The organism is Rhizobium sp. 01T417 (assembly GCF_056398905.1).
The window spans coordinates 112,514-168,815 of record NZ_JBFTQH010000004.1 but is presented as its reverse complement, the minus strand read 5'-3'; the positions used below and the strand labels follow the sequence as shown (position 1 = coordinate 168,815).

Sequence of the window (56,302 nt, the reverse complement as noted above, 5' to 3'; positions counted from 1 at the left end):
CCACCCGAGGATTCCGTCATGATGGCGCATTCGCCGGAGGTGAAGAGTTGCTTTGCCTCCGAGGTCCTGCCGCCGTATCGGAAGGTGCCGTCCTTGGCGAGATCGGCGATCGCCTGAAAATGCTGGACGAAGAGTGGCGAGTTGAATTCGAGCTTCACATCCGTGCCGCCAAGCCCGTTCTCATTGGTGCCGTAAGCGACGTTGTTCCAGGCGGCAAGGTTTTCCGTCTGGATCCAGGTCAACCACGTCGATGTTAGGCCGCAGGGGGCTGCGCCGCTCGCCTTGATCTTCTTGGCTGCCTCGAAGACATCAGGCCAGGTTTTCGGCGGCGTCTCCGGATCGAGGCCGGCTTTCTTGAAGACATCCTTGTTGTAGTAAAGGATCGGCGAAGAGGAGTTGTAGGGGAAGGACAGCATCGTGCCGTCCGGCTTCGAGTAATAGGCGACGATGCCGGGCAGATATTCAGACTTGTCGAACTTGTAACCGCCCTTCTCCAGCACCTGGGCAGCCGGCATGACGGCGCCCTCTGCCCCCATCATGACGCCGCTGCCGGCGTCAAAGACCTGCAGGATTGCCGGTGGCTGCTTGGCGCGGAAGGCGGCGATGCCGGCGTTCAGGGCTTCCGGATAGGTGCCCTTGAACACCGGGACGATCTTGTACTCGCTCTGGCTCTCGTTGAACTCCTTGGACAGCTTTTCGACGACCTCGTTATTGGCGCCTGCCATGGCATGCCACCATTGCAGTTCGGTCACCGCAAAGGCGTTCTGGGCACCGGCCGAAAGGGCCGCGGCTGCGACGGAAACGAAAAGTAGACGTTTGGACATAATTCCTCCCTGTGGTTTTGGCGATCGTCTTCGACCTTTTCCGGACGATCCTCCTCGATCGTTCCGGAAATCCTCTTCTGTCTTTTCCCGAAAGCGGCGAACTCCCGATGCAAAGCTGTGCAATCGAAGAGAACTAGGACGCTTTCGCAATCTGTCGAGCATCGGAGCGAAGATCGCCTCAAAGGCCGGCGATACTCCTCAAATCCTCGATCGCGCCTGGCGCGGCGGCAAGCACCGGCGCGCCTTTCGTGAGCATCTCGCCCTGTGTCGGGAAAGGGTGGTACCAGCCGCCTGCTTCTTTCACGAGGCAATAGCCGGCCATGCAGTCCCAGGCATGCATGTAGGGCTCGTAATAGCCAACCAGCCGGCCCGCCGCGACATAGGCGAGCATCAGCGCGCCGGAGCCGTTCCGGACGAAATTGCCGCCGGCGTCCAGCAGGGTTTCGACCATCTTCCCGACAAAGGCCGGCGAGACGTAGTTGTTGGCACCGATTCCCGTCACCGCGTTGCGAATGTTGCGCGAGGGGTCGAGCGTCAGCGTCTTGCCATTAAGCGTCGCACCCATGCCTGATGCTGCGGCATAGAGTTCGCCGTGGCAGGGCGCGGAAATGACGCCAAGCACGGGAACGTCGTCGTGCAGAAGGCCGATCGAAACACACCAGTTCGGCATGCCGTTGACGAATGGGCTTGTGCCGTCAATCGGATCGACAACCCAGGTGAAGCCCGAGGAGCCATGTTCGAGCCCATACTCCTCGCCGAGGACACCGTCGCCCGGATAGGCTTCATGAAAGCGGGCGCGGATCAGGTTCTCGACTTCGCGATCGGCGATCGAAACGACGTCCTGGGGGTCGCGCTTGGTCTCGATGACGAGGGTTTCGCGCTTCCTGAAATAATCGAGCGCCACTTCGCCTGCCTCACGGGCAACCGCCTCAGCAAGCGCGAGACGGGCTTCGAGACCGGAGATGACATGCGACGTCATGAACTAATATCCTTCTTGTCAAAACGGGTTTGGGGTCAGCCGATAATGGCGATGCCACGGCTCTTGAAGCCGATCGTCACTTCCGTTCGCGGCGCGAGCGCCTGTTCGACAGCCGGGTCGACGACGAAAAGCGTACCGTTGCTCGTCTTGACCTCGTATTCGACACGGTCGCCAAGATAGGCGGCATGGGTGATCTCGCCATTGAACGATCCATCGGAGGTACGCGGCGCAAGGGTGATGGCGTTCGGACGAATGGCGAGCTGCGCTGGTCCGGTGCGGATGTTGCGGCCAGCAACCCGATGCTGCAGCCCCTCGACGCTGATCGTCGCGCTGTCGCCGTCGATGCCGACGATGTCGCAGGGCAGCACGTTGGCCTCTCCCATGAAGTCGGCGATGAAGGCGGAGGCCGGCGCGTCGTAGAGGTCGCGCGGCGCACCTGCCTGTGCGATCTGGCCATCCTTCATGACAATGATGCGGTCGGAAACGGCAAGGGCTTCGTCCTGGTCATGCGTGACATAGACCGCGGTGAAGCCGAGACGCCGCTGAAGATCGCGGATCTCAGTGCGCACCCGCCGGCGAAGGCGGGCGTCGAGATTGGAAAGCGGCTCGTCGAGCAGCAGGACCTGCGGCTCCAGCACCAGGGCGCGGGCGACGGCGACGCGCTGTTGCTGGCCACCGGAAAGCTCGGCCGGCAGGCGCTGGCCCATGCCGGCGAGACCGACCAGCTTCAGCCCCTCCTCCGCCCGCTCGCGGGCCTCCTTGCGGCGAATGCGGGAGGATTCGAGGCCATAGGCTACATTATCGAGCGCCGTCATGTGCGGAAACAGCGCGTAGGACTGGAATACCATCGAGACATCGCGCTCGTTAGCCGGAAGGGCCGTGACATCCTTGCCACCGATCAGGATCCGGCCGGCCGAGGGATGTTCCAGTCCGGCCAGCATGCGCAGCGTCGTCGTCTTGCCGCAGCCCGATGGACCGAGCAGCGTGACGAGCGTACCCGGCTCGATGGTCAGCGAAAGATCGGGGATCGCTGTGAAGGCACCGAAGGTCTTGCGGACATTTTCGAAGACGACGGAACCGGCGGCGGTGTTGCTCATGCGGTTTTCTCCTGACCGAGAGGCGCGGAAGCGGCTTTGCCGGCAAGCGCGACGCGGTTTTCGCGCCGCAGCCGGCGCTCGCCGACGAGAAGCTGGAAGCCGGTGATGATGACGATCATCACCAGGATAAGCGCCGAGGAATAGGCGATCGCCACGCCGTATTCGCCGTTCTCGACAAGGCCGACAATATAGGCGGTGGACATGTTGTACTTCGCGCTGACCAGAAAGATGACCGCGCTGATCGAGGTGATTGCGCGGACGAAGGAATAGACGAGTGCTGCGGTGATTGCTGGCCGAAGCAGTGGCAGGATAACCCTGCGGATGGTGCGGAAGCTGTCGGCGCGCAGTGTCAGCGACGCCTCGTCGAGGCTCTTGTCGAGCTGGCTCATGGCCGCCACGCCGCCGCGCACGCCGACCGGCATGTTGCGGAAGACGAAGCAGGCGACGAGGATCAGCGCCGTGCCGGTCATTTCGAGCGGCGGCAAGTTGAAGGCCATGATGTAGCTGATGCCGATAACGGTGCCGGGAATGGCAAAGCTCATCATCAGCGCAAATTCGAAGAGGTTGCGGCCGACGAACCGCTGACGAACGATCAGATAGGCCGTCAAGAGGCCGACGGCTGCTGTCAGCGGCGCGGAGATCAGGGCGATCTCCATGGTCGTCCAGAAGGAGTTCCAGGCGACGCCCGTCCAGGCAATGCCGCCATCGTCGCGCCAGCCGATCGAGAAGGCCTTCACGTAGTGCTCGACGGTAAGCGTGTTGTCGAGGCCCCAGGTGCGGACAAAGCCGCCGAAGAGGATCATAGCGTAGACGACGATGGTGAAGATCATCCAGGGAATGACGATCGCATGCACGCCGATCGAAAGTCCGCGCGGCAGGGCGATATGGGCGCCCGAATCCCCCTTGCCCGTCACGGTCGCGAAACTCTTGCCGGCGAGCCAGAAGCGTTGCGCGATGAAGGCCGACATGGTGAAGAGAAGCAGGATCATCGCAAGGACGGCGGCCCGTGATGGATCGTTCTGCGAGCCGACGACGGCGAAGAAGATCTCCGTCGACAGCACGCCATGGCTGCCACCAAGCACCATCGGATTGCCGAAATCCGCCATGCTCTCGATGAAGGCGATCAGAAACGCATTGGCGAGACCGGGCTTCATCAGCGGCAGCGACACCCGCCAGAAGGTGCGCCAGCGGTCGGCACGCAAGGTTTGAGACGCCTCCTCCATCGAGGGGCTGACGCCTTCCACCACGCCGATGAGCACGAGGAAAGAGATCGGCGTGAAGGAAAGAACCTGGGCGATCCAGATGCCCGTCAACCCATAGAGCCAGCGGCCCGGTTCCGCGCCAAGAAGAGTTGCCACCGTTTGGGTGACGACGCCGGCACGCCCGAAGAGCAGCGTCAGCGCCAGACCGACGACGAAGGGTGGCGTGATGATCGGCAAGATCGTCAGCAGCCTTAACCCCTTCTTGAAGGGAAATCGCGTGCGCGTCGCAACCAGCGCAAAGCAGAGGCCGAGGAGCGTTGCGCCGCTGGCCGTCAGGATCGCGAGCCAGAGCGTGCGCCAGGCGACGCCGCAGCGGTCGCCACCAACCAGGCAGTCGAGACTCCAGACGGACGCGTCCTGAATATTGGTCAAGAACCCGCTCGGATCAAAGGACCCGTCGAAGGCCTGAAAGGCGCCGACGAACATGCTGCCTACCGGGTAGAAGACAAAGATTGCAACCAGCACGATCAACATGACGATGGCGCCGACAAGGAAGGCATCACCTTTCATGACGCCGCGTTCGGCAAGCCCGAAGGAGAAGAGAAGCACGAAAACGATGCCGGCAAGGATGGCGCCGGCACCCATCGAGGGCTGCCCATCTTTGAGCGTACCGAAAAGCATTTCGCTGATCGTCCAGCTCCAGCCGGAGAAGGTAATTGCCAATCCCTGCAGCGCCAGGAAGGCAAAGCCGAGGCCACCTGCCAAGGCAAGCAGCCGGCCGCGGCGGATCGGATCGGTCATCAGGCGCGCCGAGCCGCCCGCCAACAGGAACGCAAGGGCGCCGGCAAGCCACCAGCGTCCGTGCATCAATATCTGCAAAACGCCAGGCGCGGCGGCAGGGTCAGCTGGAAAGCCGGAAAGCCAGCCGAAGCTGTAAAAGCCACCTTCGATCCGATACCACGGAAGGAGAACGAAGGCAGCAAGGCCGAGAAGAAGAGCGACATCGAGCCGTCGATTGCTATGTGTCATGGTCGGGTCCGCGTCTTCTTCCGGTTTCAGTTGTGCCTTCGGGCCGAACATGGTCCGGCCCGGGCACGGGAGAAGTCAGGTTCAGTTCGCCTTGGCGCCGATCTCCTTGTCCCAGCGAGCAAGAAGCGCCTTGCGAACATCGGGATCGCCGTATTTCGCGAAATCGTAATCGATGAGCTTGATGTCCTCGAACTTCGGCGCCTCCTTCGGCACCTCGGCGGATTTGTTGGACGGAAGCTGATAGGACTTCGCTTCCTTCATGTGCGACTGCGCTTCGGCGGAAAGCGCCCAATCGTACCATTTCTTGGCGTTTTCCAGGTTCTTGGCGCCCTTGACGATCGACATCGAACCGATTTCGTAGCCCGTGCCTTCGCATGGCGCGACGGCCTTGACCGGGAAACCCTCGACGGTCTGGGCGACCGCGTCGTGCATGAAGACGATACCGATGGTGGATTCACCGCGCGCGGCCGCCTTTACCGGCGCCGAACCGGACTTGGTGTATTGAGAAACATTGGCGTTCAGCTTCGAGAGATAATCGAAAGCCTTGTCCTCGCCCATGATCTGCACCAGCGTGGCAAGCGTGTTATAGGAGGTGCCGGACGAATTCGGATTGGCGATCTGGATCTCACCCTTGTAGCTCGCATCGAGCAAGTCAGCCCAGCATTTCGGCTCCTTCAGCCCCTTCTTGGCAAGGATTTCAGAGTTGTAGCCCCAGCCGAGCGCGCCGGCATAAACGCCGACCGTGCGGAACTTGGCGCTCTCGGCCTGCTTCTTGGCCCAGTCCTGGAGCTGATCGAAAAGCGGCGACTTGTATTCCTGGGTCAGGCCTTCGGCGGCTGCCTGAAGATGGGGGTCGCCGGTGCCGGCCCACCAGATATCCGTCTTCGGGTTGCGTGCCTCGGCACGGATCTTGGCATAGGTCTCGCCAGCCGACAGGCGAACCATGTTCACCTTTATGTCGGTCTGCTTCTCGAACAGACCCTTCATCAGGTCGCAGACCTGCGAATCCGCCGAGCAGATGACATTGAGATCGCCGGCGGCATGAGCCGAAAAGGCAGCAAAGGATACACCCGCGGCAAGCAATGCCGCGGCCAACTTGACCGGTCGCATGATTTCCTCCTGGTTGTGACGGCGCCTCCACGCCGCTCGCTTTTGCAAGCGTGTGCAGAGCTTGCATACGGGCAAAATAACTGTCAACTCGTTTTTCGCAAAACTGTCATAAAAGTCTCTTGCAAGACCGCTTGCACGCACGTGCAACAAACGGCTAAGAAAGACCGTGCGGGAGGGAAAGGTGCGGTCGAAAATTTTCGTTAGTGCACAGGAAGTCGCCGAAAGGGCCGGCGTATCGCGTTCCGCCGTCTCGCGAACCTTCACCCCGGGAGCGAGCGTTTCGGCAGAGACGCGCGAACGGGTGCTGCGGGCGGCAGAGGAGCTCGGCTACCACGTCAACCATCTTGCCCGAGGCCTGATGCGCAACGAAAGCGGCATCGTCTGCCTTATCGTTTCCGAGGTCGCGACGCCGTACCGGTCGGCGCTGCTCAGGGAGCTGACGCTGCAGCTGCAGAATGCCGGCAAGGTGGCGATGTTCATCAACACGGATCGCTCCGACGGCAGCGTCGACCGGGCGCTGCAACAGGCCATCCGTTATCGCGCCGATGCATCGGTCATTCTTTCAGGACTTCCCGACAAGTCGATAACGCAGCTTTGTCTGCGCAATGGCCAGCGCCTGGTGCTGATCAACCGCGACGACGATCAGCCTGGCCCGCTCCGGATCAATCTCGACGACGACGAGGCCGGCGGACGCATCCTGACCGCCTTTGTGCGGGCCGGCTGCCGCCGGCTTGCCTTTGCCAATTCCGAAGCGGGGACGCCTAGTCTCATGGGGCGCGAGCGCGGATTTGTTGCCGGCGCGCGGGCGCTTGGAATGGATGTCATCGTCGAACGTCACGGCTGGACGGGCTATGAGGCCGGGCGCGTTCTCGCCCATCGCCTGCTGACGGCCAAGGAGCGGCCCGACGCCGTCTTCTGCGCCACCGACCTTCTGGCCTGCGGTTTCATGGATGCGGCACGCCACCAGTTCGGCATATCCATTCCGAACGAACTCTGCGTCGCCGGCTTCGACGATATCGAGCAGGCGTCCTGGTCATCCTACGAACTGACGACATTCGCACAGCCGGTCGCCGAAATCGCTTCAAAGGCCGTCGAATGGTTGACCAAGTTCGAGCGGGAGGACGGCCAAGGCGACGTTCAGTCCATCAGGTTGAGGGCCGAACTGCTTTGGCGAAAGTCTATTCGCGCCAGGAAATCATAACACCGCTACCGGCACGGCGAGTAAATGCTGCGCAGACGCGCAACGTCGCCCATACCGGGTCGGGGCTGGTGCCGCGACATGACGTCCTGACCACGCCGGATGGCGAAGGTCGACAGCGACGAGGACGAGATGGTGCCCGGCATCCCTGTCCGGCCAGGCGAGAGGCAAGGGGTCGTCCATGCCCATTGGCGGGAGAACCGTCAGCTTATCACGAGATGTCCTGGCGAAACGGTTCGATATTCGCGCCGTCCAGCCTCGTATTCGACAGACCGGATCGGGCTCTTCAGCTCCTCGACGACAGCCATTCGTTTCTGGCGGCGACGGTCCGGATCCGGCACCGGAACCGCGGCCATGAGTTTCTTGGTGTAGTCATGTTGCGGGTTGCCGAAGACTGCCGCGCGCGGTCCGATTTCGACGATCTCCCCAAGATACATGACCGCCACACGGTGGCTGACGCGTTCGACGACCGCCATATCATGCGAAATGAACAGGAAGGCGAGATCGAGGTTGTGCTGCAGATCGAGCATCAGGTTGATGACCTGCGCCTTGATGGACACGTCGAGTGCCGAGACACTTTCATCAGCGACGATCACCCTGGGTTTAAGTGCCAGGGCGCGGGCGATACAGACGCGCTGTCGCTGGCCGCCCGAGAATTCATGCGGGTAGCGTCTTGCCATATCGGGTGTCAGCCCGACCTTCAGGAGCATGTCAGCGACGACGTCCTTTGCCTCTCTTGCTGTGCCCATCTTGTGCTCGAGGTAGGGTTCGGCAATCGCCTGGCCGACGGTCATGCGTGGGTTGAGCGATGCAAACGGGTCCTGAAAGATCATCTGCACAGACTTGCGCATATCGCGCATCCCGCGCTTGTCGAGAGCGAGCACGTCGCGTCCCGCGACCAGCACGGATCCAGAATCCGGTTCGATCAGCCGCATGATGGCGCGCCCTGTGGTCGATTTGCCACAACCGGATTCGCCGACCAGTGACAGCGTCTCGCCGGCGAAAAGGTCGAAGGAAACGTTCTCGACAGCATGCACGCGACCGCTCAGTCGTCCAAACAGCCCCGAGTGGATGTCGAACCGCTTGGTGAGCCCCTTCACCTCAAGGATCGGCTTGTCCTTGGATACGGTGTCAGGCACTTCGACCTGCTTGTCCGTTTCACCGGTTGCGGTGTTAACAACAGGAAAGCGCAATGGCCGGGCATAGGCCTGCATTGATCCAAGCACCGGGACGGCAGACAGCAGGGCGCGGGTGTAGGGATGCTTTCCACGGTGGAAGATGTCGGCTGTGGCACCGGTCTCCACCTGCTCACCGCGATACATGACGACTGTACGGTCGGCAATTTCGGCAACGACGCCCATGTCGTGAGTGATGAACAGGACCGAGGTCCCCTGCTCGTCCTGCAGCATCTTGATGAGATCGAGGATCTGCCCCTGGATCGTTACGTCGAGTGCGGTCGTCGGTTCGTCGGCGATCAAGAGCTTTGGCTTGGAAGCCAGAGCCATGGCGATCATCACGCGCTGGCGCATGCCGCCAGAGAAGCGATGCGGGTATTCATCGAAACGAGACGCGGCGGACGGGATGCGGACCTTTTCCAGCAACCGGATCGTCTCCGCCTTTGCCTCGGCCTTCGACATCGCCTGGTGGCACAGCAATGCCTCCGAGATCTGGTCGCCAATGGTAAAGAGCGGATTGAGGCTCGTCATCGGTTCCTGAAAGATCATCGAGACGTCGTTGCCGCGGACCTTTCGCATCTCATTTTCTGAAAGTGACAGCAGGTCGCGGTCGCCCAGCATGATTTTGCCCTCGATGCGGCTCGAATCCGGCTGCAGGAGCCGCATGATCGAAAGCGACGTGACACTCTTGCCCGAGCCGCTTTCGCCGACGATCGCGACCGTTTCTTGCGGTGCCACAGAGAAGGAAACATCGCGCACGACGGGTTTTAATCCGCCATCCACCAGAAACGAGGTGGTCAGGTTCTGGACAGACAGAACCGGATCGACGGACCGTGCAGTGCTTGTCTCTGTGGCGCTCATGATCGTTCCCTTCCTTCTATCGTTTGTCGCCTGTCGGTCCTCAGTCCGGCCAGCGCAGCATGCCGTCAAAACGATGCTTGCTGCGGTTTTCGAACGGGGTGGCGATGATCTCGTTCGAGGCACGAGCCTTGTTGAGCTCTTCCGCAAGGCGGACGGCGACGATCTCTTCCTGGCCAGGGTGCAGGTTGCAGGGATCGAGATAGAAATGCTGATGCTCGACCTCGTGGTCGCGCACGATGACCGGCGGGTTGCCTTGCGACAGAGCGGCAGCGAGATCCCAGGCGGTGATGTGGGCCTCCGTCGGCGATATCACCACCCGCAAGCGGTCAAGCGGATTGTTGGTAGGATCGGGCTCGATCAGTGCCGTCACGCCCGGGCGATCGTCCAGTTCGTTCTTCCAGAGGTTAAGGCAGGCGGTCTCACGTTCCCGGATAGCCGCATGATCGCGATTTTCCCATGCTTCTAACGCAGCCATGACGCCATAGACGCTTTCCTTGCCGACCTTCATGCCGCGGCCGATCCCCATGTTCTGCAGGAAGGCGCTGCGCACCAATTCCTTCTTGCCAGCGACGATGCCGGAGGTCGGGCCGCCGAGGAACTTGTGGCCGGAGTAAAGCGCGATATCGGCTCCTTGCGCCAGGAAGAGCTTGAGATCGTATTCGGAGGCCGCATCAACGATCACCGGAACGCCCTTCGCGTGGGCGATCTCGACAAATTCGCTAAGATGAAGCAAGCCGTAGTCGACAACATGATGCGACACGACATAGACGGCCGCTGCCGTTTTCTCGGTAATGGCATGTTCCATATGGAAGCGATGCGTCGAGGTTGCCTGCCCAATCAAGACGACCTTGCCCCCGGCGAGGCGAATGGCCTGATCAACCGGCGCGCCGTAACTGACAACATGGCCCATCTGCACGAGGACTTCGTTCTTCTCGGGAGAGACATCGGGCAATTTCTCGATGGCCAGGAGATTGTCGCCGGTGATGGCGCCGGCGACGGCGAGGCTTATGCCGGCCGAGCACGATGCGGTGACAAAGCCAGCTTCACCACCAGTCAGCCGTGCGATGACGCCGCTTGCCTTGCGTTGCAGGTCGTTGATCTCGACGAACTGCGGCAGGATCGCTGCCATCGCCTCTATCGCTTCCGGCACGACGATCGATGCGCCGAGGCTTGTCATGGTGCCGGACACGTTGATGACCGGGCGCAGGCCGATCTTGGTGCGGATATCATCGGACATTCTATTTCTCCAGAGTGGCGGCAGGTTGCAAATTGCCATCGACAGTTATGCCATAGTAATGTAATAGCTTCTCGTTATCAGACGAGGAACGTTGAATTGGACACCAAGAGCTCATCCGCAGCCCCCCTCTACGAGGCCGCATCGATCGAGGCGGCCGACGCAAAAGGCGCGCGGCGCTCTCGCGTCAGCGGAATTGACCGTGCCTTGCAGGTAATTGATTATCTTTACGAAACCGGTTCTCCAGCGGGTGCTTACGCAATTGCCAAGGCAGTCCGGGCTCCGCTTTCCACCGTCTATGTTATCATCGACGACCTGGTCGAAAAGAACATGCTGGCTCGCAACTCGGATGGGTCGATCTGGCTTGGTTCGCGCCTCTATCATTATGGCCTCGCCTATGCCCGGTCGCTGGACTTCATGAGCGTTGCCACGCACGAGATGCACGATCTCTGCCGGCAGGCCGGCGAAACCGTGCAGGTCTGCGGTCGCGACGGCGATTACATGCTTGTGCTTGCGATGGCGGACGGCCCAAGCCATTTTCAGGTTGCCTCGCGTGTCGGCACGCGCGTGCCATTGAACTGGACGGCGTCCGGAAGGCTTCTTGTCGGCCACCTGCCCGAGAACGAGCGGGTAGAATTGTTCAAGCGCTGCGCCCGCACCTCGCCGACCGGGCGCGCTGAGATCGATGCGCGCACGCTTTCTGATGCCGCAGGCAAGGCTTTCGGGGAACGACTGTCTATCCAGGTCGCCGAGTCGGACTACGCGGTTGCCTGCATCGCTTCGCCGGTCTGCGACCGGGAAGGCCAATGCGTTGCCACCATTTCGATCGTCCTGCCCGAACAGAAGGTTCTGTCCGACGAAAGCCACTACACCGAACAGGTGCGAGCTTCGGCGGAGCGGATCGAGAAGTTGATGGGATGGCGCAACCACTGACCTGACCTCCTCAGTCGTTGAGCGAGACGATCGCCTCGATCTCGACAGTGATGTTGCCTGGCAGGGAGCCGAAGCCAACGGCGGAGCGAGCATGCTGGCCGGCCTCGCCGAAAACCTCGATAAGGAGGTCCGAGCATCCATTGATGACGCTTGGATGGTTTTCGAAGTGCGGCACGGCGTTGACCATGCCGAGCAGCTTGACCACCCGCTTCACCCGGGAGAGGTCGCCGAGCGCGTCATGCATGACGGCCAGCAGGTTGATGCCGGTAAGCCGTGCATGCTGATAGGCTTCTTGCGTGCTCACTTCGCTGCCAACCTTGCCGGCGTGCAGATGACCGTCCGCTTCCCGCGGGCCCTGACCCGACAGATAGAGGATGTTGCCTTCGCGAACATGGGTAATGAAGTTGGCGATGGGCGGTGGAGCTGATGGCAGCGTAATGCCGAGCGCTGCGAGCCGCTCGTAGGGTGTCGGTACCGCTGCTGCGGCCTTTTCTGGGGACGTGTCCACGTCTGCTCCTATCATGCGGTTTGGACCTTCCGCTCAGCGCCACGAATAGCCGTGGCTGTGACGGACGAGCTTGCGGGCACGCGGGATATAGCGGCTGGCCGCGATCGCCTCCGATCCGATCACCGCGTATCGCGGTTCAAACAGCTTCTGCAGGCGGGAAACGTCGCCGTTGGAGTCGGTCGCTTCGAGATCGCCATCGATGAGGTCGAAGATGGTGAAATCCGCCCTCTCGCCAACGCAAAGACGGTTTTCCATCGACAGCTTGATGACCGAGGCCGGTGCGTGCGTCACAGCCTCCACGACCTTGTCGAAGGGCATGCCGACGGACAGGAGCTTCGACATGGTGGTCGCGAGATCCCAGACCGGGAAATTCATCGAATGACCATGCAGGTCGGTCGAGATGGAGAACGGCAGAAGGCCGCGTGCGATGGCTGCTTCCGCCACCTTGAAGGAGAAGGATGCGCCGCCATGGCCAATGTCGAGGCGAATACCTTCGCCAGCGCAACGTTCGGCGAGATTGAAGAGGTCCTCGTCTTCCATGATGCTCGACCCGGCCTTGCCGTTGAAGCAATGGGTAACGACGTCTCCGGGACCGAGGATCTCAAGCACTTCATCATAGAGCGCTGGCGGCTCGCCGACATGGACCATCATCGGGATCTTGAGGATCTTGGCGATCTTCTTGCCGAGCTTGACAGGCGTGACACCCCAGGAACCGGTGATGACATGGCTCGCCCGTACCTTCAGGCCGACAATGTGTTCGCTGTTCTCAGCATAGCATTCGAGAATGCGGTCGAGGTCGATGTCTCTGATATCGCGCAGCTCGGCAACGCGGTTGCAGGCGACAAGGCCGATCGAACCAAGATTGAGGAAAGCCTTGATGCGCTCTCTCGACGGCTCGATGATATATTCGCGGAAGCCGTGGAAGTTGGCTTCCCCCGCTGATCCGGCATCAACCAGCGTCGTGACGCCTCGCTCGGCGCCGCATTCCGACGGACGGATCGAAATGTCGGTGCCGCCGTGCCAGATATGGACGTGAAGATCGACCCAGCCGGGCGAGATCCAGGCTCCCTTGGCGTCGACGCGCGCGGCATCTGCTGGCGCGGCGAGCGTCGGGCCGATTGCGGAGATCCTGCCGTCGGCGCCGACAAGGATGTCGGTCGTGCTGCTGGAGGGGAAAGCCGCGCCGAAAGCCATAGGCTTTACATTGGTGATGAGGAGCGGCTTGCCCGCTTTTTCACCGGTCATTCTAAAGGTCCTTTCGAAGTCTTGGATCGAGCATGTCCCGGAGACCGTCGCCAACCATTTGCAGCGACAGTACGGAGAGGATGATGGCGAAGCCCGGGAAATAGGTCATCCAGTCGGCCTGGCCGATATATTGACGGCCGGCTGCGATCATGGTTCCCCAGGTCGGGATTTCGGGGCTGACGCCGAGGCCGAGGAAGGAAAGTCCGGCTTCGGCCAGCATGGCGCTGGCAAACAGGAAGGTGCCCTGCACCAGGATCGGCGACAGAAGATTGCGAAGCACATGCCGCGTCATGATATGGAAGGTGGAAATGCCGAGCGCCTGCGCGGCCTCCACATAGGGTAGCTCGCGGATGACCAGGGTCGAGGCGCGAACGATACGCGCCAGGCGCGGCGAGTAGACGATCGACAGGGCAACGATGACCGTCGTCAGCGATGGCCCGAGAGCTGCGACAAGAGCGATAGCCAGGAGAATATCGGGAAAAGACATCATCGCGTCGATCAGGCGGGCGATCGGCGTATCGAGTTTCTGGAAGAAGCCGGCGAGCAGACCGAGCGTGACACCGATCAATGCAGAGAGCACGACAACGGCGGCGCCAACCAGCAGCGACAGCCGCCCGGCATAGATGGTGCGTGAAAACACATCGCGGCCGAACTCGTCGGTGCCAAACCAGAACATTTCACTCGGCGGCTTGAGCCGGTTGACGATCGACAGCTTCGAGGGCGAGTACGGCGCAATCCAGGGCGCCAATGCCGCCAACAGCACGAAGATGGTGAGCACGATGATGCCGGCGGCGACCGTCTTGCGTCTCAACAGGCGGCGAAGAAATTTGCTGCGCTCGGCTGCGGCGGGTCTCTCGGTGGTGGTTACGATATCAGCCATCAGTAGCGCACCCTTGGATCGACCAGCAGATAGAGCATGTCGATTGCGAAATTGATGAGGACGTAGAGGCCGGCAATGACCAGCAGTGCGCCCTGGATGACGGGGTAGTCGCGTCTGAGAACGGCAGAGACGACGAGATTGCCGACCCCCGGAAGGCCAAACACGGTCTCCGTTACAACAGCACCTGAAATCAGCACGGCGGCAGTGAGGCCAAGCACTGTCAGGATCGGGATCAAGGCATTCTTCAGCGCATGCTTGAGGACAACCTTGCGTTCGACCAGCCCCTTGGCGCGCGCGGTGCGAATGTAATCGTCGCCGAGCACATCAAGCATCGAGGCGCGCGTGAAGCGCAGGATCAGCGCCGAGGAGACAAGGCCGAGGGCCAAGGAAGGCAGCGTCAGGTGGTACATGCGCTCAAGAAAGGACGCGCCGGGGCCGCCGTATCCGGAGACAGGAAACAGGTTCAGGCGCACGGCGAAGAACTGCATGAGAATGAGGCCGAGCCAGAAGCTCGGGATGCTTGCGGCCAGCATGGCGATGGTGGTCGACAACTGATCGATGAACGAGCCGCGTCGGTAGGCGGCATAGATGCCGATCGGCAGTGCCACGACACTTGCAATCAGGAGCGAGAAGATCGTCAGGAAGAAGGTCGGTTCTGCGCGTTCGAGAAGCGCCGACGTCACCGGCATGTTGAGGAAGATCGACTGGCCAAGATCCCCCTTCAGAAGCTGTCCTATATAGAAGAAGTATTGAACAACGATCGACTGGTCGAGACCGAGGCGCGCGCGCAATTCGGCAACGTCCTGTGTTGTTGCATCAGGGCCGAGCATGACTGCGGCGGGGTCGCCGGGCGTCACACGCACGATCACGAAGACAATCGTGACGACGAGAAACATCACAACGATCATGCCAAGAAGGCGCTGTAGGATGTAGCGTATCATGGAAAGCGGCTCCTGTGTCCAAACACAGCACGATCCTGGACGGATGCCGGCCTCAGGACCAGCACCCGGCACGCGGGGTTACTTCTTGATCGATGCGTTCCAGAAGTACGGCCAGGGGGCGGGATCGACACCCTGAAGCTTCGTTGACATGGCCGAGACGGCGTTGAAATCGCCAATCTTCATGAACGGCACCTCGTCGTACATCGTCTTCTGGACGTTGGCCCAGAGTTCAACGCGCTTCATTGGGTCGATCTCGGTGGTGAACGCATCGACGGCACTCTTGCGCGCCGGCGTGTCCCACCATCCAGGCGAGCTCGGAGACAGGGAGCCGATCAGGGCCGGTTCCGGAAGGAACGGGCTGTGGCTGATATAGATGTCCCACAGCGCCTTGTCGGTGCGGCGCTGTGTCAGCGTCGCCCAGTCGACAACCTGGAGGTCCACCGTAAAGCCCGCCAGCTTCAGATACTCGGCCGCGACCTGGGCCATCTTGTAGTGGAACTCGTACTGGCGGCTGGTCAGGATGCGGATGGGCTCAGCGTTGTAGCCTGCCTCCTTGGCAGCTGTGGCTGCGCCTTCCGGATCCGCGACATTGTAGTTGCCTTTGACACCTGCGTCCGTGCTCCAGGCGAAGTTGCCAGGATAGATGTTGCCATCCGCCGCGTAGAAGTCCGTACCGCCGAAGGCGGCTCCCATCATGTCTTCCATACTGAGCGCCTGGCGGATTGCCTTGCGGATCGCAACGTTCTTTGTAACGCCGGCAGCGGTGTTAAAGACGAATACCGGATAGCCAAACGGCTTCAGGAGCAGCGGCTGGGTTGCCGTTGACGACTTGAGTTTGTCGTAGGATTCGACCGGCAGGGAGTCGATATAGTCGTATTGGCCAGAGACGGCGGCCTCGACGCGGGTGTTGGCATCCGGCACCGGTACAAAGCGGATTTCGTCGAGATACTGATGGCGGGCGCCACCATAACCATCACTGTCGCCGGAGCGCGGCTTGTAGTCATTGAAGCGGACGAGCTGGATATATTGGTCAGCCTTGCGCTCCTTCAGCATGTATGGGCCGGTGCCGATGAAGTCCGTCATCGTGTCGGCCTGCTTTTCCGCGGGAATGATGATCGCAGCGGAGTTGTTGAAGGCAAGCAGCGAGACCAGTGGAGCGTAGGGCTGTTTCAGCTTGATCGTGACGGTCGATGCGTCGGTTGCAGTGATCGATTCGATAAAGCCAGCGGCCTGTTTTCCACGTGAAGCAAGCTTGGTCCAACGGTTGAGCGAGGCAACGACGTCGTCAGATGCCATGTCGCTGCCGTCATGAAACTTGATGCCCGTGCGCAGCTTGATCGTGTAGGTCTTCCCGTCGGCGCTAACCTCAGGAAGGCTTTCGGCCAATAGCGGCGTTACGGCCCACTTCTTGTCGAACGTATAAAGCGTCTCGAAGATATGCTGCGTGACGATACCGACAAGGTCGGCTGTCGACGTCATCGGATCGAGTGTGGGCGGTTCGCCAATCGTAGCGACGTTAATCACGCCGCCTTTTTCCTGCGCCAGCAGAAAAGACGGTGTTGCGATCAACGCCGTGGCGACAAGGAATGCCAGCTTCATTCTCATATCCATCTCCCGTTTTGTTCCACAGTTATGTTATATGCACTTTTATAAAAGAATACATGGAGTGATGGTGGTGTCAATGGCGGGACGCGACACGAGTAGCGTGAATGCGTTCGTGAAGATGAGCGGAACAAGGTCGAAGGACGCCGGCAGTTGGAACCAGAGACCCGGCAGCGCCGACAAACAACCGGTACACCGACGCCGAAAAAGGCTCCCTGCGTGATGTTGGCGAAAGTGGCCACTTTCTTTCCACAGGAGCGGCAAGGGCGATGCTTTGGCTCGAGCCAACAACGATTGGTTCGAGCCGGACGCCCCGGCTTTACCGGAGCAGGAAAGTCGATTGGCCTATCGCCGTGAACGCGAACGCGATCGCCACAGCAGAGCGATCGGGTAAGGCCGTCCTCGAGAGTGGCGACCGTTCGGCTGCCGGCGAAGCTGAGCGCATCGTTGCCAAACGGCCGGACGTGATCTTCCACCTCGCCGCCATCGTGTCAGGTGAAGCCGAACTCGACTTCGACAAGGGCTACCGCATCAACCTAGACGGCACCCGTCACCTGTTCGACGCAATCCGTGTCGGCCACGGCCAGGATGGCTACAAGCCTCGTGTCGACTTCACCTCTTCGATCGCCGTCTCCGGTGCTCCCCTTCCCTATCCGATCCCGGACGAGTTCCACACGACGCCGCTGACGAGCTACGGCACCCAGAAGGCGATAGGCGAACTCTTGCTGTCGGACTAATCGGGTCGCGGCTTCTTCGATGGCATCGGCATCCGCCTTCCGACCATCTGCATCCGCTCGGGTATGCCGAGCAAGGCTGCCTCCGGTTTCTTCTCGAATATTCTGGGCGTGCAGCCGTCCGCTTCCTGATCGACGGCGCGACGATCAGCGTCGAAAAGTTGGCCCGCGGCGCAACCTTCCATGCCAGGTCTCAGCGCGACTGTTTGCGAACAGATCGAGGCTCTGCGCCGTGCCGCGGGCGAGAAGGCCGTATCGCTCATCCGTCGCGAGCCGGACGAGATGATCATGCGCATGGCGCTGGCAAGGCAACCGGTTTCGAGGCGAAGCGCGCCATCGAACTCGGCTTCACCGCTGAGAAGTCCTTTGACCGCACCATCCCCTCTTTTTGGTATTGTTTTTATTGATGTTTTTGCAGAGCACGTGGATCCTTTGTGGCACAGTTTGTGCGGGGTTTGTGTCGCGCCGCAGATGGCCTTGTCGACCGGTCGAACCTTCAACAAAATTTATGCTGGTTGATAGGGGAGGCCGCTTTTTCAGATCTGGCCGGCGGCGCCGACCCTTGCTGGTGCCCAAAGACGAATCCTTGCCCGTGCCGGGTCCGCCCTTTTCGTGGCGCCGCAGGGTAGCTCCTGATTACGCATAGTTGCGGGTCAGTCTACTTTAACGGACTTCATTTTATTTGCTCGGACTACATCCGCGAGCTTCTTGCGCATCTCAAGAAAGAAGTCCTTTGGAACCATCCCGTAGTCGCAACGGGTGCTGTCGTGAGGAAGGGGAGCCAGCCGGTCCGAGGGCCATTCGAAGCGATTGACCTCAGATACGCGGACGTAGTTGGCTTCTTGATCCAATCCCATGGCCTTACAGATGTCCTCTGGGATTAGAATAGACACGTCTTCTTCCCCGATTTCAGGAAACGAGTGGGTGATAGGAACCACTGTGACCATACCTGACTCGTTTGAAGCGAGCACAATCGCGCAGGGCCGATCTTTCCTGAAGTGATCTTTGTACCAAGTGTAGCCAAAACGGATCACAAGACCCGGAACAGGGTCTGGGAGCTTCACTTCGAGATCACGCCATACTGTGCGTTTTCGATCTCAGCCAAAAGATCATCGTCAATCTCGCTGGCATGAAGAACTTGGACTTCCCGACTTTTCAATTTATTGAAGTGTTCGAGTTCCTTTGGGCTAATGTAGGCGCCTACCACGCGGTCGTGCGAAGTGACCTCGATCACACCAGCTTCGTAAACCTGGTCGCGAATTTTTCCAAACTGGCGGGAAAAAGCGCTGGCAGGAACTTGAATTGCCATATGCTTGTCTCCTTATATTGAGTACGCAAAATACGTAATTTGCGCAAAATATCAAGGCCAATTCAATATTGGTTGCCGCCTGTCCTGATGGGGTTCCGGAGCCGTTGGCGCTAAGGCTTCAGGAACTTCACATTTCTGAAGGCGTGGATTCGCCAGTCGGCTCCAAGATCGAAACGATAGCAACGAGCGGCTGAGGCGTGCATATCGTCCTCGCCGGCCGGCGCGACATTAATTTTCCATCTGGCTGCAGACGGGAGTCTTGTGGCGGCGGCGGGCCTCGGCAAGGGAACGCAGTCGCACGCGATCCGGCTCGCCGAAATGCTGAAGAATGCGGGACGCGTACGGATCCGGAGGTGCTGAGGGACCCGACCTCGAAGCTAAAATTCCTGCTTCGAGCGGCGTGAAGGTGGTGCGGCGGAGGTCAAGCGAAGGACGGCGTCGGTGCCAATGTCAGACCCTGGAGAACAGCTATCCTTCGAACATGCGGAGGGCCCCCTGGAGAGGCCTCCGGTCCTGTCGTTCGAGGCTCCTTGCATGCGGGTAGGACGGCATGCTCCTGCAGCCGAAGCGAGGGCCCAGACCTGTCCCGGCATTTCCTCCTAAGGTCGCCTTCAAACTTTCACATCGGCGGCACGATGCCGTGGGTGCCGACAACGACGCGAAGGGCGGATATCGAGCCATCGGCAGCCCGTTCTGACGGAATGAATACTGTCGCACCGCTCTTGATGTCGCTCTCGGCGGCCGGAGCGAAGGTGACGACGGGCGTGCCGTCCGGAATGGAGATTTTCTTCTCACCGCCCTTGTACTTTACCGTCACGGTTCGGCCGTCGACCGATTTGACCGCATCGGCCACGGTCGCGTTGGTCATCGAACTGTTTGGCTTCAGGTCCCAGGCATAACTGCCCTCGCCGGTGCCTTTCATTGCGGCAGGGAAAATCAGCACTTCGAGTGCCCCATCACCACCGCCCGCGGTAGGCAGGGACGCGATGCCAACGAAATCGCCTGGCTTGATGTCGTCAATCGACGCCTTGGCGACGCTCGAAACCTTCCAGCCGTCCTTGAGCATGATCTTGGCATCGGTGCCTTCGCGTGTCTTCACCGACAGCGTGCTGCCCTCGAGGCTTTCGACCGTGCCGCGGACGCGGATCGGGTCCGCAGCGTTTGCCGAAAAGCCCACGGTGACGGCCATCAACGCGCCTGCAAGCAACGCAAAACCGGTTTTGAAAATAGGGGACATCTGCTCTTCCTTCTTGAAACCCTGACATCGAAACGGCCGGCGGATGCGGGTTGAAACCGTCGGCTTCCTCGAGGCGCTGCCAACAGGCCGGCCCCGCGAACATCAAATTCCGGCGTACCATTCGTAGCCGCGGTCTTCCCAGAACCCACCATTGCCGCCATAAAGACCAGACAGATCGGCGAGCGCCTCGATGCGCATCAGGTATTTTGCCTGCTTGTAGCCGAGCTGCCGCTCGACCCGGAGCCTGAGCGGCGCGCCATGCGGCACTTCGAGGTCCCGGCCATTCATCGCATAGGCGAGGATGGTTTGCGGATGGAAGGCGTCGACGAGATCGATGCTCTCGTAATACCAGCCGCTGTTGTCGAGTGTTTTCTCGTATTCGTCGGCGCAATGGAAAACGATATAGCGCGCCTCTGGCTTCAGGCCGACCTGATGCAACAGGGCGCCGAGCGGAATGCCGGTCCACTGGCCGATGGCGCTCCAGCCCTCGACGCAGTCGTGCCGGGTGATCTGGGTTCGCGACGGCATCGCTTTCAACGCGGCGAGCGAGAAAGCCGCCGGACGCTCGACCAGACCGCCGACCTGCAGCTGCCACGTCTGGAACTTCCGGCCGAGCAGCTCCTGATATTGCGCCCCGTCCGGCATGCTCGTGCCATTGGCTCGAAAGGTCGGCGAGATGTCCGCCATGGTGAATTCCCGCGCGAGTGTGTCATCTCCGATCAGCAGGCGTTGCGTGCGCATCGTCAGGCCCTCGGCGATCTTCAGGACCGACTGCACTTTCGGGTTTTCGACCAACATGTCGCAGCCGCTGAGACCAAGCGCCGATGCGCCAAGCGTCGAGCCAATCAGAAATCGGCGGCGGGTTATGAGGCGGCTCATGGCTTTGGCTCCGTCTGGATGGCGTAGCGACCGGTGATCATCGAACGCATGTTGTTAAAGACGCCGGACACCAGAACCATCGCAACGTGGACGACAACGAAGGCAACGAGTGAGCTGGCGGTAATGAAATGCAGCGTCCGGGCCGACTGACGACCGCCAAAAAGATCGATGAGCCATGGTGCGAAAGCATCGAACCCCGGTGACATGGTGAGGCCCGTGGCAATCATCAGCGGCAGAGCCACGAAGATCACCAGCAGATAGGTCAGCTTCTGCAGGGCATTGTAGCGGCGCGCTTTTTCGCCCCTGGGGAAACGCAGTCGGGCATGGTCGACAATCTCCTGAGCCAGATGCGCGGGCGCCAGTTCGTCAGTCGTCGGCAACAGGTCGCGGCGGAAATGGCGGGTAAGAAGACCGTAGCCCAGGTAAACCAGGCCGTTGACGACGAACAGCCATGCAAAGAAAAAGTGCCACCGGCGCCCGGTTGCGAGATCCTGGTAGCTCGGGAGCGTGATCCAGGCGGGGAACCCGCGCGCCGTGGGTTCGCCATCGACATTCGATACCCCGAGCGTTCCGGTCGTGTCGAAGGAAAGCCCGCCGACGCGAGTGACACCCCGGATGGCATCCCCCTCTTCCACCGCCTCCAGGGAGAGAAAGGATGGATCGCTGTCAGCACCATATTGGCCCCAGTAAAGGGCCGGATGGGCATTGAAGATCTGCAGCCCGCTGAACAGCAGGACCGTCATGCACAACACGTTGAGCCAGTGCGACAGGCGCACAGTCAGGCTGTGGCGACGGATCAGCCTTCGTCCGCTCGTCATGCCAAGATCAGCAGTTTCCATTGATCGCGTCCTCACAGCAGTCGTCATCTTGCTATACGGCGCCACCCCCGCCGGAGTTTCACCGGCAAAGGCGCCACCTGATCACTTCATCGCATCGCAGCTCTTCATCATTTCGGTCTTCTTCATGCTGTCCTTCTCCATGCCGGCCTTGTGCATGCAGTCGGCCCTGTTCATGCCCATCTTCATGCTGTCTGTTTTCATGGAGCCGGTCTTCATGCTGTCCATTTTCATCGTGTCGGGCTTCTTCATCGTGTCCGTGCTCGTCTGTGCGCTGGTCCCGCCAGCGGCAAGGAAAAGACCGAGAAAGACCGTGCCTGCAGTGACGGCGAAAGGATGAATGCTCATGCTGGTTCTCCCAGGTTGCGTGGTCGCCGCAGGATGCGACGACGGTCACATTGGCTCCTTCGGCCGCAGCGCTGACCGGTTACAAGCATCACGGTCATGTGATCGTGAAAATTCTGTCGCTTCAGTTTTCTCGCTTTTCCTTTCGCCCGCGTGTAACGGTTTCCTCATCTGGCCGTATGAGTGCTCATAGACATGAAGCAATTGACCGAGCCCGAGCTGAAAGCCCTGATGCTCTTGTCCCTCGATGGCGACGAGGCGGCATATCGCTGTCTGCTCGAGATGCTGCGGCATCTGCTTGCAAGCTACTACTCGCGACGGCTTTACCGCTCAGCCTCGGCCGACGTTGAGGACCTTGTCCAGGAAACACTGCTCGCCCTGCATCAACGCAGGATCACCTATGATCGGGGCAGGCCGTTCACGGCATGGTTCTTCACCATCGCGCGCCACAAGCTGGTGGATCACCACCGCAGGACGGGTGGACGTTCCTATCTCGGACTGGAGATGGTCGAAGACATGGTGGACGCCTATAGCGAGGATTCGATCGCCGCGGGCATGGATATCGACCGGTTACTGAAAAGCCTGCCGGCATGGCAGGGTGAGATGATCCGGGATGTCAGGCTCAAAGGACATTCCGTCGCCGAAACTGCGGTAAGCAGCGGGCGCAGCGAAGCCATGGTCAAGATCAGTGTGTTCCGCGGCATACAGGCAATGGCGGCGAAATTGAAAGGCGAAGGTAAGTGACGACCGATGACCTCATCAACGCTCTGGCAAGAGACCTGCGGCCGGTTTCGCCGGGTGCGCTCGGGCGGCTGCTGGCATTGGCTCTGGCGCCTGGTCTTGTGCTGTCGGCAGCCCTGATATTCTTTGCGCATGGCTTGAGGCCCGACCTGTCGACAGTGCTTCATCTGCCGGCCTTCTGGGTCAAGTCCTTCTATCCGCTGTTGCTCGCGCTGACCGGCATCGGCGCGCTGATGATCGTCGCTCGACCGGGTGGCGTTCCACGCAGCTGCGGTATTGCCGCTCTTGTCATCTACCTGATCCTGGTCGCACTTGGCCTGTGGCAGTTGCACGCATCTCCGGCAAGCGACTATCCGGCATTGATATTCGGCATTTCCTCCTGGTTTTGCCCGCTCATCATCCTTGGTGCGGCCCTTCCGGTCTTCGCCGCCAATATCTGGTTCCTGCGCCGCGCGGCCCCCACCCATCTTCGTCTGGCGGGATTTGTCGCCGGCATCACGGCTGGGGCCGTTGGTGCCTGGACCTATTCCTGGGGCTGCATCGAAAACGGACTGCCTTTCGTAGCGCTCTGGTACACGCTCGGCATCGTCCTGTGCGGCATCCTCGGCGCGTTGACATCGCGGTCGCTACTGCGCTGGTAAGCCAAGCCGGACTGGAGGTTCAGGAAACTTCTAAATTAAGTGCAATGGAACCGGCGAGAGGCAATCGCGCGGGGGCTTAACAGGAATTCGAAGGCTCCAGATTGGCCCCGGGCAAGCGATGCACCGTGATACCTGCATCTGTGTGTGCGCCGAAGGAAAACTGCCGCAACTCGATCCCGGCATTTGAGCGAGACATGGCCCAAAAGCAAAAAGCCTGCCGCGGGAGGAGGTGCGGCAGGCTTTTCGAAAAGAACCGAACAGCAACTGGGAGGAGGAGTGTCGCTGTTCCTTCAGACGCCCTGGGAGGAGATTGGCCGTCTGAAACTCGAAGCTTTGCGGGAGGAGTTGCATTGCTTCGACAGCTCCAACACTACATCGTTCGGCGGCAGTTTCCATGCCTTATGTTGCACTGCAGCTATGCAAATAATTCAAGCTGGTATGACTGGCGATGAGTATGGGGCCCGAACCGACCTCAGCTACCGAGATCGACGCAAAAACGCCCGCGTTACCAGCGGGCGTCGAGCAGTCTTGGAGACGGAAGGTATGCGCGGTCAGCGGGCGACAGCTGCGCGGGCAACGCTGCGGATGTCGGCGCGGTCGATGCCAAGGTCCTGCAATTCGCGGCTGGACATACGGCCGAGTTCGTTAACAGTCTGACGGAACTTGCGCCAGTTGTTGAAAGAGCGTGCTACGTTCATGATAATCCCCTTTCCTGAGGGCTAATGACGTCAGCAACCTTGCTTGGCTCCGGCGTCGTTTCGATGGTTGAGATATAGGCGGTTCAATCGGTTTAAAACAGTGACAATACCTCACCTCACCTATGCGTGCTGCGCATAGGGCGATCGTCCAATTTCGGAAGATGCTTGTTTTTTAACCCCGCGAGCGAGCCCGTTTCGCTGGATGACGCCAGGGACGAAGGGTCGCTTTCTCAGGCCGCCGAGCCAGCTGGCAAGATACCTGTTTGCCTTTGAAAGAGGTTGGCGCCCTGATCGACTGTCCTCGGCTCCTCATGCCAATCTCGGTTCGCAAAATCGGTGGAAGTGATCCTATGGGAGTGCTCGAAGGGCGCTCCTGGGACCACGCGGGGGGCTCCCACTGTCCGCCGACGAGGTCAGCGATCTCCGTAAAAATGAAGCCTGGTTAAATTGCCCTGGCGGTGACCGGCTACGGCGCGGTTTTCTCCTCCAGAACATACCGGAAGTCACAATGTGTCGCGCCTTGCATGATGGTCTGCGTGCGAGACATTTTGATGCGGGCATCGTAGCCTTTGCAGAAGACGGCATCCCGGTTACAGGACAGGAGATGGCCTATGTGGCCGAGCCCCATCTCGCGGTAGGTTTCGGCATAACGACAGCGCAGGACGTTGTAGTCAAATACCTTGTCATCCGCCCGCACGACCTCGATTTCAAGCGCGTCATCTTGCGTCCAAAGGCTTTGCAGCGCCTGAAACGTCAACAGACTGGTGCCTTCCTCCGTCGCGTCTGCGAATTCACGGGCGGCCCGCATCGCCGCCTTGCTTACAGCCGCATCGATAATCGCCTGTGCCTCTGCTTCGCCCAGCCGCTGCCTCAACTCATCATAGATCGGCGCGATAATGGCCGCTTCGATCTTGCGCCGCTGGAGGATGCCCATCGGTTTTGGCGCTTCCACAGTCGCTAGGTCCGGGCAACCTGTCTCTTCAGTTGGCAAATCCGACATGCCGAGTTCCCTTTGCTTCGTCTGTCTAGGGCGGTGGCCGCAACCTTGCCACACGCTGCCGATCACGTTCAAGGCTCGACGTGGCGGTCAGGGCAGCGTTGAATATCACTCGCTTTCATCCGGTGAAAGGAGAATGCGAGCCTGTCGGTTTGTGAGATCCCCCGTTTTAGATCGGAGATCCGCGAAAAGAGCCGTTTCGTGTGCTGTCGTTGACACGCGTCCCAATGCCCGGTCAGCGGCACTAAGACGTCTAAAGACGGAAGAACCGGCCTAACACGGTTCAGAATGGATAGTGTTGCTTCGCATCCTCGATCGTGATCCAGCGAAGATCGGTGAATTCGGCAATCGCCGCCTTGCCGCCGAAGCGGCCGAAGCCCGAAGCCTTTACACCGCCGAAGGGCATTTGCGGTTCGTCGCTCAGTGTCGGGCCGTTTATGTGGCAAATGCCCGTCTCCAGTCGTTCGGCAACGCGCATCGCCCTCTGGATGTCGCGACTGAAGACGGCCGAGGACAATCCGTACTCGGTGTCGTTGGCGATCTGGAGTGCTTCTTCGTCGCCACTGACGCGAATGACGGGTTTCACAGGTCCGAAGGTTTCCCTTTCATAGATCGCCATGCCGGGCTTTACGTGGTCGACCAGCGTTGCCTCGACGATGGAACCGGTGCGTCCACCGCCTGCAGCGACCTTGGCGCCCTTTGCGATCGCGTCGGCCACAATGCCGTCCATTTTCTCCGCTGCCCCGGGCGTGACGAGGGAGCCCAGCACGACCTGTTCTCGCGGATTGCCGGCCACCAGCGAGGCTACGCGCCCCGCCAGCTTTTCAACGAATTCGTCGGCGATCTTTTCATCGACGATGATACGTTCGGTCGACATGCAGATCTGGCCCTGGTTCATGTAGGCGCCGAAGACTGCGGCATTGACCGCACCGTCGATGTCAGCGTCATCCAGTACGATGAGCGGCGCCTTGCCGCCGAGTTCGAGCAGCATAGGCTTCAGGTTCTCGCCGGCAAGGCGGCCGATGATCCGGCCGACAGCGGACGAGCCGGTGAAATTGACGTGCTTGACTTTCGGATTCGTGATCAGTGCCTCGACGATTTCGGCCGCGTTTTCCGGCGCATTGGTGATGACATTCAAGACACCGGACGGGAACCCGGCATCAGTAAAGCATTCGCCGATCAGGCGGTGCGTTGCCGGGCACATTTCGGATGCTTTCAGGACAACCGTGTTGCCACAGGCAATCGCCATTGCAACAGCTCGGGTGCCAAGGATCACCGGTGCGTTCCACGGCGCTATGCCGAGGCAAACACCCTTCGGCTTGCGGATTCCCATTGCAAGCGTATTGGGTTTGTTGGAAGGAATCACTTCGCCGCTGACCTGTGTCGTCATGGCTGCCGCTTCCCGAATCATTCCCGCCGCCAGCATGACGTTGAATCCTGCCCACGGCGCTGTCGCGCCTGTTTCGGCAACCATGGCGGCGGTAAATGCCCCGACTTTTGCCTCCATCGCGTCCGCCGCTTTCATCAGCAGCTTCCGACGTTCGCCCGGGCCGGTCTTCGACCAGGTATCGAAGGCCGCCGCGGCCGCGTTGACCGCACTGACCGTGTCATCCACGGACGCGGCAGCGGCACGGCTCGCTACATCACCCGTGACGGGGTCCATGCGATCGAATGTCTTGCCGTTTGCAGCGCCTTTGGCTTCGCCATTGATGAGCAAATTGATAGTCATGTTTGTTTCCTCCCAGGATCGATCGTGGCCGGATTTTCCGGCGCATTCGCGTGCGGTCTGGCCCTATCGCCGGGTTCGGTCTGACCGCAGTCACGAGGTCTCATTTCAGTTCAGCCGTGATTTTCTTGAGCAGCCGCAAGAATTCCGCTTTCCGCTCCAATCCCACCAGTTCATCAAGTTTTCGGTCGTGTTCACGTGCATGCGCCAGGAGCGATTGGAGAGCCTTTTCCCCTGATTCAGTAAGCCAGAGCGTCACGCTGCGCCGGTCCTCCGGCGAGGGACGCCGCTCGACAAGGCCGTCCTGTTCCATCGCCTTGACCAAGGGCGTGACTGAGGACTTGTCCCGGGCAATCGCTTGCCCGAGGTCCCTTTGAGTCAGTCCGGGATTCCGGTGAATAACCATGAGGCTGGCGAAGCGCCCTGGCCGCAAATGAGGTTCCCCGGTATGCTGTGCGAAGACCTGGAATGACGCGTCTTGGGCGAGACGCAGGTTGAAGCCGACGAAATCTTCCAATGGGCCGAGATCGATGCTGCTGTCCAGCTCGGGGAGTGCGGAAGGGCGCTTGCGCTTCGTCTCGCTCATGTGCTCATCCCTCCATCGACCGCAAGCATCGACCCGGTGGTGAAGCTGCTCTGGTCGGAAGCGAGAAAAAGAACGGAACGTGCCACTTCGTCCACCCTTCCATGACGCCCCAGCGGAATCATTTCATTAAAAAACTCGGCCCCATCGCGACCAATGGCGGCACCGAGGCCATCTTCGACCCGGTGCTGGAACTCGTTGTCGAGTGGGCCGGGATGGATGGAATTGACGCGGATCCGGCGAGGCGCCAATTCTTTCGCCAAGCAGCGCATCAGGCCAACCTGGGCGTGCTTGGCGGTGATATAGGCGTAGACACCGGGATCTCCCCGGGTGGCGGCGACCGAAGATGTCAGAACGATGCTTCCGCCGTCGCGCATGCAAGGCACTGCGTATTTGGCGGCCAGAAACGCGCCACGAACGTGAACAGCGAAAACCGCGTCGAACACCTCCTCGGGGTATTGGTCGATAGGGGCGACGGTACCGAAGTTGCCGGCATTGCTGAAGAGCACATCGATTGGCCCGAAACGGTCCACAGTCGCGTCGACATAGGCCGCCGAATCCCGCGCCTTGCTGACATCGGCTTGAAATATGGCCACCCTGTCGCTCGCCAAGGCGTTGGCGGCGCCGGCAAGTGCCTCTGCGTGAAGGTCGACCAGCATGACCGAGGCGCCCTCGTCGAGGAAGAGACGCGCGGTCGCCTGGCCCAGGCTTCCAGCGCCGCCTGTAATGATGCAAGTCTTATTTTCCAGCAGTCGCATCGGCATTCAGAGCCCCGGTGTTGATGATGAATCGACCAAAACGGATTAGGCCGGTCAGCGAATGAGATCGTCGATCAGCTTGGCGCCGAGGCCGACGCTGTCGTAGTGGCGCTTGCACATGTCGATGTAGTCGAACACATCGAAATGACCGCTAGGCTTGCCCTCATCGTCCAGCCAGATCAAGGGCCCGGTGACGATGAAGAAGGCACGCATGGGCTCCTCGTGGTCATAGGCGACCAGCGTATGGCCTTCTCCCGGCGACTCATAGACGAAGTCTCCGGCGGTCGCGATCCAGTCGTGCTCCAGATAGCCCCAATTTCCGGAGATCGTGTAGGCGAAAACCTCGTGCGGATGATAGTGCCGGTTCACCAGTCCGGCGCTCTTGGCAAACAGGATGTCCGCCCATTTGTTCTGACCAGGCTGGATCCAGAGCGGACGGGAAAAGACCGTATCGCTGAAGGGCACATAGTAGCGTTCATCGCTGGTCGGCGCGTCGTGAATGTATGCTTCCGGCTTTGCGCCTTCGCGAAACACGTTCTGGATCGGCTGCAGATTCCGCCAGAATTCGCCTCCCTGAAATTTCGGCATGCTTGGTCCTCCCGCGTGTTTTCCAACAAACTACCGCAAGCGAAACCGTTTTGGCAATTAGTTTGCCTTCAAACTGTTTTCGATCTATGATTTGTCTATGGAGGCCGCTTGCGCCGGCGGAAAAATAAGGCGCACTCAGGACAAGGGGAGGATGTCAATGAGCAGAATCAATCTATCGATGAGTCGCCGCCACGTGGTCAAAGGGCTGACTGTAGGAGCCGCCGCCACCATGGCGCCGGGCTTTATGACCAGGGCGCTGGCAGCACCAAAAACCATTAAGATCGGCCTCGTGCAGCCGACGACAGGCCCGCTCGCCTTTTTCACCGAACACATACCTTTTGTATTGGATCAGGTGAAAAAGGCCACGGGTGGCAACGTGACGATCAACGGCACGAAGCATCCGTTTGAAATCATCATCAAGGACAGTCAGTCCAACCCAAATCGGGCTTCGGAAGTTGCGCAGGAACTGATCCTGCAGGACGAGGTCGATCTGATTGCCACCTTCGCCACGCCGGAAACTGTCAACCCGGTATCCGACCAGTGCGAAGTCAATGGTGTGCCTTGCATCAGCAATGACGCCCCGCTGGAGCCCTATTTCTTTGGGCGGAACGGCGATCCGAAACTTGGCTGGGACTGGACGTACAACTTCTTCTTCTCCGGCCAGGAACTGGCAGAGACGATGGTGCCCTATTGGAAGAAATTGCGTCCGGAGGGTGTGATTGGCGGCCTGTGGCCGAATGACGGTGACGGCATCGCCCAGTCGAACAAGGAGCGCGGCTTCCCGCCATTCTTCGAGAAACACGGCTTCAAGGTTATCGATCCCGGCCGGTTCGACATGCCGGCATCCAATTACAATGCGCAGATCGGCGCATTCAAGGCCGCAGGCGTCAACATCATCCAGGGCGTGCTGCCGCCGCCCGAATTCACGACGTTCTGGAACAGCGCCGCGCAGCAGGGATTCCGGCCGGATATCGTCTATGTCGGCAAGGCCTGCGAATTCCCGGCCGCGATGGAACCACTCGGTGACCGAGCGATCGGGCTCACGGCTGAGGTGTGGTGGAGCAAGTATCATCCCTATCATTCGGGTTTGACCGGCCAATCCTCGGAGGAGCTCTCGGATGCCTATGAGGCGGCCAGCGGCCGTCAGTGGTCGTTGCCTCTGGGCTTCCGCCATTCGCTCTTCGAAGTGGTGTTCGACACGCTGAAGAGAACACAGAACCCGACCGATCGAGGTTCGATCCGCGACGCGTTGAAAGCGACTAACTACAGGTCGATCGTGGGAACAATCGACTTCAGCAAGGGGCCCTTCCCGAACACCGCTCTGACGCCGCTTGTGGTCGGCCAATGGCAAAAGGGAAGCAAGTATCCGCTGGAGCTTGTCATCGTTGATAACACGACGACACCCGAAGTGCCGGTGAATGGTGAACCCAGCGTCATAAAATACAGCTGATGAGGAACGCCGGGCCACGCCAACGGTTTGGCGTAGCCCGGCGCCATCCGCAATGCAGTCGTATCGGTAATCGACAATGCCCGACGTCAATGAATCTCATACAATCTTGGAACTTTCAAACCTTGAAAAGCACTTCGGTGCATTGCGCGTTCTCGATGGAATCAATCTGAAAGTTCCAAAGGGCTCGATCCTTGGAATGATCGGCCCGAACGGTGCCGGCAAAACGACGCTATTCAACGTCATTGCCGGCGTCCTGCCGGTCAACGGGGGAACCATTCGCTTCCAGGGCAAGGACATCACGAAAGTATCGGTGTGGAACCGGTCGAGGCAGGGCATCGGACGGACGTACCAGATACCCAAGCCTTTCTCGAACATGACTGTTTTCGAGAATGTCCTGGCGGCAGCCCTGCATGGTGGCGGACTTGCGATGGGAGATGCCAGTTTCCATGCCGAGGAAGTGCTGGAACAGGTGAACCTCGCGCATCGCTCCGAAACGCAGGCCGGGGAGCTCTCCTTGCTCGATTTGAAGCGGCTCGAACTTGCCAAGGCCCTCGGCAGCGCGCCGCGCCTGTTGCTGTTGGATGAGATTGCCGGTGGCCTCACCGATGCCGAGTGCGACACGCTGCTTCAGATTATAAGCGACGTCAGTTCCAGGGGAACGACGATCGTCTGGATCGAGCACGTGTTGCGAGCCTTGAGACGCGCGGCGGATTCGATTGTCGTGCTCTACGGGGGAAAGCTCATCGCAAATGGGAGCCCCGATGCCGTGCTGGCCGACAAGGCCGTCAAGGATGTCTATCTCGGAGCGGGCGAATGACACCGCTTCTCTCGGTTGAAGCCCTGTCGGTCTACTACGGAAAGTTCCGTGCCCTTTTCGATGTAAGCCTGGAGGTGGGCGCCGGCGAGATCGTCTCGATTATCGGCGCGAACGGCGCAGGAAAGTCCTCGTTGTTGAAGGCGATCGTCGGCCAGGTTCCCCGCATCGAAGGCGGCATCCACCTGGATGGACGCTCGTTGGATTGCATGTCGACGTCGGCAATTGTCTCGAGTGGAGTGGCGCTTGTCCCGGAGGGGCGGCGTCTGTTTCCGTCTCTGACAGTCGACGAAAACCTGGATATCGGGTGGCAAATCGGGCGGCGAGGATCAATCCGCCACGAGGATATCTTTGGCTTCTTCCCTGCTCTTGCCAGCCGGCGAAAGCAGCGCGTTCGAGAACTGTCTGGTGGACAGCAGCAGATGGTGGCGCTCGGACGAGCCATACTCACCAATCCCAGCCTGTTGCTGTGCGACGAGATCAGCCTCGGATTGGCTCCAGTCATCATCGCAGACCTCTATAACATCCTTCCCGAGATCCGGAAAAAGGGGACGGCCATCCTCCTGGTCGAACAGGACATCTCCCGTTCGCTGGCGGTCTCCGACCGCTTCTACAGCCTTCTCGAAGGCAAAGTCGTGCTGAGCGGCCGTCCGGGCGACGTGTCCCGCGAGGGCATTATTCGTTCCTATTTTGGAGGTTGAACTCTTGCTGGGCGCCTGGATCAATCAAATCGTGCAAGGCATTCTCCTCGGGGGGCTCTACGCAATGTTTGCGATGGGGCTGTCGCTGTCTGCGGGTGTGATGCGCTTCATCAATATCGCCCACGGCGACCTGATCGTTCTCGTCTGCTTCATGATGCTGTCCTTGACGGTTTCGCTGGGCCTTTCGCCGCTTCTGTCGGCCCTGCTCATCCTGCCCATCGCGTTTTTCGCCGGCTATTTGCTCCAGCGCGGTATTCTGGAACGGGTTCTCGGCAAAGGGGTATTGCCAGTCATCCTCGTCACCTTCGGCTTGTCGGTTATCATCCAGAACGGACTTCAGGGGGCTTATGGAGCGGATACGCGAAAAGTGCCGGCTGGCGCGATCGAGGCGGCGACGATTCACGTCGCCGGCGGGGTAAATATTGGAACCCTACCGCTACTCATCTTCGCTTCGGCAATTCTGCTTGTATTTGTGCTCGACCAGCTGCTCTACCGCACCGGCATTGGCGCGCGGATTCGGGCAGTCTCCGACGATCCGGATGCAGCCAATCTGATTGGATTGCCATCCGCGCACATCTATGCCGTCGCGATGGGAATGGTGGCCGTGACGATCGCCATTTCGGGTGGTTTCATGTCGCTCTGGACCAATTTCGATCCGACCAGTGGCCCCAGCAGACTGCTGATCGCCTTTGAGGCCGTTGTTCTCGGCGGCCTTGGAAGCCTGTGGGGAACACTCGTTGGAGGCATTCTTCTCGGTGTTGCGCAAACAGTCGGTGGGCAGATTGATGCCGCTTGGGAAGTGCTCGCCGGCCATATCGCTTTCCTCATCATTTTCACATTGAAGCCACAGGGCTTGTTTCCGCGGTACCCATAGATGAACCCGTCCATCCTTATCGGAAGAGTATTGTTGCTTGCCGGCGTCGTTTTTCTGCTCGCCGCACCAAGCCTCCTGTCCCTCAGAGGCCTGCAGCTTTCGACCGAATTCCTGACTTTGCTCGTACTGGCGTTGATGTGGAACCTGCTTGCCGGCTATGCCGACATCGTTACGGTCGGGCAACACGCATTCGTCGGCATCGGCGCCTATGCCTTCTTCGGCTTTCTCGTATTTGCCGAAATGAACCCCTACCTCTCCGTGCTCCTGGCCGGCCTAGTGGCCCTGGTGCTGGCAGCGCCGATCATGGCGATCATATTTCGGCTGCGCGCCGGATATCTCGCCGTCGGGAGCTGGGTCGTCGCGGAAACCTTGATGCTTCTAGCGGGAAAACTACCCACATTCGGCGGCGGGTCGGGAAAGAGCATGCCGGTCGCCACGGTCAAGCAGTTCGGTGGCAGCGCGATCGAGCGCTATGTCAATATCTATTGGCTGGCCCTCGCCCTTGCCGTGATTGCGCTGCTCGCGACCTGGTATCTCATTCGAACCCGTGTCGGCGTGGGATTGACGGCCATGCGCGACAGTGAGGAAGGGGCCGGCGCGATCGGCGTCAATCTGCATAGAACGCGCATCCTCTGCTTCCTCTGGACCGCGCCGTTCCTCGGAATCGCCGGCGCCATCATCACATCGCAGAAATTGCGCGTTGCCCCCCCCGCGTCCTTCAGCATTATTGATTGGACGGTTTACGTTATCTTCATCGTGGTCATTGGTGGAATTGGGTCATTCGAAGGCCCGATTATCGGAACGATTGTGTTCTTTTTCTTGCGGGAAACACTGGCGGATCTCGGGGTGTGGCATCTCATCATTCTCGGCGCCGTATCGATCACCGTCGTATTGATCGAGCCCAAAGGCATCTGGGGCATATTGCGGCGCTTCCTTCCCGGCGATCTCATCCCACTCGGACATCGTCCGAAAGGCCGGCCCAAGCCAAAGTCAGTGGAGTAAGGACTTGCGCACGACAGACCAGACAGAAAAGTCAGACCTGACCGCCGGCGCGGCAATTTTTCCACGCCTGAAGAAACTCGGCGTCGACTATGTCTTTGCCAATTCCGGCACCGATTTTCCGCCCATCATCGAGGGGTTGGCACAGGCGGCAAGCGCAGGGATCGAGCTACCCAAAGCGATCGCCGTTCCCCACGAACATGCCGCTCTTGGCATGGCTCATGGCTACTATTTCATGTCCGGCAGACCGCAGGCGGTCATTCTGCATACCAATGTCGGGCTGGCGAACGGAGCGATCGGGGCACTTAACGCGGCGATCGACCTTGTCCCGGTAATTCTGATGTCTGGCCGCACACCGGCAACGGAAAAAGGACGATTCGGAACGCGGACCGTTCCCATCGGCTGGGGTCAGGAAATGCTGGACCAGACAGCCTTGGTCCGGGAAGCTTGCAAGTGGGACTACGAATTGCGCTATCCCGAACAGATCGGAGAGATGCTGGACCGGGCCTACGCGATTGCGCAGTCCAGCCCCAAGGGCCCCGTCTATCTAAGCCTTCCCCGCGAAGTGCTGTCCGAAACGGTCAGCGACGAATTGCTTGAGGTTGAGCCGACGATGGCGGCGGCGCAGGCCGAGCCACCAGCCGAAGCGATCCGCAAGGCAGCGGATTGGCTTCTGCGCGCCAAGAGCCCGGTGATTTTCGTCCAGCGAGGCGCCGGTGGCCGCGAGGGATTTGCCGCGTTGACGGCACTTTCGGAAAGGTGGGCAATCCCGGTCGTTCACTACTGGGCCACGCAGATCGGCATTCCGACGGACAGTCCCATGTTCGGCGGCGCCGACCCGGCACCCTGGCTGGCTGAAGCGGATGTCATCCTTGTCATCGACGCCCTCGCCCCCTGGTCTCCCGATATTCATAAGCCGAAGGCCGATGCACGCATCATCCAGTTTGGGCCCAACCCGCTCTTTACCCGGACACCGGTGCGCAACTTCCGATCGGATCTCTCGATCGCCACTGAAACGGCGCCTGGTCTCGTCGCTTTGTATGACGCAATGAAGGAACACGGCTCCGCCACCCACCGCGCTGCGCGCCTCGCTCGGATTTCCGCGGCAACGGCAAAAATTCGAGACGAAGCCAGTGCCGAGGCCGAACGTGCTGCGGAGCCTGTCATGACCAAAGCCTACGTCAGCTTCAAGCTCTCCGAAGTACTTGAAAAACATGACGCGACGGTTCTTTCCGAGCTTGGATGCCCGCTTGCCCCGATGACCCTGAAGTCGTCCGAGAGCTGGTATCAGGAACCGTTTTCCGGCGGCCTGGGCTGGTCCTTCCCGGCCGCCATGGGCATGAAGCTTGCACGGCCGGAGAAGCTGATCGTCGCCACCATGGGTGACGGCTCTTACATGTTCGCCAACCCCGTCGCCTGCCATCAGGTCAGCCAGGCGCACGACATTCCCGTGCTGATCGTCGTCCTCAACAACGCGGAGTGGGGCGCGGTGCGGCAGTCAGTAACTGCGATGTATCCGGACGGTCACGCCGCCAAGGCAAACCAGATGCCGCTGACCACCCTTGCGCCAAGTCCCAAATTCGAGCTGGTCGCCGAGGCATCTGGCGCCTGGGCGAGATCGGTGGAAACCGCCGCCGAGCTCGGGCCGGCGCTTGAGGAGGCGATCATGCAGGTCACCCAGCGGCAGCTTACGGCGCTGCTGAATGTCCGCATCAGATGAGGTGTTATAGAAGCAGGCTGATCACAGCTGCACGCCGCAAATGGCGTACGGTGGACCTGCTGTAGAGTACATGCAGCCCTCCCATGGGGGCTCGATCCCGCGTTCGTGTGCCTGCACCTACGTCTGGAACACCGCCTTCACGTGGCTCGGCCTGCTCGCAAAATAAGAGTCCTCTAATATTATGTGGCCTGCGCCAGGAACCCATGTTAGGTTTTTGCCAGAAGTAACGGAGCAGGACATGGGCATCTTCGATAATGTGATTTCCGGGCTGACTGCGCTTGAGGCAAGCATCGCAGCGATCAACGCGAAACCGCTTCTGGTCGATGCGCAACCAATTCCATCGCGGATAAGCCTGCGAAGCCGGTTGCGTTCGAATCCCGGCAAGGGCGGGAAACGCAAGCGAGCTTCGTCAAAGAAGCCCGCCGAGGCTCGTCGCTCCGATTAGTTCTGGCCAGCCTACATGTTTACCTGACGGCAGTTTCAGCACATACCCAAAGTGTACCCATGTCGTTTACCTCGCTATTTTGATCTATAACGAGGCGCGCAAAGCGAGTAGATTTCCGATACATGGGCATCCTCGACCTTGGTGATCGTTCGTATCGGCAGTCTATCCGCGTTTGGCTTCGTCGCCTCGAAACGAGCGATGACGCCAAGGCGATGGCGGTGCAGGCTGCTTTCATGGCGGTTGACATAGCCATCCTCGCGTTTTTCGTCCTCGGGCCCTATCTGCGAACGGGACCGTCCTACCTGATCATCGATTACGCGATTGCGGCGTGGATCATTCTCGAGATGGTGGCCCGCGCAGTCGCAGCCCCCTCAGTCGGCGCATGGCTCGTTCGACCGATGACATGGGTCGACCTGATCATTCTGGCGACCCTGCTCTTCCCGTCCCTTCTCTTCAATTTCGCCTTCCTCCGGGTCATGCGCCTCTGGGCGCTCGGCCGTAGCCCCCTTCTTCTGGCAGGATTGCGTCGGATTGGTTGCAGCGAATTCGTTGAGGTTCTGCGCGCAATCCTGAACTTCCTGGTCTTCCTCTTCCTGATCACCGGATTCGTCTACACGTCGTTCTTCTACGACAGAAACGGTGAGGAAGGCTTCGTCGACGCCCTCTATTTCACGGTCGCCACTGTCACAACGACCGGCTTCGGCGACATCACGCTGCCCGGAACCCTCGGAAAGCTCACGTCGGTGGTCACCATGATCGTCGGCATCTCGCTTTTTGTACGGCTGGCGCAGGCGGTCGTGCGTCCGCACAAAGTCTCTTTCCCGTGCCCCAGATGCGGCCTGCAGCGGCACGATACCGATGCCGTGCATTGCAAGGCCTGTGGGGAGGTGCTGAACATCCCCGACGAAGGAAACTGAAGGGCCTTGCCGATGGCAGGGTTTCGAGGCGGATTTCAAACCCGGGCGTCATGGGGGGCGATGTCTGTTCGAGCGTGGTCAGTCCGAGGCGATCTCGATCGAGGAGAGAAGCGTTGAGCGGGCGGTCTTCAGATGCTCGGCGCAGGCATGCCGCGCCTGTTTGAGGTCGCCACTCTGAAGGGCAGCGATATAGGCCAGATGTTCCTCGACCGCGACGTGATTGCGCTGTCGCTCGTCTTTCTTGCTCCATTGATAGTGATAGTGGAAAATGACCGACATCACGCCCTGGATATTGATGAAGAACCGGTTGGGGGCGACGCCGTGGACCAGCTTATGGAACCGGTGGTCGAGATCGGAGAAATCGCGGTAGCGCCAGCTGATTTCGGCCAGCATCTCCCGATGCTCCTGTTCGAGGAACGCAAGCGTGCGCCACGCGGCATGGTCGGGCGGTAGCGCCATGAAGCGCTCCACTGCCCGGATTTCCATGAATTCGCGCATGTCGAAAAGCTCGGCCACGAAGTCCACCGTCAAACCGAGGGCCTTCCAGCGTCCGCTGCTCTGCCGTTCCAGCAGGCCGAAATGGCTGAACGTGTTGAGGCATTCGCGGATGGCAGACGTGGAGACCCCAAACTGGCGGGCTAGATCGAGCGCATTGATGCTCTGGCCAGGACTGCAATCGGGCCCCACCATCCAGGTCATGAACTTGCGCTCCACGATCTCCGCGAGCGGCCCGAGATCAGTCCCTGCCTGATAGTCCTTGGCGCACGGCAGGCGCAGGAGCACTTTTGAGCGCCCGTCGAGCGCGACGATACCACTGCTCGAAAGCTCCGCCAGCACGGCGCGCAGCGTCGTCCGGCTGACGCCGAGTTCGGCCGCCAGGACCGGCTCAGACGCAAGCTTTGATCCCGGCGACTTGCGTGCGAGTACGTCAAGACATTGATTGAGCGTCCGTTTGTAAAGCGTGTTGGTCTTCATGCCGCCCCCCGACGCTTTGTCTTTTACAATGATTTTTTTATAAAAAAAACAGATTGCCCGCCCAAATAATGTCTTTTATACAAAAAAAACAGACCAGCTGTGTGGAAGGAGGAGTTCATGCACGCGGACAATGGATGCGAAGCGCATCCTCACACCCTTTTCTGTTGCTGTCCTCTTCTGGGCACCGGCCGCCTCCCGGTGTTCGGCCTATGACAGGGCTCATCCTTCAATTCGGCACGAGCCGCTTCCTTCAGGCGCATGTGGATCTGTTCCTGCACGAGGCACGGGAAGCGGGTCAGGACGTGCCATCGGTCGTCATCGTGCAGACCTCGGGCTCTGCCGAGCGGGCCGGTCGGCTTGCGGCCTTTTCCGATCCGGCGGGGTTTCCTGTCGTTCTTCGCGGCCTTGAAAACGGCATGGCCACCGAGCGTCGCGTGGCGGTGAAAAGCGTATCGCGCGGCCTTTCGACCGCCGGCGACTGGGTCGAGATAGTCGATCTCTTCGCACGCGAAGCCGATTTTGTGGTCTCCAACACGGGTGACTCAGGCTATGCGGTCACTCCCGGCGAGGCGTCCACCGGCCTTTTTGCTGACACGCCGCTTGTCTCGTTTCCCGGCAAGCTCCTTCAGCTCCTCCATGCCCGCTGGCAACGTGGCGGGCGTCCGCTGACGGTCCTGCCCTGCGAACTCGTCAACCGCAACGGACCGGCGCTAAGGGCCATTGTCCGCGACCTTGCGGCGACGGCCAGCGCCCCTGCGGATTTCCTGAGGTTCCTCGACCAGGAGGTGGTTTTCGCCAACACCCTCGTCGATCGCATCGTCTCCGAGCCGCTGCAGCCCGCGGGCGCGGTGGCGGAGCCTTATGCGCTCTGGGCGATCGAGCGGGCGCCGGGCCTCAGCCTTCCCTGCACGCATCCGTCCATCGTGCTGACGGACGACCTCGAACCCTACGAGCGGCTCAAGCTGCATATTCTCAATCTCGGCCACAGCGTCCTTGCCGATATCTGGCAGCGCGACGGACGTCCGGAGCATGAGACCGTTCGTGCCATCCTGGCAGACCCTGCCGTCAAAACCCGCCTCGACGCGATTTATCGCGACGAGGTCTTGCCCGGATTCTCCGCACGCGGGATGGAGGATGCGGCGCGTGCCTATGTCGCCACCACCATGGACCGCTTCCGCAATCCCTATCTCGACCACCGCATCGCCGACATCGCTGGCAATCACGCGCTGAAGGTCGAACGGCGTATCGCGGCCTTCCTCGACTGGGCCGGTACGCCAGCGCCAGTTCTTTCCTCGATCGTTTCCCGGCAGAAGGCGACGGCATGAGCTATACATTCGACTTTTCCGCCCTCCTGCCGTACTGGCCGGTGTTCCTGCAGGGGGTCTGGCTTACGCTGAAGCTTTCTGCGCTCGCAACAGTCCTTGGTTTCGTTGTCGGCACGCTCTGCGCCATCGCGCGGGCGGACGGTCCTTCCTGGCTGAAATTTCTGGTAGCGGTCTACGTCGAGACGATCCGCAACACACCGCTGCTGGTGCAGATCTTCCTGGTCTATTTTGGCTTCGCCTCGATGGGCTTGAAGGTATCGGCGAACACGGCAGCCGTCGCAGCCCTTGTGGTCAATGTTGGTGCCTATACCTGCGAGATCGTGCGGGCGGGCCTCGAATCCATTCACAAGTCCCAGTTGGAAGCCGCCGAATGTCTTGGGTTGACGCGCACCCAGACCTATTGGCACGTCATCGTGCGTCCTGCGATCGAGCGTGTCTATCCGGCACTGACCAGCCAGTACGTACTCCTGATGCTCGCCTCGTCGATCACATCGCAAATTTCCGCCGAGGAACTGACGGCTGTGGCAAACCGCATCCAGTCGGACACGTTCCGCTCCTTCGAGACCTATATCGTCACAGGGGCTCTATACATCGTCTTGTCCTTCGTGGTGCGGGTAGCCTTCATCCTGTTCGGCCTCGTTATTTTCCCCCGTCGGCGCAAGCTGGGCACGGCCATCTGAGGAAGGAACAGGACATGTCGCTCACGCCCGTCCACATCGAATTCATCGCCGTCGGGGCGCTCTGGACCATCGGTCTTTCAGCTGTCGGCTTCATCGGCGGTTCCGTCCTGGGCTTCTCCATGGCGCTCGCCCGGATTTCGCCAAGCCCGCTGCTGCGGCGACTTGCCAGCGGCTATATCCAGATCGTGCAGGGCACACCGCTGCTCGTCACGCTCTTCCTCTTCTATTTCGGCCTTGCCGTCATCGGCCTCGATAGCCTGCCGGCCATTGTCGCCGCCGGCCTTGGCCTTGTCATCTACTCTTCTGCCTTCCTTGCGGAAATCTGGCGCGGTTGCCTGGAATCTGTGCCGAAGACCCAGTGGGAGGCGGCCGAATGCCTGGCGCTCAGCCGCTGGCAACGCATGACCCGGGTGATCCTTCCGCAGGCCATGCGCATCGCCACGGCGCCGACCGTCGGCTTCCTCGTGCAGATCGTCAAGAACACCTCGCTGGCCTCGGTTGTCGGCTTCGTCGAGCTCGCCCAGGCCGGCAAGCTTGTCAACAACACGATCTTTGAGCCTTTCACGGTGTTCATCGTCGTCGCCGCCTTCTACTTCGCCATCTGCTACCCGCTCTCGGCCTGGAGCCGCAGCCTTGAAAGGAAACTCAATGTCGGCCGTCGTTAGCCTCAGCAACGTGCACAAAAGCTTCGGGGCCGTGAAGGTCCTGAAGGGTGTCAGTTTCGATATCGGCGCCAGCGAAGTGATCGCGGTGATCGGTGCTTCGGGCTCAGGCAAGTCGACTGCGCTACGCTGTATCAACGCACTCGAGACCATCGACAGCGGTGAGATCCTCGTTTGCGGCCACAAGGTCCACGACGCTGCTCTCGACCGGCGGGCGCTGCGTCGCGATGTCGGCATCGTCTTTCAGAGCTATAACCTCTTCCCGCATCTGACGGTGGCACAAAACATCATGCTCGCGCCCTCCTGCGTGAAGAACATGGGCAAGGCTGAAGCGCGCGCGCTTGCCGAGCAGGTGCTGGCGAAGGTCGGTCTCCTGGAGAAGGCCGACAATTACCCCGAACAACTTTCCGGCGGCCAGCAGCAGCGCGTCGCCATCGCCCGTTCGCTCGCCATGCAACCGAAGCTGATGCTCTTCGATGAGGTGACCTCGGCACTCGACCCGCAGCTCACCGGCGAAGTGCTTCGCGTCATGGAGGATCTCGCCCGCGCGGGCATGAGCATGATCCTCGTCACCCACGAAATGGCCTTCGCCCGTAAGGTGGCGAGCAAGGTGATCTTCATGCACCAGGGCAAGGTCTGGGAAACGGGCCCCGGCGCGATGCTGGATAATCCGCAGACCAAGGAACTAAGCGAGTTCCTGAGCAACGGCCTCTAATTCGATCGAACTGTCTCAAGGAGGAGATTAAATGATGAAACGCAGAACCCTGATGACCAGCGCCTTGGCGCTCGCTCTCTTTGGTGCCGTCCCGGCAATAGCCATCGCCGATACGCTTGACGACATCAAGGCACGCGGCACGTTGCGCGCGGCCATCGACCTCGGCTCACCGCCCTTCGGCATGCAGGACGCCAACATGCAGCCGACGGGCTCCGAGGTGGAAAGCGCAAAGCTGCTCGCCGATCACCTTGGGGTGAACCTCGAAATCATCGAAGTGACCAGCCCGAACCGCATTCCCTTCCTGCTCACAAACAAGGCCGACGTGGTCGTCGCTTCGCTCTCCATCAGTGAGGAACGCAAGAAGGTGATCGATTTCGCCGATCCGCACGGCGTCATCCAGGTCATCGCAGCTGCTCCGAAGGGCCTTGAGATCAAGGGGGTGGAAGAGCTGGTGGGCAAGGATGTCGCAACAACCCGCGGTACGACCAACGACAAGGTAGCCACAAGCCAGGCAACGGGAGCCAACATCGTGCGTTATGACGACGACGCGACCCTCGTCACCGCACTCGTCTCCGACCAGAACAATATCATGATCTCCGCTCCGCAGATCATGAATGCCGTCAACGAGCGCCGGACGAACGACCCGCTCGAGGTCAAGTTCGTGCTCAAGGTCAATCCCTATGCCGTTGGCCTGCGCAAGGGCGACGATGCGCTGAAGGCGGCGGTCAACGACTGGGTCAAGACCGATCTCGCCAACGGAAAGCTGAACGAGATCTACAAGAAGTACAACAACGTCGACCTGCCGGCGGAAATGCCGAAACCGTAAGCGAACAGCGGGGCGGCCGACCCACGGTCGCCCATGCACCTCCCTCGTCCGGTCGGGTTGCCTGCTGATGATGAGGCGTAAGGACCCTGTCGATATGCCCGGCGGCTCTTTGGTGCCGTCCAAACCTTCAGACAATCAGGATGAACTTCATGAAAGCGCTTCTCTGCGAAGAACCCGGCCGTCTTTCGCTTGTCTCCCGTCCGGCACCGGCACGCGGCGCTGGCGAGGTTCTCGTGCGCATCCGCCATGTCGGCATCTGCGGGACCGATTTTCACATCTTCGCCGGCAAGCACCCCTTTCTCGAATACCCGCGCATCATGGGCCACGAACTTTCCGGTACGGTCGAGGAAGCCCCTGAGGGCAGCCGTCTCAAGACGGGCGAACACGTCTATATCGTGCCCTATCTCTCCTGCGGTACATGTCATGCCTGCCGGAAGGGGCTGACAAATGCCTGCCAGTCGATCCGCGTGCTGGGCGTGCACTGCGACGGCGGCATGGCCGAATATGTTTCGGTGCCCGAGGCCAACGTGGTGCCGACGGGCGGTATCGCGCTAGAAGATGCGGCGATGATCGAATTCCTGGCGATTGGCGCGCACGGCGTCAAGCGCGGCGCGATCAACGCCGCCGACCGCGTGCTCGTCACCGGATCCGGTCCGATCGGCATGTCGGCAATCATCTTCGCCAAGACGCGCGGAGCGCAGGTGACTGTCATGGACACGCGCGCCGACCGGCTCGCCTTTGCCACAGACCGGCTCGGCGCTGACGCTGCAATGCTCGCCGATGCCTCCGCCGAGGCGGAAGCGAACCGCCTGACCGGCGGCGACGGTTTCGATGTGGTGATCGACGCGACCGGCAGTCCCGGCCCCATCGAGCGGGGTTTCGCCTTCCTCGCCCACGGCGCGCGCTATGTGCTGCTCTCCGTCGTACGGCAAGACATCACCTTCTCCGACCCCGAATTCCACAAGCGTGAGGCGACGCTTCTGGCCAGCCGCAATGCCCAGCCGGACGACTTTGCCGAGGTCGTGCGCCAGATCGAGGCCGGCAAGGTGCCGACCCGTGCTCTCAATACGCATCGGGGACGCCTGGAAGATGGCGCGGCGCTGCTGGTGGAATGGGCCCGTCCCGAGGCGGGCGTTATCAAAGCGATCCTGGACGTTTGAAAGCATCGACGAATTTCAAGCGCGAGCTCGGGTCCCTGACGGGCTATCGCCGAAGCATCGAATGCCTGCGACAGCAGCTGTGAGGCAGCGACAAGATCATGGGCGCAACCGCATTGGGCTGCGTCGCAGTTGTATCTGCGACCTGACAGGAGCAAGATGCGCATTGAATAGCCGGAGATAGAAACCGGCCATGTGTTTCAACCCGTGAACAAGCAGCCGCGGACCATGGAACTCATACTCGCCACCGGATTGATCGTCTTCAAGGTCGCGTTGCTGATTGCGATGCTGCTGCTGCTGCCTCTGCCTCTCACCTGGCTGGAACGCAAGATCGCCGGGCACATGCAGCAGCGGATGGGGCCGATGCGGGTTGGGTGGCATGGGCTGCTGCAGCCTATGGCGGACGGAATCAAGCTTCTGACCAAGGAGGACCACATTCCCGCCGAGGCCGATCGCTTGCTGTTCAAAATGGCCCCCATCCTGGCGCTCGCTCCGCCCTTTGTCGTCTTCGTCGCGATCCCCTTCGGCGAATCCGTCTCGGTGCTCGGCAACGAGATTTCCCTCTATGTCTCCGACATGAATGTCGCGCTTCTCTTCGTCTTCGCGGTGCTTGGGATCGAGGTCTATGGCGTTATCTTCGGTGGCTGGGCCGCCAACAGCAAATACGCCGTCCTCGGCAGCCTCAGGACTTGCGCGCAGATGATCAGCTACGAGATCCCGATGGGGTTCGCGGTGATCGGCGTGGTCATGCTGGCGCAATCCATGAGCCTGCTGGAAATCGTGCGTGCGCAGGCCGATGTGTGGAACATCGTCTACCAGCCGATCGGCTTCTTCGTGTTTTTTGTCGCCGGCCTGGCCGAGGCCCAGCGCATTCCTTTCGACCTAGCGGAAGCGGAAGGCGATCTCGGTGCCGGGTTCCATACCGAATACAGCGGTATCCGGTTTGCGTTGTTCATGGTGAGCGAATATGCCATCGTCCTTTTGGTGTCGGTCCTGGCGGTGATCCTCTTCTTCGGCGGCTGGAACGGCGCGCTCATTCCCTTGCCACCGCTCCTGTGGTTCGCGCTCAAGGTCGCATTCTTCGTCTATATGTTCATCTGGTTTCGTTTCACCTTCCCACGCTACCGCTACGACCAGCTGATGGCGATCGGATGGAAAGTCTTGCTTCCTCTCTCGATGGCGAACATAATTATCACTGGTCTTGTCTTCCTTTAGGGCCAGAGCGGGCTCGGTAGTGAGGCAGCGATGTCGCACGCGCAGGACAGAATTGGCGCATGGATCGGCTGGGCGTTCTTCGCCGACCTGGCGAAAGCTTTGGCTCTGACCTTCGGTTACATGTTTTCCAAACCGGTAACCATGCAGTACCCGGACAAGGAAAAATGGCTCCCCTATTCACGCTACCGTGGGCATCACTTCCTGAAGCGTGACGATGAGGGTGAGATCAAGTGCGTGGCCTGCGAACTCTGCGCGCGCATTTGTCCATGCGACTGCATCGAAGTCGTCCCCTACGAGGATGAGAAGGGCAAGCGTCACCCGGCAAAATTCGAGATCGATACGGCACGGTGCCTCTTCTGCGGCCTGTGCGAGGATGCCTGTCCCGCCGACGCGATCGCGCTTGGCCAGGAATACGAATTCTCCAGCTTCTCTTCGCGCGAGCTGGTGATCGGGCGTGACGATCTGCTTGCCAAGCCGGGCAAGGCAGCGACTGGCGGCAGCGTGGTGGCTGCGCGCCTCAGTGTCGAACCGAAGGTCCTGGTCGAGACCGGCGGGCGGCAGGGGTACAATTGGTGGCGTAATATCCGACGAAGGTGAAAATGCGCCAGCCGTCTAGGCAAAGCGCGCAGAGAGGAGGCCCACATGCATGTGCGCCAGATCTTGAACAGCAAGTCTCCCGAGGTCATCTCGGTTACACCCAACCACACGATGGTGGAGGTCCTGAGGTTGTTCCGCGAAAACAACATCGGCTTCGTTATCGTCGCCCGTTACCCGGGGGAATGCCTGGGAACGGTGTCGGAGCGGGACTGCTGCAATGCCGTCGCCAAATATGGCACCCAAGCACCCGCCATGCGCGTCAGCGATATCATGAGCCAACGTGTGGCGACCTGCGCCACAGACGATTTACTGCCTCTCGTGATGGCGATCATGACCGAGCGGCGTACGCGCCATGTGCTCGTCATGGAAGGCGACAACATCGCCGGCATCGTCAGCATCGGCGACGTGGTCAAGTACAGGCTCGAGGAAGCGATGCGCACTGAGCAGGATCTGCAGGATTACATCTGCGGGGTCAGCTATCATTGACAAGGCACGCCAGGGTCAGAGGCGGCCACCGGTGCTGCCCTGGGCGTTGTCTTCGGGGTCAGGTGCTTGGACGATCGCGGCTGCGGTTCCATTGGCCACCCGCGCCTTTCGAACCTCCACCGGACACGGGTATTCGCCCCGCTGCATCAGGCTGTTGAGGCGCAACGCGCTGTAGTTTTCAGGAACGAACACAAGGTTCCTTGGGAAGCGCCTGTTGACCTTGAGCTTTGCAGTCAGCTCGCCCTGGGCTGAGCGCACGACAAGCTGATCGCCATCGGAAAGGTCCAACTCCTCGGCATCCTGTGCGCCCATCTCGACATAGGGGTCATCTGCGACCGTATTCAGGATTTCCGATCGTTCGGAAAGATATCCATTGTGGAACAGGCAGTTGCCGGTAACCAGCATGAGACGGTCGGATTGAGCGCAAGCAGGCGCCGGGGCGAAGAACCCGCCAGCCGGCGGCGCAAGTCCCCCTTTGGTGAACGCTCCGTCTGCGCCAAGGCCGTCCCAGTTCAAGCCCTCGTAAGCAGGAACCAGCCTGGCAATCTCGTCGAAAATCTCGCGTTGGATCGATGGTCGCAGTGAGTGGCCGCGAAGTGCCGCGACGAAGTCGAAGATCGCCAGATTGCCGCGTGCCTCGCCGAAGGGTTCATGGAACTTGCAGACCTTCTGGAGCCGGCCCTCATTGTTGGTGAAGGTCCCGGGCTCCTCGCCGTAACTCGCGGCCGGCAGCACCACCTCGGCCATGCCGACAGTCTCGGTGAGAAACGCATCCTGCACGATCAGGAGCTCGGCGGCACGAAGGGCCTGCTGTACGTACGCACGGTCGGGATAGGACCCAAGCGGGTCGCTTCCGGCAATATAGAGCGCGCCCATCTGCCCCTTGTCGCAGAGGCCGAGCATCCCGTTGAAATCCGCGCCGGGCTCGGACGGTATGTCAGTGCCCCAGCTCCGTTCGAGTGTTGTGTGTGTCTGATCGTCAGCGACCGGGCGCAGCCCCGGCAGAGTTGCCGGCAGCACGCCCATATCCCAGGCTCCAAGCTGGTTGGCGCGGTCGAAGAGAAACTGCATCGCCAGTCTTTTGCCAAGCAGGCGGACAAGCTGCATAAGGTTTGAGAGTTGCTGCAGTGTGTCACGTGCTGTCGACGACCTCAGGAGCTCGGCGCTGACAAGCAGTGTGACGCTCTGCGCGTCGAGCAATGCCCGCACCAGACGAGATACCTCATCGCCAATGGCCGCCGGCGATCCGCCGAGGTTCGCGGGAACGGCGCCCAGCAGGTTCGGATCAGCCGCTGCCATGAGCCCAGCCACCACCCCAGCGAGACCTGGCCCCTCACCGCCCGGTGACACACGAACGACCGCCCTGGCATCGGCGTCCAGACGGGATGGCCGGGCCGAAAGCATGAATAATCCGGTCTGTCGCCGCCGCGCAGCGTCCCGCAGGAGGTATTCGGTGACCGGGTTTTCCTCGGTCGGGTTACCACCGATGACAAGCACGCAATCGTTGCCGATCACGTTCGCCAGCGGCGCGCGGCTGTAGTGGCCGGTGACCAACGCAGCGAGCGGATCGTAGGGTGTCGACCAGCGCGAGGAACAGTCCATGTTGTTGGTCCGGAAGACCGTGCGCATCATTTTCTGGAATTGATAAAGCGTCTCGTTTGGAAGGCGTGGCGAGGCAAGCCCGCCTGCGGCCTTTCCTTCCACCGCCGAAAGGCGCCGTTTCAGGTGGTCCCCGGCCTCTTCCCAGGAAACTGCGACAAGGGCGCCATCACGGCGGACCATCGGTCGCCTGATCCTCTCCGGGCTTGTGACAAAATCGAGGCCAAAGCGCCCGCGCACGCAGAGCGTTTCGCGGTTGACCCCCTGGTCCCATTTTGAGCGAACGCGCATGAACTCGCCCTTGCGCGTGCCAACTGTCAGCTGGCAGCCGGTACCGCAATGCGGGCAGATGGTGTCGGTCTCAGTCAGATCCCAGGGCCGCGCCTTGTAACGATAGGGGAAGCTCATCAGCGCACCGACCGGGCAGACTTCGATGCAATTGCCGCATTGGTCGCAGCTCGCGAGACTGCCCTCAAACCCGGTTACGGCAGTATCCATGCCTTTCTCGACCGTGCCCAAGGCGACCGCGCCGACCACTTCCTCGCACATCCGCACGCACCGCTGGCACTGGATACAGCGATTGACATTCATGATGACGACGGGGCTCAGTCGGATATCTTCGGAATGGAACACGCGTTTGGCATCGCGGAAACGGCTTTCGCGTGGCCCATAGGCCATCACCTGGTTCTGCAGTTCACACTCGCCGCCCTTGTCGCAGATGGGGCAGTCGAGGGGGTGATTGGCGAGCAGCATGTCGAGCATGGACGAACGTGTTTCGTCAATCAGCGGCGTGTTCGTTCGCACGACCATGCCGTCTGTGACCGTGGTGGCGCAGGACGGCTGCAGCTTGCGCTGTCCTTCGATTTCGATCAGGCACATCCGGCACGAGGCCAGCGGCGGCAGCCGCTTCATATAGCAGAAAGTCGGGATGTCGATGCCCAGACGCTCAGCCGCCTGCAGCACCGTAGACCCGGCCTCCACGTCCAGTGTCTGGTCATTGATCGTGACGCGAACCATGGCTTCCTCGCGGTCTTCTCCCGATGCACCCTAGTGGTACGGGCACCTGTGCTCCTTGATATGGACGTCGAACTCGTTGCGGAAATGCTTGAGCGCAGCCCGCAGTCCCATCGCCGCGCCGTCACCGAGCGCGCAGAACGTATTTCCGAAAATGCCTTTGCACAGGGCGTCCAGCTGCTCCAGATCACCGGGCTCACCCTGCCCCGCCTCGACCCGGCGCAGTACTTTCACCGCCCAGTCCAGCCCTTCACGGCATGGAGTGCATTTGCCGCAGGATTCGTGATGGAAGAACTCGACGATCCGTGTGGCGACCTTGACCATGCAGGTCGCATCATCGATCACGATCACGCCGGCCGAGCCGAGCATCGAGCCGGCGGCAGCAAGCGAGTCAAAATCCATCCCCACATCAAGCCCGCTCTCCGGTATGACCGGCGCCGAGACCCCGCCCGGGATCACCGCCTTGATCCTGCGTCCCGGCAACGGGCCGCCGGCGTGGCTCTCGACGAGTTCCCGCAGCGGTATGCCCATCGGCAACTCATAGAGACCGGGTTTCAACACCTGTCCGCTGACGCAATAGAGCTTCGGGCCGGGGCTCTTGTCCGGTCCGATCTCCCGAAACCACCTCGAGCCACGCATCACGATATGCGGCACGCAGGCAAGCGTCTCGACATTGTTGATCACCGTGGGGCTGGCATATAGCCCCTCGACTGCCGGAAACGGCGGTTTCAGCCGGGGCTGGGCGCGTTTACCCTCGAGCGAGTCGAGCATCGCGGTCTCCTCGCCGCAAATATAGGCGCCAGCACCGCAATGGATATGCACGGTGAAATCGAAATCGGTGCCCAGGATTTTCCGCCCGAGGTAGCCTTTATCGTGGGCCTCGGCGATCGCCTGCTCCAGGCGACGGATCGCTGTCACATACTCTCCGCGAACATAGACATAAGCGGTCTTGGCGCCAATTGCGTATGCGCTCACCGCCAACCCCTCCACGAGCTGGTGTGGGTCGCGCTCCATGATGATGCGGTCCTTGAAGGTACCGGGCTCGCCCTCGTCGGCGTTGCAGCAGAGATATTTCGGCTTGCCTGTTTGCTTCGGGACGAAGCTCCATTTCATCCCCGTCGGGAAACCGGCACCGCCGCGACCTCGCAGGTTTGCCTCCTTGACGAGGTCGATGACCTCGTCGGGGGCGTGCTCGCGCAGCGCCTTCTTCAGCGCCTGGTAGCCGCCGCCGGCTTCATAGGTCGACAACAAATGACCATCCTGCGCGTTGATGTTCTTGAGGAGAACCGGCTCGAACATGGCTTTACTCTCCCGGCGGCCGCGCCGAAGCGGGCTCAATGCCTGCCGCTCGCGACACTCCTGCCCGCAGACTGTCGAGCAGTTGATTCACCCGCGCGTCATCCAGCTTGCCATGGTAGTCGTCGCCAACCTGCATCACTGGAGCCATCTCGCAGGCCCCGAGGCATTCCACGGTCGAAAGCGTGAACAGCCCGTCCGGGGTCGTTTCTCCCTTTTTGATCTGCAGCACGGTTTCGAGATGTTTCAGCAGATTCTCCGAGCCGCACAGCATGCAGGAAACATTGTCACAGAGCTGCAGGTGGAACAGGCCAATCGGTTCGGTATGGAAGAGCGTGTAAAAGGTCGCCAGCTCGTAAACCCAGATCCGTTCGACGCCAAGGATGTCGGCGACCTCCTCGAGCACGGGGCCCGGCAGATAACCATGTTCTTTCTGCGCGATCAGAAGCGCGGGCATGATCGCCGAGCGCTGGTTCGGATACCGCGCTGCCGCCGCTTCTATTTTTTCGCGCATGCTCATTGCGTCCAGATCTCCAGTTACTTGTCCACCTCCGCCATCACCGGGTCGAGGCTACCCAGCACGGCTATCATGTCGGCCAGGTAGTGTGCGTTGGTCACCCCGAAGAGCCCCTGCAGATTGACGAAGGACGGGGCGCGCACTTTCATGCGGAACGGTTTCGGCGACCCATCGCTGATAATGTAGAAGCCCAATTCACCCTTTGGCGCCTCGATCGCCGAATAGACCTCGCCCCTGGGTACGTCAAAGCCGTAGGCCGACAGGTCGAAATGCTGGATCAGGGCCTCCATCGAACAATGCACGCGTTCCTTGTCCACCGGGAACGCGATCGTCGGCATGTCGATCTGGAATGGCCCGTCCGGCATCTGCTCGAGGCATTGTTCGATGATCGCGATGCTTTCGCGCATCTCGTCAACGCGGCACCGCCAGCGCGCATAGCAATCGCCCTCGTTGCGGGTGATGACGTTGAAGGCGAGCCTTTCATAGATCTCGTAGGGCTCGTCGCGGCGGATATCCCAGTCGACACCTGAGGCCCGCAGGTTCGGGCCACTCAGACCAAGATCGACCGCATCTTCGCCGGAGATCACGCCGATCCCCTTCGTGCGCTTGAGGAAGACCCTGTTATCTTCGAGCAATCGCTCATAGTCGCGGATCCGGTTCGGGAAGATGTCGCAGAACTCCCTGATCTTGGGCAGGAAGCCGTCGGGCAGATCCTCGCGCACTCCGCCAACCCTGCAAAAAGACGTGTGCATGCGCGCGCCGGTAATCATCTCCAGCAAGTCCATGATCATTTCGCGCTCACGCATGACGTAGAGCAGCGCAGTCATTGCACCGAGATCCATTGGCAGCGCACCCGTGATCAGGAGATGACCGGAAATCCTTGCCAGTTCGGCCATCATCACGCGGATATACTGAGCGCGGATCGGCGCTTCGATGCCGAGGAGCTTCTCCACCGCCAGCGCGAAGGCCAGGTTGTTCGACGGCGGACAGAGATAGTCGAGCCGGTCCGTCAGCGGGAAAATCTGGGTGTAGGTGAAGCTCTCGGCGAGCTTTTCCGTGCCGCGGTGGAGGTAGCCGATATGCGGGTCCACGCGCTCGACATACTCGCCGTCCAGTTCGAGAACGAGCCGGAGCACCCCGTGAGTGCTGGGGTGCTGCGGGCCGAGATTGAGAAGCACTTCCTTGGTGTGGAGCGCTTCGCCTTGCGGCCTGCTGAGCTCGGTGACTTCGGTCATCTCAACCCTCCGACGTAGAACGGCCTCCTTATGGGATGTCCCTGGTGGCAATGTCCGGCTGCGTCGGCGGCGGACCTTYGGCACCGAAGGGATTCAGTTTGTCCTTGTAGCCCCTCAAGGGGAAATCCTTGCGCTGGGGAAAGCCCTCGAAGCCTTCCCACATGTAGATCCGGCGCAGATCGGGATGGCCCTCGAACTTGATGCCGTACATGTCCCAGGCTTCGCGCTCATGCCAATTGGCCGTCCGCCAGACGCCCGTCACCGACGGGACGCTTGGCGGATCACTAAGGCGGCACTTGATGCGCACGCGCCATTTGTTCTCCAGCGAATAGAGGTGGTACACGGCCTCATAGCGTGGCAGCTCGGGGTAATGATCGACGCCACAGATATCGGACAGGAAATTGAACTGCAGCGGCGGGTGCTGTTTCAGAAATCGGCAGAACTCGACGATCATTTCCGGTGGAACGGCAAAGGCATGAACGCCGTGCCTGGCGCCGAGATCCTCGATTGCGGCGTTGAAATGTTCCATGACCAGAGCGGGATTGAAAGACGACTTGACGCTCATGAGGCTGCAATCCGATCGAGAGGCGTCCCGGCCAGCGCGCGGGATTTCTTGATCTTCTCCTGAAGCAGCAGGAAACCGTGCATCAGCGCCTCGGGCCGAGGCGGGCAGCCGGGAACGTGCACGTCCACCGGCACGAAGGTTTCCGATCCCTGCACCACCGCATAGGTATTGTAGACCCCGCCCGAGATCGCGCAGGTGCCCATCGCGATCACCCAGCGCGGCTCAGGCATCTGGTCATAAAGCCGGCGCACGACGGGAGCGAATTTCCGGGTCACGGTCCCGGCGATGATCATCACGTCGGATTGGCGCGGCGAAGGCCGGAACACCACACCGAACCGGTCGAGGTCGTAACGCGCGCATCCTGCCGAGATCATCTCGATGGCGCAGCAGGCAATGCCGAAGGTTTCTGGCCACAGCGCCGAGCGTCGGCTCCAGCCGATGATGCTGTCGGCAGTCGTGAACAGCACGCTGTCGCGGATCGCATCGCCTACGCCTCCCATTCCAGCGCTCCCTTCAGCCAGGCGTAGGCGAAACCCACGATCAGCAGCAACATGAACACGAACATCTCGACATAGGCGACCAGACCGATGTCCTTCAGGACGACGGCCCAGGGAAAGAGAAACATCGTCTCGACGTCGAAGACCACCAGCAGGATCGCCAGCATGAAGAACTGCACCCTGAAACGGCCGCCGGCGGCCTCCCCGGCCGGGTCCATGCCGCATTCATAGGCCACGTTCTTTGCAGGATAGGGATTGGATGGCCGTAGCAGTGACGAGACAAAAAGCGTTGCTCCCGTCACCAGAGCAACTCCGGCGACCATGACGAGGACTGGCAGGAATTCCATTGCAGTCATAGCCATATCGCATTGCTGCGGTCGCCCACCGAGGGTTCTTTTCAGGCCGCCGCCGGCGTCAGTTCGGAACCGGAGGTGCGGTCGCAAAGGGAGCGACTTTGGCAATCCTTTCTAGAATTGTCAGTGTATTCCGTCGGGTGGATCATTGCAAATTCAATAGATCAGCCGCCAAATACCGAGTGCTGGGCAAGCCTCAGAAACCATGCCGGAAACAGGCCAATTCCTATGGTGCCGGCGGCGGTAAAAGCAAGCGTGGCGCGCAACAAGGGAGACAGTGCGGGGGAAAACACCCTTTTGGGTTCGCGCATGTAGATCAGCATGGCGATGCGGATATAGAAATAGGCCGCCACAACACTGAGCAGCACTGCGCTCACCGCCAGTATGACGAACCCTTGCTCGACCAGCGCGACAAGCACGTAGAACTTGGCGAAGAACCCGGCCGTCGGTGGAATGCCCGCCAGTGAAAACAGGTAGAGTAGCATCAAAAGTGCCAGCCCGGGATGCGACTTGGAAAGACCTGCATAGTCATCGATAGTCTCGCCCGAGAAATTGCCGTTGCGCATCATGATGATGGTGCCGAAAATGCCGAGATTCATGAACGAGTAGATCAGCAGGTAGAGCATCACGCTGGCGATCCCATCTGTGCCGCCGGCAACCACGCCGAATAGGGCGAAGCCGGCATGGGCAATGCTGGAATAGGCGAGCAGGCGCTTGAAATTATCCTGCACCAGCGCTGAGAAACTGCCGAGCGCCATCGTCGCGACAGCGATGACAGCGACGATGATCCAGGCATTTGAGGCTGCGACCAGCGGGTTGAGAAACACACGCAGGATCACTGCAAAACCCGCCGCTTTTGGTCCGACAGACATGAAGGCGGTGATGGTTGTCGGCGCCCCTTCATAGGCGTCCGGCAACCACATGTGGAACGGAACCGCGCCGACCTTGAAGACAAGCCCCGCGACAATGAAGACGACAGCAAGCAACAATCCGGGATCGGGCCGGGCACCGGCCACAGCCGCAGCGACCCCATCCAGTTGTGTCGTGCCGGTCAGCCCGTAGACCAGCGAGACGCCATAAAGGAAAATCCCGGTCGAGGCCGAGCCAAGGATCACATATTTCAGCGCTGCTTCGTTCGACCGCCGTTCTTTGCGCAGGAAGCCGGTCAGAACATAGGTGCAAAGCGCCATCAGTTCGAGCCCGACATAGATCGACAGGAGATCGATCGCCGAGGCCATGATCATCATTCCTGAAAGCGCAAGGAGCAACAGGACATGATATTCGCTGGTCCCGATGCCTTCGATCTCCGCATATTTTCTGGAAAGGAGGAGTGTCAGAACGGTGGCCAGATAAAAGACCATCTTGAAAAAGACCGAAAAACGGTCGGCGATGAACATGCCCGTGTAAGCGGGGCGCACCTCACCGGCGAGCATGATCGTCAGGACAGCGGCTGTCAGTACCACCGCGACCGATGCCGAAAGAAGGAATTGCTCCTGCCCTTTCCGGACAAGCTGTCCGAGGATGAGGAGGATGCAGGCCCCCGTGACGACCACGATTTCGGGCAGGCTTGCTACAATCGACTGCAAGAGCGCGGCAGCAGTCATTGGACACTCCCCTCACCGTGCACGTGTAGCATGAGCTGCTTCACCGAGGCGTCGATGATGCCGAGAAAGGGCTTTGGATAAAAGCCGACCCAGAGCACGAAGAGCGCCAGCGGCAGGATCGCCGCCATCTCGCGGGCGTTGACATCGCGTATCTTGAACTTCGCACTGACGTTTGCCGGACCAAGCGCAACTTTCCCGTACATGCCGAGCAGGTAGGCGGCGCTCAGCAAGGCGCCAAAGACGGCTGCCGCACCGACGACAAGGTTGGCCGCAAAGCCACCTGACAGCACGAGCAGTTCGCCCACGAAGGAATTCGTTCCCGGGAGCGCCATCGACGACAGCGTGAACAGCAGGAAAAACGCGGTATAGACAGGCGCTGCCTTCATCAACCCGCCATAATCCGCGATGCTGCGCGTATGTGTCCGCTCGTAGATCAGGCCGACGAACAGGAATAGCGCGCCAGTCGTTACGCCGTGATTGAACATCTGGAGGATGGCGCCCTCTAGCCCGCGCAGGTTCAGCGTAAATATCCCCAGTGTCACGAAGCCCATGTGACTGATGCTTGAGTAGGCGACCAGTTTCTTGAGATCATCCTGCGCCAGCGCAAGCAGCCCGCCGTAGACGATCGCAAGGGCCGAAAGCGCCAGCATCAGCGTGGAATAATGGGCCGACGCTTCCGGTAGCATCGGCAGAGAGAACCTGAGGAAACCGTAGGCGCCCATCTTCAGGAGCACGCCAGCAAGGATGATGCTGCCTGCCGTCGGGGCCTGGACATGGGCGTCCGGCAGCCAGGTGTGGAGCGGAACCATGGGGACCTTGACTGCAAAGGCGACCAGGAAGGCGAAGAATAGCCACGACTGGATTCGGAACGGCAAATCCTGCGCTGTCAGCGCCAGGATGTCGAAGGTCTCGCCGCCATTGAAATAGAGCACGATGACGCCGATCAGGAAGAGGACGCTGCCGGCCAAGGTGTAGAGGAAGAACTTGAATGCCGCATAGACCCGGCCCTCGCCACCCCAGACGCCGATGATGAGGTACATCGGGATCAGCATCGCTTCCCAAAAGACATAGAACAGGAACAGGTCGAGCGCGCAGAACACTCCGAGCATCAGCGCCTGCATGGCTAGCAGGCTGACCATGAACGCTTTCACCCTCCGGTCAATCGCGACCCATGAGGCGAGCACGCAGATCGCGCCAAGGAGCGCGCTCAGGAATACGAAAAGCGCGCTGATCCCGTCCACGCCCAGCGCATAGCTGATCCCAAGCGCGGGTACCCAGAGGTGTCTTTCGGTAAACTGCATCGCGTGCGTCGTGGTGTCAAAACTCGCAAGCATGATGATGCAGAGGACGAGATCGAGGATGGCGATGCCCAGTGCTGTCCATCTGATGGCATCTTCGCTGCGCAGGAGCATCAGCACCCCTGCCCCGATGGCGGGCGTGAATACGATGAGGCTGAGCAGCGGCAACCCCATGAACGCCCCCTACCGCCACGCCACGGCGAGAATGACGGTGGCTGCGATCACACCGACAATCATCGCCAGTGCGTAATGGGTCACGACGCCCGTCTGGAGCCGCCGCAGCGCGCCCCCACCGCGCAGGATCGAGTGGGCGACGCCGTTCACGGCGCCGTCCACGGCGACGACATCGATCCGCAGTCCTGCCCGCGCCGCGCGGTTTAGGAGGGGCAGCGCTGCTGTCTCCGATGCGTTGCTCACCGCCTGCTCGTAGCGCGCGACCGGCTTTTCGGCGAACCACATGAATGCGCGCGCCCCCTTGCGATAGAACCAGTCGGTGTCGAGGCTGATCGTATTCTCGGGGTCGAGCGCCCTGAGGAACAGTATAAAACCCAGGGCGGTAAACATCAGTATGCCGAGGCTCTCGGTGACATGGGAGCCCGTATAGGGTTCAAAGTCGACCGGGTATGGCAGGAGCGCGTAGAGCGGCTGCGGAAAAACCCCGATCGCGATGCAGAGCGACGCCGCCATGGCCATTGCGACCAGCATGTTTGCTGGCGGCTCCCGCGCCTGAAGCTTTCGGTCCGTACCGAAAAACATGTAATAGGGAAGCTTGAGCCCGGTGTGCAGGAAAGTGCCGGAGGACGCCATGGTCAGGGCCAGCACCACGAGCGCCCGATGATCCTCGCCCGCAGCGGCAATCACCATCGACTTGGTCAC

Annotated in this window: 55 protein-coding genes and 1 pseudogene (2 of these 56 cut by a window edge); 21 read left to right on the top strand and 35 right to left on the bottom strand. The window is 60.5% G+C overall.

Annotated features, from left to right (window positions below; all coding sequences use genetic code 11):
• From ugpB to AC1DPR_RS06330, 5 genes are all read right to left on the bottom strand, one after another.
• Positions 1-824, bottom strand: the 5' portion of a protein-coding gene (gene ugpB / locus AC1DPR_RS06350; RefSeq protein ID WP_477815932.1) for a sn-glycerol-3-phosphate ABC transporter substrate-binding protein UgpB. 484 nt of this gene lie to the left of the window's left edge; the window shows 824 of its 1,308 coding nt (coding positions 1-824); it begins with the start codon at positions 822-824; its stop codon lies beyond the left edge, outside the window.
• A 178-nt stretch (positions 825-1,002) separates the two neighbouring features.
• On the bottom strand, positions 1,003-1,803 hold the full coding sequence (locus AC1DPR_RS06345; protein ID WP_477815931.1) for an inositol monophosphatase family protein: 801 nt from the start codon (positions 1,801-1,803) through the stop codon (positions 1,003-1,005).
• A 35-nt stretch (positions 1,804-1,838) separates the two neighbouring features.
• Positions 1,839-2,900 carry an ABC transporter ATP-binding protein gene (locus AC1DPR_RS06340; protein ID WP_477815930.1) on the bottom strand — a complete coding sequence of 354 codons (1,062 nt, stop codon included), beginning with the start codon at positions 2,898-2,900 and terminating at the stop codon, positions 1,839-1,841.
• On the bottom strand, positions 2,897-5,131 hold the full coding sequence (locus tag AC1DPR_RS06335; RefSeq protein WP_477815929.1) for an ABC transporter permease: 2,235 nt from the start codon (positions 5,129-5,131) through the stop codon (positions 2,897-2,899). Before AC1DPR_RS06335 ends, AC1DPR_RS06340 begins: the two co-directional genes overlap by 4 nt.
• An 81-nt stretch (positions 5,132-5,212) precedes the next feature.
• On the bottom strand, positions 5,213-6,241 hold the full coding sequence (locus AC1DPR_RS06330) for an ABC transporter substrate-binding protein (protein ID WP_477815928.1): 1,029 nt from the start codon (positions 6,239-6,241) through the stop codon (positions 5,213-5,215).
• A gap of 181 nt (positions 6,242-6,422) precedes the next feature.
• Here AC1DPR_RS06330 and AC1DPR_RS06325 point away from each other — a divergent pair, with 181 nt between their 5' ends.
• On the top strand, positions 6,423-7,442 hold the full coding sequence (locus AC1DPR_RS06325; protein WP_477815927.1) for a LacI family DNA-binding transcriptional regulator: 1,020 nt from the start codon (positions 6,423-6,425) through the stop codon (positions 7,440-7,442).
• Positions 7,443-7,642: 200 nt separating this feature from the next.
• Here AC1DPR_RS06325 and AC1DPR_RS06320 read toward each other — a convergent pair whose 3' ends face one another.
• A complete protein-coding gene (locus tag AC1DPR_RS06320; RefSeq protein ID WP_477815926.1) occupies positions 7,643-9,475 on the bottom strand; it encodes an ABC transporter ATP-binding protein in 1,833 nt (610 codons plus the stop codon).
• A gap of 40 nt (positions 9,476-9,515) precedes the next feature.
• A complete protein-coding gene (locus tag AC1DPR_RS06315) occupies positions 9,516-10,712 on the bottom strand; it encodes an aminotransferase class V-fold PLP-dependent enzyme (RefSeq protein ID WP_477815925.1) in 1,197 nt (398 codons plus the stop codon).
• Positions 10,713-10,808: 96 nt separating this feature from the next.
• Here AC1DPR_RS06315 and AC1DPR_RS06310 point away from each other — a divergent pair, with 96 nt between their 5' ends.
• Positions 10,809-11,642: an IclR family transcriptional regulator gene (locus AC1DPR_RS06310; protein WP_018855588.1), complete on the top strand. Its 834-nt coding sequence runs from the start codon at positions 10,809-10,811 to the stop codon at positions 11,640-11,642.
• A gap of 10 nt (positions 11,643-11,652) precedes the next feature.
• Here AC1DPR_RS06310 and AC1DPR_RS06305 read toward each other — a convergent pair whose 3' ends face one another.
• From AC1DPR_RS06305 to AC1DPR_RS06285, 5 genes are all read right to left on the bottom strand, one after another.
• Positions 11,653-12,165 (bottom strand): RidA family protein, encoded by a 513-nt coding sequence (locus tag AC1DPR_RS06305; RefSeq protein ID WP_026371560.1) that lies wholly within the window; start codon positions 12,163-12,165, stop codon positions 11,653-11,655.
• Positions 12,166-12,183: 18 nt separating this feature from the next.
• A complete protein-coding gene (locus AC1DPR_RS06300) occupies positions 12,184-13,395 on the bottom strand; it encodes an amidohydrolase/deacetylase family metallohydrolase (RefSeq protein ID WP_477815924.1) in 1,212 nt (403 codons plus the stop codon).
• 1 nt (position 13,396) lies between these two features.
• Positions 13,397-14,275: an ABC transporter permease gene (locus tag AC1DPR_RS06295; protein ID WP_169679865.1), complete on the bottom strand. Its 879-nt coding sequence runs from the start codon at positions 14,273-14,275 to the stop codon at positions 13,397-13,399.
• Positions 14,275-15,216 (bottom strand): ABC transporter permease, encoded by a 942-nt coding sequence (locus AC1DPR_RS06290; RefSeq protein WP_477815923.1) that lies wholly within the window; start codon positions 15,214-15,216, stop codon positions 14,275-14,277. Before AC1DPR_RS06290 ends, AC1DPR_RS06295 begins: the two co-directional genes overlap by 1 nt.
• A gap of 78 nt (positions 15,217-15,294) precedes the next feature.
• The gene (locus tag AC1DPR_RS06285) at positions 15,295-16,821 is read right to left on the bottom strand and encodes an ABC transporter substrate-binding protein (RefSeq protein WP_477815922.1); all 1,527 of its coding nucleotides are present in this window, start codon (positions 16,819-16,821) and stop codon (positions 15,295-15,297) included.
• Between the two features lie 368 nt (positions 16,822-17,189).
• On the opposite strand from AC1DPR_RS06285, the pseudogene AC1DPR_RS06280 reads away from it, so the two are divergent.
• A pseudogene (locus AC1DPR_RS06280) lies at positions 17,190-17,959 on the top strand (NAD-dependent epimerase/dehydratase family protein); the annotation flags it as partial.
• Positions 17,960-18,205: 246 nt separating this feature from the next.
• Here the strand turns inward: AC1DPR_RS06280 and AC1DPR_RS06275 are convergent.
• From AC1DPR_RS06275 to AC1DPR_RS06250, 6 genes are all read right to left on the bottom strand, one after another.
• Positions 18,206-18,616: a hypothetical protein gene (locus AC1DPR_RS06275; protein WP_477815921.1), complete on the bottom strand. Its 411-nt coding sequence runs from the start codon at positions 18,614-18,616 to the stop codon at positions 18,206-18,208.
• The gene (locus tag AC1DPR_RS06270) at positions 18,613-18,861 is read right to left on the bottom strand and encodes a hypothetical protein (RefSeq protein WP_477815920.1); all 249 of its coding nucleotides are present in this window, start codon (positions 18,859-18,861) and stop codon (positions 18,613-18,615) included. Before AC1DPR_RS06270 ends, AC1DPR_RS06275 begins: the two co-directional genes overlap by 4 nt.
• Before the next feature lie 619 nt (positions 18,862-19,480).
• Complete coding sequence (locus AC1DPR_RS06265) at positions 19,481-20,098, bottom strand: hypothetical protein (RefSeq protein ID WP_477815919.1); 618 nt, start codon at positions 20,096-20,098, stop codon at positions 19,481-19,483.
• 102 nt (positions 20,099-20,200) lie between these two features.
• Positions 20,201-20,977 (bottom strand): molybdopterin-binding protein, encoded by a 777-nt coding sequence (locus AC1DPR_RS06260; protein ID WP_477815918.1) that lies wholly within the window; start codon positions 20,975-20,977, stop codon positions 20,201-20,203.
• Positions 20,974-21,816 (bottom strand): cytochrome b/b6 domain-containing protein, encoded by an 843-nt coding sequence (locus tag AC1DPR_RS06255; RefSeq protein ID WP_477815917.1) that lies wholly within the window; start codon positions 21,814-21,816, stop codon positions 20,974-20,976. Before AC1DPR_RS06255 ends, AC1DPR_RS06260 begins: the two co-directional genes overlap by 4 nt.
• Positions 21,817-21,897: 81 nt before the next feature.
• A complete protein-coding gene (locus AC1DPR_RS06250; RefSeq protein ID WP_477815916.1) occupies positions 21,898-22,161 on the bottom strand; it encodes a hypothetical protein in 264 nt (87 codons plus the stop codon).
• A gap of 192 nt (positions 22,162-22,353) precedes the next feature.
• Between AC1DPR_RS06250 and AC1DPR_RS06245 the strand changes: the two genes are divergently transcribed.
• Positions 22,354-22,902: a sigma-70 family RNA polymerase sigma factor gene (locus tag AC1DPR_RS06245; RefSeq protein WP_477815915.1), complete on the top strand. Its 549-nt coding sequence runs from the start codon at positions 22,354-22,356 to the stop codon at positions 22,900-22,902.
• Positions 22,899-23,540 (top strand): DUF1109 domain-containing protein, encoded by a 642-nt coding sequence (locus AC1DPR_RS06240; RefSeq protein ID WP_477815914.1) that lies wholly within the window; start codon positions 22,899-22,901, stop codon positions 23,538-23,540. The genes AC1DPR_RS06245 and AC1DPR_RS06240 overlap by 4 nt, the downstream gene beginning before the upstream one ends.
• A gap of 551 nt (positions 23,541-24,091) precedes the next feature.
• Here the strand turns inward: AC1DPR_RS06240 and AC1DPR_RS06235 are convergent.
• From AC1DPR_RS06235 to AC1DPR_RS06210, 6 genes are all read right to left on the bottom strand, one after another.
• Positions 24,092-24,238 carry a DUF1127 domain-containing protein gene (locus AC1DPR_RS06235; protein WP_018855572.1) on the bottom strand — a complete coding sequence of 49 codons (147 nt, stop codon included), beginning with the start codon at positions 24,236-24,238 and terminating at the stop codon, positions 24,092-24,094.
• Between the two features lie 466 nt (positions 24,239-24,704).
• The gene (locus AC1DPR_RS06230; protein ID WP_025658447.1) at positions 24,705-25,172 is read right to left on the bottom strand and encodes an L-2-amino-thiazoline-4-carboxylic acid hydrolase; all 468 of its coding nucleotides are present in this window, start codon (positions 25,170-25,172) and stop codon (positions 24,705-24,707) included.
• Between the two features lie 346 nt (positions 25,173-25,518).
• On the bottom strand, positions 25,519-26,964 hold the full coding sequence (locus AC1DPR_RS06225; RefSeq protein ID WP_477815913.1) for an aldehyde dehydrogenase: 1,446 nt from the start codon (positions 26,962-26,964) through the stop codon (positions 25,519-25,521).
• Between the two features lie 100 nt (positions 26,965-27,064).
• Positions 27,065-27,547, bottom strand: coding sequence for a MarR family winged helix-turn-helix transcriptional regulator (locus AC1DPR_RS06220; RefSeq protein WP_477815912.1), 483 nt, complete (start codon positions 27,545-27,547; stop codon positions 27,065-27,067).
• Positions 27,544-28,308, bottom strand: coding sequence for an SDR family NAD(P)-dependent oxidoreductase (locus tag AC1DPR_RS06215; RefSeq protein ID WP_477815911.1), 765 nt, complete (start codon positions 28,306-28,308; stop codon positions 27,544-27,546). Before AC1DPR_RS06215 ends, AC1DPR_RS06220 begins: the two co-directional genes overlap by 4 nt.
• Before the next feature lie 48 nt (positions 28,309-28,356).
• On the bottom strand, positions 28,357-28,890 hold the full coding sequence (locus AC1DPR_RS06210) for a 2,4'-dihydroxyacetophenone dioxygenase family protein (protein WP_477815910.1): 534 nt from the start codon (positions 28,888-28,890) through the stop codon (positions 28,357-28,359).
• Between the two features lie 157 nt (positions 28,891-29,047).
• Here AC1DPR_RS06210 and AC1DPR_RS06205 point away from each other — a divergent pair, with 157 nt between their 5' ends.
• From AC1DPR_RS06205 to AC1DPR_RS06175, 7 genes are all read left to right on the top strand, one after another.
• Complete coding sequence (locus tag AC1DPR_RS06205) at positions 29,048-30,340, top strand: ABC transporter substrate-binding protein (protein ID WP_477815909.1); 1,293 nt, start codon at positions 29,048-29,050, stop codon at positions 30,338-30,340.
• A 106-nt stretch (positions 30,341-30,446) separates the two neighbouring features.
• On the top strand, positions 30,447-31,157 hold the full coding sequence (locus tag AC1DPR_RS06200) for an ABC transporter ATP-binding protein (protein ID WP_477815908.1): 711 nt from the start codon (positions 30,447-30,449) through the stop codon (positions 31,155-31,157).
• Positions 31,154-31,855 (top strand): ABC transporter ATP-binding protein, encoded by a 702-nt coding sequence (locus tag AC1DPR_RS06195; RefSeq protein WP_477815907.1) that lies wholly within the window; start codon positions 31,154-31,156, stop codon positions 31,853-31,855. Before AC1DPR_RS06200 ends, AC1DPR_RS06195 begins: the two co-directional genes overlap by 4 nt.
• 4 nt (positions 31,856-31,859) lie before the next feature.
• Entirely contained in the window at positions 31,860-32,729 is an 870-nt protein-coding gene (locus AC1DPR_RS06190; protein WP_477815906.1) for a branched-chain amino acid ABC transporter permease, read from the top strand.
• The gene (locus AC1DPR_RS06185) at positions 32,730-33,731 is read left to right on the top strand and encodes a branched-chain amino acid ABC transporter permease (RefSeq protein ID WP_477815905.1); all 1,002 of its coding nucleotides are present in this window, start codon (positions 32,730-32,732) and stop codon (positions 33,729-33,731) included.
• 4 nt (positions 33,732-33,735) lie between these two features.
• The gene (locus AC1DPR_RS06180) at positions 33,736-35,448 is read left to right on the top strand and encodes a thiamine pyrophosphate-requiring protein (RefSeq protein WP_477815904.1); all 1,713 of its coding nucleotides are present in this window, start codon (positions 33,736-33,738) and stop codon (positions 35,446-35,448) included.
• Positions 35,449-36,015: 567 nt separating this feature from the next.
• A complete protein-coding gene (locus AC1DPR_RS06175; protein ID WP_477815903.1) occupies positions 36,016-36,810 on the top strand; it encodes a potassium channel family protein in 795 nt (264 codons plus the stop codon).
• A gap of 78 nt (positions 36,811-36,888) precedes the next feature.
• On the opposite strand, the gene AC1DPR_RS06170 is transcribed toward AC1DPR_RS06175, so the two are convergent.
• Entirely contained in the window at positions 36,889-37,785 is an 897-nt protein-coding gene (locus AC1DPR_RS06170; RefSeq protein WP_477815902.1) for a GntR family transcriptional regulator, read from the bottom strand.
• A gap of 209 nt (positions 37,786-37,994) precedes the next feature.
• Between AC1DPR_RS06170 and AC1DPR_RS06165 the strand changes: the two genes are divergently transcribed.
• From AC1DPR_RS06165 to AC1DPR_RS06125, 9 genes are all read left to right on the top strand, one after another.
• A complete protein-coding gene (locus AC1DPR_RS06165; protein WP_477815901.1) occupies positions 37,995-39,110 on the top strand; it encodes a mannitol dehydrogenase family protein in 1,116 nt (371 codons plus the stop codon).
• Positions 39,107-39,790, top strand: a complete 684-nt coding sequence (locus AC1DPR_RS06160) for an amino acid ABC transporter permease (RefSeq protein ID WP_018855566.1) — start codon at positions 39,107-39,109, stop codon at positions 39,788-39,790. The genes AC1DPR_RS06165 and AC1DPR_RS06160 overlap by 4 nt, the downstream gene beginning before the upstream one ends.
• A gap of 14 nt (positions 39,791-39,804) precedes the next feature.
• Entirely contained in the window at positions 39,805-40,455 is a 651-nt protein-coding gene (locus AC1DPR_RS06155) for an amino acid ABC transporter permease (protein WP_018855565.1), read from the top strand.
• Positions 40,439-41,167, top strand: coding sequence for an amino acid ABC transporter ATP-binding protein (locus AC1DPR_RS06150; protein WP_018855564.1), 729 nt, complete (start codon positions 40,439-40,441; stop codon positions 41,165-41,167). Before AC1DPR_RS06155 ends, AC1DPR_RS06150 begins: the two co-directional genes overlap by 17 nt.
• A 34-nt stretch (positions 41,168-41,201) precedes the next feature.
• Positions 41,202-41,993: a transporter substrate-binding domain-containing protein gene (locus AC1DPR_RS06145; RefSeq protein ID WP_477815900.1), complete on the top strand. Its 792-nt coding sequence runs from the start codon at positions 41,202-41,204 to the stop codon at positions 41,991-41,993.
• 149 nt (positions 41,994-42,142) lie between these two features.
• On the top strand, positions 42,143-43,153 hold the full coding sequence (locus AC1DPR_RS06140; protein WP_477815899.1) for a zinc-binding alcohol dehydrogenase family protein: 1,011 nt from the start codon (positions 42,143-42,145) through the stop codon (positions 43,151-43,153).
• Between the two features lie 225 nt (positions 43,154-43,378).
• Positions 43,379-44,365 carry an NADH-quinone oxidoreductase subunit NuoH gene (gene nuoH, locus AC1DPR_RS06135; protein WP_477815898.1) on the top strand — a complete coding sequence of 329 codons (987 nt, stop codon included), beginning with the start codon at positions 43,379-43,381 and terminating at the stop codon, positions 44,363-44,365.
• A 30-nt stretch (positions 44,366-44,395) separates the two neighbouring features.
• Positions 44,396-44,962 carry an NADH-quinone oxidoreductase subunit I gene (locus tag AC1DPR_RS06130; protein WP_018855560.1) on the top strand — a complete coding sequence of 189 codons (567 nt, stop codon included), beginning with the start codon at positions 44,396-44,398 and terminating at the stop codon, positions 44,960-44,962.
• 45 nt (positions 44,963-45,007) lie between these two features.
• Positions 45,008-45,448: a CBS domain-containing protein gene (locus tag AC1DPR_RS06125; RefSeq protein WP_018855559.1), complete on the top strand. Its 441-nt coding sequence runs from the start codon at positions 45,008-45,010 to the stop codon at positions 45,446-45,448.
• Positions 45,449-45,463: 15 nt separating this feature from the next.
• Here the strand turns inward: AC1DPR_RS06125 and nuoG are convergent, their stop codons facing one another.
• The 10 genes from nuoG to AC1DPR_RS06075 all read right to left on the bottom strand — a co-directional run.
• Complete coding sequence (nuoG, locus tag AC1DPR_RS06120) at positions 45,464-48,064, bottom strand: NADH-quinone oxidoreductase subunit NuoG (protein WP_477815897.1); 2,601 nt, start codon at positions 48,062-48,064, stop codon at positions 45,464-45,466.
• A gap of 30 nt (positions 48,065-48,094) precedes the next feature.
• Positions 48,095-49,360, bottom strand: coding sequence for an NADH-quinone oxidoreductase subunit NuoF (nuoF, locus tag AC1DPR_RS06115; RefSeq protein ID WP_477815896.1), 1,266 nt, complete (start codon positions 49,358-49,360; stop codon positions 48,095-48,097).
• 4 nt (positions 49,361-49,364) lie between these two features.
• Positions 49,365-49,877, bottom strand: coding sequence for an NADH-quinone oxidoreductase subunit NuoE (gene nuoE, locus AC1DPR_RS06110; protein ID WP_018855556.1), 513 nt, complete (start codon positions 49,875-49,877; stop codon positions 49,365-49,367).
• Positions 49,878-49,894: 17 nt separating this feature from the next.
• A complete protein-coding gene (gene nuoD, locus AC1DPR_RS06105; protein ID WP_477815895.1) occupies positions 49,895-51,109 on the bottom strand; it encodes an NADH dehydrogenase (quinone) subunit D in 1,215 nt (404 codons plus the stop codon).
• Between the two features lie 28 nt (positions 51,110-51,137).
• Complete coding sequence (locus AC1DPR_RS06100; RefSeq protein ID WP_477815894.1) at positions 51,138-51,674, bottom strand: NADH-quinone oxidoreductase subunit C; 537 nt, start codon at positions 51,672-51,674, stop codon at positions 51,138-51,140.
• On the bottom strand, positions 51,671-52,174 hold the full coding sequence (locus AC1DPR_RS06095; RefSeq protein WP_025658428.1) for a NuoB/complex I 20 kDa subunit family protein: 504 nt from the start codon (positions 52,172-52,174) through the stop codon (positions 51,671-51,673). Before AC1DPR_RS06095 ends, AC1DPR_RS06100 begins: the two co-directional genes overlap by 4 nt.
• Entirely contained in the window at positions 52,162-52,527 is a 366-nt protein-coding gene (locus tag AC1DPR_RS06090; RefSeq protein WP_018855552.1) for an NADH-quinone oxidoreductase subunit A, read from the bottom strand. The genes AC1DPR_RS06095 and AC1DPR_RS06090 overlap by 13 nt, the downstream gene beginning before the upstream one ends.
• Positions 52,528-52,688: 161 nt before the next feature.
• On the bottom strand, positions 52,689-54,128 hold the full coding sequence (locus AC1DPR_RS06085) for an NADH-quinone oxidoreductase subunit N (protein ID WP_477815893.1): 1,440 nt from the start codon (positions 54,126-54,128) through the stop codon (positions 52,689-52,691).
• Complete coding sequence (locus AC1DPR_RS06080; RefSeq protein WP_477815892.1) at positions 54,125-55,600, bottom strand: NADH-quinone oxidoreductase subunit M; 1,476 nt, start codon at positions 55,598-55,600, stop codon at positions 54,125-54,127. Before AC1DPR_RS06080 ends, AC1DPR_RS06085 begins: the two co-directional genes overlap by 4 nt.
• A gap of 9 nt (positions 55,601-55,609) precedes the next feature.
• A protein-coding gene (locus tag AC1DPR_RS06075) for a Na(+)/H(+) antiporter subunit D (protein WP_477815891.1) crosses the window boundary here: on the bottom strand, positions 55,610-56,302 show its final stretch. 1,065 nt of this gene lie beyond the right edge of the window; the window shows 693 of its 1,758 coding nt (coding positions 1,066-1,758); its start codon lies beyond the right edge, outside the window; the stop codon is at positions 55,610-55,612.

Coding starts and splice junctions, on each gene's coding strand:
- AC1DPR_RS06345 (WP_477815931.1), bottom strand. CDS start 1,803: ATGACGTCGCATGTCATCTCCGGTCTCGAAGCCCGTCTCGCGCTTGCT.
- AC1DPR_RS06340 (WP_477815930.1), bottom strand. CDS start 2,900: ATGAGCAACACCGCCGCCGGTTCCGTCGTCTTCGAAAATGTCCGCAAG.
- AC1DPR_RS06335 (WP_477815929.1), bottom strand. CDS start 5,131: ATGACACATAGCAATCGACGGCTCGATGTCGCTCTTCTTCTCGGCCTT.
- AC1DPR_RS06330 (WP_477815928.1), bottom strand. CDS start 6,241: ATGCGACCGGTCAAGTTGGCCGCGGCATTGCTTGCCGCGGGTGTATCC.
- AC1DPR_RS06320 (WP_477815926.1), bottom strand. CDS start 9,475: ATGAGCGCCACAGAGACAAGCACTGCACGGTCCGTCGATCCGGTTCTG.
- AC1DPR_RS06315 (WP_477815925.1), bottom strand. CDS start 10,712: ATGTCCGATGATATCCGCACCAAGATCGGCCTGCGCCCGGTCATCAAC.
- AC1DPR_RS06305 (WP_026371560.1), bottom strand. CDS start 12,165: ATGATAGGAGCAGACGTGGACACGTCCCCAGAAAAGGCCGCAGCAGCG.
- AC1DPR_RS06300 (WP_477815924.1), bottom strand. CDS start 13,395: ATGACCGGTGAAAAAGCGGGCAAGCCGCTCCTCATCACCAATGTAAAG.
- AC1DPR_RS06295 (WP_169679865.1), bottom strand. CDS start 14,275: ATGGCTGATATCGTAACCACCACCGAGAGACCCGCCGCAGCCGAGCGC.
- AC1DPR_RS06290 (WP_477815923.1), bottom strand. CDS start 15,216: ATGATACGCTACATCCTACAGCGCCTTCTTGGCATGATCGTTGTGATG.
- AC1DPR_RS06285 (WP_477815922.1), bottom strand. CDS start 16,821: ATGAGAATGAAGCTGGCATTCCTTGTCGCCACGGCGTTGATCGCAACA.
- AC1DPR_RS06270 (WP_477815920.1), bottom strand. CDS start 18,861: ATGGCAATTCAAGTTCCTGCCAGCGCTTTTTCCCGCCAGTTTGGAAAA.
- AC1DPR_RS06265 (WP_477815919.1), bottom strand. CDS start 20,098: ATGTCCCCTATTTTCAAAACCGGTTTTGCGTTGCTTGCAGGCGCGTTG.
- AC1DPR_RS06260 (WP_477815918.1), bottom strand. CDS start 20,977: ATGAGCCGCCTCATAACCCGCCGCCGATTTCTGATTGGCTCGACGCTT.
- AC1DPR_RS06255 (WP_477815917.1), bottom strand. CDS start 21,816: ATGGAAACTGCTGATCTTGGCATGACGAGCGGACGAAGGCTGATCCGT.
- AC1DPR_RS06250 (WP_477815916.1), bottom strand. CDS start 22,161: ATGAGCATTCATCCTTTCGCCGTCACTGCAGGCACGGTCTTTCTCGGT.
- AC1DPR_RS06245 (WP_477815915.1), top strand. CDS start 22,354: ATGAAGCAATTGACCGAGCCCGAGCTGAAAGCCCTGATGCTCTTGTCC.
- AC1DPR_RS06235 (WP_018855572.1), bottom strand. CDS start 24,238: ATGAACGTAGCACGCTCTTTCAACAACTGGCGCAAGTTCCGTCAGACT.
- AC1DPR_RS06230 (WP_025658447.1), bottom strand. CDS start 25,172: ATGGGCATCCTCCAGCGGCGCAAGATCGAAGCGGCCATTATCGCGCCG.
- AC1DPR_RS06225 (WP_477815913.1), bottom strand. CDS start 26,964: ATGACTATCAATTTGCTCATCAATGGCGAAGCCAAAGGCGCTGCAAAC.
- AC1DPR_RS06220 (WP_477815912.1), bottom strand. CDS start 27,547: ATGAGCGAGACGAAGCGCAAGCGCCCTTCCGCACTCCCCGAGCTGGAC.
- AC1DPR_RS06215 (WP_477815911.1), bottom strand. CDS start 28,308: ATGCCGATGCGACTGCTGGAAAATAAGACTTGCATCATTACAGGCGGC.
- AC1DPR_RS06210 (WP_477815910.1), bottom strand. CDS start 28,890: ATGCCGAAATTTCAGGGAGGCGAATTCTGGCGGAATCTGCAGCCGATC.
- AC1DPR_RS06205 (WP_477815909.1), top strand. CDS start 29,048: ATGAGCAGAATCAATCTATCGATGAGTCGCCGCCACGTGGTCAAAGGG.
- AC1DPR_RS06195 (WP_477815907.1), top strand. CDS start 31,154: ATGACACCGCTTCTCTCGGTTGAAGCCCTGTCGGTCTACTACGGAAAG.
- AC1DPR_RS06185 (WP_477815905.1), top strand. CDS start 32,730: ATGAACCCGTCCATCCTTATCGGAAGAGTATTGTTGCTTGCCGGCGTC.
- AC1DPR_RS06175 (WP_477815903.1), top strand. CDS start 36,016: ATGGGCATCCTCGACCTTGGTGATCGTTCGTATCGGCAGTCTATCCGC.
- AC1DPR_RS06170 (WP_477815902.1), bottom strand. CDS start 37,785: ATGAAGACCAACACGCTTTACAAACGGACGCTCAATCAATGTCTTGAC.
- AC1DPR_RS06165 (WP_477815901.1), top strand. CDS start 37,995: ATGACAGGGCTCATCCTTCAATTCGGCACGAGCCGCTTCCTTCAGGCG.
- AC1DPR_RS06160 (WP_018855566.1), top strand. CDS start 39,107: ATGAGCTATACATTCGACTTTTCCGCCCTCCTGCCGTACTGGCCGGTG.
- AC1DPR_RS06155 (WP_018855565.1), top strand. CDS start 39,805: ATGTCGCTCACGCCCGTCCACATCGAATTCATCGCCGTCGGGGCGCTC.
- AC1DPR_RS06150 (WP_018855564.1), top strand. CDS start 40,439: ATGTCGGCCGTCGTTAGCCTCAGCAACGTGCACAAAAGCTTCGGGGCC.
- AC1DPR_RS06145 (WP_477815900.1), top strand. CDS start 41,202: ATGAAACGCAGAACCCTGATGACCAGCGCCTTGGCGCTCGCTCTCTTT.
- AC1DPR_RS06140 (WP_477815899.1), top strand. CDS start 42,143: ATGAAAGCGCTTCTCTGCGAAGAACCCGGCCGTCTTTCGCTTGTCTCC.
- nuoH (WP_477815898.1), top strand. CDS start 43,379: ATGGAACTCATACTCGCCACCGGATTGATCGTCTTCAAGGTCGCGTTG.
- AC1DPR_RS06130 (WP_018855560.1), top strand. CDS start 44,396: ATGTCGCACGCGCAGGACAGAATTGGCGCATGGATCGGCTGGGCGTTC.
- AC1DPR_RS06125 (WP_018855559.1), top strand. CDS start 45,008: ATGCATGTGCGCCAGATCTTGAACAGCAAGTCTCCCGAGGTCATCTCG.
- nuoG (WP_477815897.1), bottom strand. CDS start 48,064: ATGGTTCGCGTCACGATCAATGACCAGACACTGGACGTGGAGGCCGGG.
- nuoF (WP_477815896.1), bottom strand. CDS start 49,360: ATGTTCGAGCCGGTTCTCCTCAAGAACATCAACGCGCAGGATGGTCAT.
- nuoE (WP_018855556.1), bottom strand. CDS start 49,877: ATGAGCATGCGCGAAAAAATAGAAGCGGCGGCAGCGCGGTATCCGAAC.
- nuoD (WP_477815895.1), bottom strand. CDS start 51,109: ATGACCGAAGTCACCGAGCTCAGCAGGCCGCAAGGCGAAGCGCTCCAC.
- AC1DPR_RS06095 (WP_025658428.1), bottom strand. CDS start 52,174: ATGGGAGGCGTAGGCGATGCGATCCGCGACAGCGTGCTGTTCACGACT.
- AC1DPR_RS06090 (WP_018855552.1), bottom strand. CDS start 52,527: ATGACTGCAATGGAATTCCTGCCAGTCCTCGTCATGGTCGCCGGAGTT.
- AC1DPR_RS06085 (WP_477815893.1), bottom strand. CDS start 54,128: ATGACTGCTGCCGCGCTCTTGCAGTCGATTGTAGCAAGCCTGCCCGAA.
- AC1DPR_RS06080 (WP_477815892.1), bottom strand. CDS start 55,600: ATGGGGTTGCCGCTGCTCAGCCTCATCGTATTCACGCCCGCCATCGGG.